This is a genomic window from uncultured Pseudomonas sp., from assembly GCF_913774235.1.
In the GTDB taxonomy this organism is placed as follows: domain Bacteria; phylum Pseudomonadota; class Gammaproteobacteria; order Pseudomonadales; family Pseudomonadaceae; genus Chryseomonas.
In genome coordinates, this window is the sequence record NZ_CAJYDW010000018.1 from 168131 (window position 1) to 223630 (window position 55500).

A 55500-nucleotide genomic window follows, 5' to 3' on the forward strand; every position below is an offset into this window, starting at 1 on the left:
CAGGCCGTCCACGCGTTTCTGCAGTTCCTTGACGTCGGTCATCAGCTTGTCGGCCAGCGGGCTCAGGCCGTCGGTGCTGTTCTTCTCGAACAGGCCGTATTCCAGGCGATGGAAGCCGGTGAAGTCATCCGACTTGACGCCATGCTCGTGGTCGTCTTCGCGCGAGTCGATGGAGGCATCCAGGTCGCTGAACAGTTCGGCGATGGGCTCGATCGCCTCGTAGTGCATGCGAGTGGTGGGATACAGCTTGCGAGCGGTGGCCAGGTCGCCTTTCTTCACCGCGTCGGTGAATGCCTGGGTGTCCTGGGTCAACTGCTCCAGATTGTCGGTGACGTAGATCTTGTAGTCGGAGATGGGGCCGACCAGGTCCAGTGGCGAATTGGCGGCGAACACCGGCGCGCTGAGCGCCAGACCGAGGGCTACGGCGAGGAACGAGCGTTGCATTCGACTTCTCCTGTCGAGGGTTCAAGACTGCGCGGCGGCCAAGAGGCTGCGGCCGAGGTAATCCTTTGGATCCGTGACGCCCGGCAGGACGAAGAAATAACCGCCGCCGATGGGCTTGATGTATTCCTCCAGGGGCTCGCCATCCAGGCGCTTCTGCACGGCGATGAAGCCCTGCTCGAGATCGGCCTGGTAGGCGATGAACAGCAGACCCATGTCGAGCTGGCCGTTCTTGCGCACACCGTTGGAGTAGTTGAAGGGGCGGCGCAGGATGAGATTGCGCTGGCTTTCCGGGGTACGCGGGTTGGCCAGGCGGATATGGGCGTCCAGGGGCGTGACCTTGCCCTTGGGATCGCTGGCGTAATCCGGCACGTCGGTCTCGTGACCGCCCGACATGGGCGCACCGCTGGCCTTGCGCCGCCCGAAGATGGCTTCCTGCTCCTGCAGTGGCGTGCGATCCCAGCGCTCGACGAAGTTGCGGATGATCCGCACCGCCTGGTAGCTGCCCTGGGCCGCCCAGGCGGGCTCGCCGTTGCCGGGCTGCACCCAGACGATGTGGTCCATGGCCTGCTGGTCGGTGGAATCGGGGTTGGCGGAGCCATCGCGGAAGCCGAGGAAGTTGCGGGCGCTTTCCGCAGGCTTGCCGGGTACCGGGTCCTGCACGGGCACGCTGCCTTCCTGCTTCCAGCGGATCGCCAGCAGGTCGGGCAGGTTCTTCACGATGTCGCGCAGGGCGTGGATGTTGGTGTCGGGCGTATTGGCACAGAACTGCAGGCAGAGATCGCCGTGGCAGCAATCCGCTTCCAGTGCATCGTTGGGAAAGCCGGTCATGCGCTGCAGGTGCTTGGGCTTGGCCGCCGCCAGGCCGAAGCGGTCGTCGAACAGGGACTCGCCCACCGAGACGGTGATGGTGAGGTTGTCGGGCGTCACCACCGGGCCGAGGATGCCGGAGTCCAGCGGCGGTAGCTTGGGGTCCACCTCGGGTACGGGGCCGCCCTGCATGAGGAAGCGAATTCGCTCGTCGAGGGTGCGCAGCAGCCGTTCCAGGTCTTCGCGATCGCTGGCCAGCACATCGAAGGCCACGACCATGCCGGCCGCCGGGCGCGGCGTGACGATGCCGCTTTGGTGCCGGCCAAAGAATTCCTGGCGTTGATGGGTGTTGGCGCTGCCCGGGGCGCGGGTCACCTCGGCGGTGCTGGCGGCCTGGGCGTGCATCGGGCAGAGCCCGGCGCCGGCCAGGGCCAGGCCGGTGGCGCCGAGGCCGCTCAGCAGCCGACGGCGGTCGATATTGGGCTGATCGGAAGGTTTCTTCATGACGAGGTCTTGGTCGCGACAAGGCCTAGGGCCGGGGCTACCTGGTCGAGAGACTCGGCCAGGGCCTGGGCCGCTGCGGCGATGCGGTTGCGTTCTTCGGGGGAGAGGCTGGCATAGGGACGCTGCTGATCGCCCAGGGCCGTAGCGAAGGCCTGGACCCGGCTGTCGAGTTGCTGCTGCAGGTCCTGGTGGCCTTTGCTCAACAGGGGCCGCAGCAGGTCGATGATCTTGCGGGTGCCGTCCAGGTTCGCGGCGAAGCCGGGCAACACGAGCTGGCTGTAGCGCTCTTCCTCGCCGGAAATGCGCGTGGTGGCCAGATTGTGCAGCAGGCGTGCGGCGTTGCCGCTGAGTTGCTCCGGCGGCAGCGACTGACCGAGCAGGGCGTCACGTAGCGCCGTGGCGTCCTGTTGCAGTTGGGCGACAACTGGCTCTAATCCCGCTGTGCTGTCGGCTACGAAGAGACCCTGTTCGAGGCGGTGGAAACCACCGAAGGCGGGATCCTGCTCGCGCTTTTCGTAGTAGTCGGCGCGCGCGTTGAGGCGATTGTCCAGCTCGGCGAAGCGCTGGGCGGTAGCGGCCAGGCGCTGGTAGGGCAGGCGGGCGGCAGCGTAGGCGGCGCGGGCCTGGTCCAGGTCGCCAGCGGCCAGGGCTTGCTGCAGCGCAGTGATGCCCTGCAACAGCAGGCGGCTCTGCTGATTCAGGTAGACGCGGTATTCCGACAGCGGTCCGATGAACTGCGTCAGGGTCGGGCCGGCCTTGCTGGCGGCTTCCGAGGCGGCGGTGGGGAGTACCTTCAGCGTCCCGCGCGGATTGCTCAGCAGGCCGCAGGTGATGGCGTAGTCACCGGGAGCGAGGGTGGCGTTGATGACCTGACTGAGGCCGGGGGCGATGTTCTCGCGCTCCTCGACTACCAGGACGCCGTCGAGAATCTCCCATTCAACCGCCCGGTCCGAGCGGTTGACGATACGGAAGCGCGCCGGTCCGGCGGGCACTTCCAGGGCATTGGGCTCGCAGCGATTGGCCAGGATGTCGACCTTGATTTCGCCGTCGGCCACGACGGCATGACGCTCACCTGCCGAGCGCGAGGCGTAATAGAAGGCCGCGGCCGCCACGATCAGCAGGCTGGCGGAGCCGAACAGGGCCAGGCGCAGGGCCGGCGAGGTCTTCTTCGGCAGGTTGGCGTTCGGTGCGTTCACGGCTGGCGCTCCAGCGAAGCGGTAGAGGGATTCGCCGCGGCCGGGCGCGGCGGTGCCGGCGTGCGGAAGAACAGCGGCAGGGTTACGGCGAGGAACAGCAGGTAGGCACCCAGGGTGCTCACGGTCGGGGTGTCCTGGTAGCCGAACATGCCGGCCAGCACCGTGCCCACCGGGCCGTCGGCGGGCAGTACGTCACTCCAGTCGAACACCACCTGCTGCAGGGCATTCCACAAGCCGGCTTCATGCAGCGCCTTGACCGAGTTGGTGAACAGGCCGGCCGCGACGAAGAGGATGAACAGCCCGGTGAAACGGAAGAACTTGCCGACGTTCAGGCGCACGCCGCCGGTGTAGAGGCCATAACCCACGCCGATGGCGATGATCAGCCCCAGCAGTGCCCCCAGGGGCGCCCCCGGGCCGGCGCTCTGCTGGAAGATGGCCAGCAGGAAGAACACGGTTTCCAGCCCTTCGCGGGCGACCGCCAGGAACACCATGCCGATCAGGGCATAGACCTGGTGGCGCGAGGCGGACAGGGCGTTCTCCAGGGATTCGTGTAGTTCGCTCTTGATGGAGCGCGCCGCTTTGCGCATCCAGAACACCATGGAGGTCAGAATGGCGGTCGCGGCCAGGCCGACCACGGCCTCGAATAGCTCCTGCTGGCGCTGGGGAAACTCGGCGCTGGCCAGTTGCAGACCGGCGCCGACGAAGAGCGAAAGGGCCGCTGCCAGCATCACGCCGATCCACACCGCGGGCATCCAGTGACCGCGGCCGGTGCGTTGTAGGTAGCTGGCGATGATGCCGACGATGAGCGCCGCTTCGATACCTTCGCGGAGCATGATCAGGAAAGGGACGAGCATGGAGTGGATCACCGACTGGGAAGAGAAAGAGCGAACGTCTTTCGCAATCGGCACTTTGTATCACAATGATTCGGTTTGTTAAATGAGGATGATTCTCGTGCGGCTACTCGCCAGGGCTGCACCAAGGAGGCTGGCGCGTGGTTTTGAACTTAACCGTGGAAGATCACGGCGGTGTCGGGCGCCTTACCCGTGGCGAAGCGCCGGACCTCGCGCCAGTTACGCAGATCGACCACCGCCAGCTGGTTGTCTTCCAGCGCCGCGAACAGTCGCTCGCCGCTGGGATCGAGATTGAGGCCCGGTACGGCACTGCCCATGGGCAGATAGGCCACTTCGGCCAAGGTGTCGGGCCTGAGCAGTGACAGGCTTTTGTCCGCCAGATTGGAGACCAGCAGGCGACCATCCGGCAAGGCGACTACGCGTACGGCTTCGCCGCGCAGCTTGGTCTGACTGATGGGGGATAGGTCGCGGGCGTCCAACGCATGAAGGATGCCGGCGAAGCGATCCAGCACATAGAAGATGCGCTCGTCCGGACTCAGGCAGCAGCCTTCCGGCGCCTGGCCAAGCAGTCTTTTCACCGGCAGGACGGCGGGATTGTGGGTATCCACCAGGATCACCAGGCCGCTCAGGGTGTCGGCGACATAGGCGCGCCGCCCGTCACGGGTCAGTACGAAGTAGTGGCTACGGGTGCCGCCCACCGGGACGATCTGGCTGGGGTATTCGGCAGTGGCGGGCTGGTCGAAGCGGATGAGCAGCGAATCGGTCTCGCTGAGCACATAGAGGCGACCCTGGTCATCCAGGCGCATGCCGTGCAGGCGATGATAGGGCGACAGATCGAGGGATCGCACCAGGCGGCGTTCGGCGAGATCGATCACGCTGACCTGATGGCCCCCTTCGCCAGGCGCCTGCCAGCTTTTGACCCCGTACTGGCCGACATAGGCATAGCGCCCTTGACGATCAGCGACGATCTCATGGGGTTGCGCAGGCAGCTCCAGGCTACCGACGCGCTCGCCGTCGGCCAGGCGGTAGAAGCCGACGCCGGGCGCTTCCTTCTCGACCAGCGCGAGATACTCGGTGTTCGCCGCGAGGGCGCGGAGCGGATAGCTGCCCAGCAAGGGCAGGGCGGCACTGGCGGCGAACAGGCCGAGGGCCTGGCGGCGATTCAGGTGAGGCATAGGAGGTCTCCCGATGGGCAAGCCTCCCTGCCAGGGTCAAGCGAATCCGTGCTACTCGAACAGACCCTTGAACCAGTCCCAAAGTCCCACGTGGTAATCCGGCAGGATGTCGATCCCGAGCGCGGACTTGAGCAGATAGAGCAGCACCAGGCCCACCAGGCCGCAGGCCAGCAGGATCACCGCCAGCATGACGGCCTTGCCGAGCAGCGACAGTTCCTGCTCCAGGCGCGAGAGCTGACGGTAGTTGCGCCCGGCCAGGACGACGAAGTAATAGCGGCGATGCCAGAATTTGAGGGTGCCGCGCAGGTCGATGCTGTGCTTGCCCCAACTGCGGGTGCCGAAGGCCAGTTTGAGCGCTTCCAGCTGTTCCTCGGTGAAAGAGTCGCGTAGTTCTTCCGGGAGCCGCTCCTTCAGGCCGGCGATGAAGGGGTCATGGCGATAGCTGCGGTCCTGCATATGAAGTGCTTCCCTCTGAGTGGTGCAGAAGCAGTCAGAAAGACCGAACAGGCCAGTGTTCCGCCGAAACGGATGGGCGGAGTCCTAGGCGGGACGACTGGTCAGGCGGTGACTCGCCGCGGCCTGATCACCTCGGCCCGTGCCCGTAGCTGGCCACAGCCGCCATCGACGTCCTGCCCGGCGGAATTGCGCACCTTGGTCAGCACACCGCGACTGTGCAGGTAGCGCACGATCTGCACTATTCGCTCGCCGTCGGGGCGCTGGTAGTCGTCCACTTCCAGGCTGTTGTAAGGGATCAGGTTGAGCACGCCGTACTTGCCTTTCAGCAGGCGCAGCAGTTCATCCATTTCCTCCTGGCTGTCGTTGATGCCGGCCAGCAGAGTCCATTGGTACTGGATGGGATAGCCGATCGACCGGGCATAGGTCTCGCCCTGTTCGATCAACTCGGCGGGCTCGTAGCGTGGCGCTCTGGGCAGTAGCCGGGCGCGGCGCTCGGCATTGGTGCTGTGCAGTGACAGGGCCAGGGCCGGCTTGACGGCCTGCTGGGGTAGTCGCTCGAACACCCGAGGATCGCCTACCGTGGAGAACACCAGGTTGCGGTGGCCAATACCGCCGGCGGTGCCCAGCAGGTCGATGGCCTCCAGCACGTTATCCAGGTTGTGGGCCGGCTCGCCCATGCCCATGAAGACCACCTTCTTCACCGCTCTGATCCGGCGAGCCAGGGCCACCTGGGCGACGATCTCGGCGCTGCCCACCTGGCGCAGCAGACCGCTCTTGCCGGTCATGCAGAAGACGCAGCCTACGGCGCAGCCGACCTGGGACGACACGCAGAGGCCATCGCGGGGCAGCAGGACGCTTTCCACCGCCTGGCCGTCCGCCAGGGTCACCAGCATCCGCGCCGAGCCATCGGCGCCCGGATGCTCCGAGGTGACCCGGGCCAGCCCCTCCAGCCGCTCGGTCAGCGCCGGGATGGCCTTGCGTACCTCCAGCGGCAGGAAGTTCTCCGCCTGCTGGCGGCGAGTTCCGGTGTCCAGCGGCAGTCCCTGGCACCAGGCGCGCAGGATCCGGGCGCTGTGCTTGGGCTTGGCGCCAGCATCGGCGAGCAACTGGACGACATCGGAAATACGCATGGGCAAAGGGCAGGTCGGGGCGGGCGGCGATAATAGGCCAGTGCAGGGATGCTATCCTAGTCCTTTGCAAGACGAGGACACGTCATGAAGTTCATCCACCAGCGCGAGCATCTCAACGAGGGCGACCTGGTCGTCATCCAGAGTTCGGGGGTGTGCAACATCCGCCTGATGAACGATGCCAATTTCCGCAGCTTCAAGAACGGCGGCCGCCATACCTACCACGGCGGCGCCTTCGACCGCTTTCCGGCGCGCATCACCGTACCCAGCACCGGCTTCTGGAACATCACCCTGGACACCGTCACCAAGCGGCCGATCAGCGTGACCCGCAAGCCCGATATCAAGCATTCCATCAAGATCGTCCGCCGCTCGCCTTCCGAGCTGCGCTGAGGCGGCGGTCACCCCCAGACGGGTGACCCTGGCCGTCATTTCGGCTGCAACTCCAGCAGCCGAGCGTTCGCACCGTCTTCCAGTACCCAGAGACTACCGTTGGGGCCTTCCTCGACGTCGCGGATGCGGGTGCCCATGGCATAGCGCTCCACCTCCTGCGCTTCTTCGCCCTTGAGCTCGATCCGCACCAACGACTTGGATGACAGACCACCGATGAAGGCGTTGCCCTTCCAGGCGGGGAAGCGATTCCCCTCATAGATCATCAGACCGGCGGGCGAGATCACCGGCGTCCAGGTGATCTTCGGCGGGATGAATTCCGGGCGGGTGTCATGATCCGGGATCGGCTTGCCACCGTAGTGATCGCCGTTGGAAACCTCGGGATAGCCGTAGTTGCCGCCACGCTGGATCAGATTCAGCTCGTCCCCACCTTGGGGGCCCATCTCCTGTTCCCATAGCCGGCCCTGGGCGTCGAAGGCGATCCCCAGCGGATTGCGATGGCCCAGCGACCAGACCTGAGCCGCGACACCACCTTGCTGGGCGAAGGGGTTGTCCTGGGGAATGCTGCCATCGTCGTTGAGGCGAATGAGCTTGCCCAGGTTGCCGGTCATATCCTGGGCCGGGGTGAATTTCTGCCGTTCACCCGAGGTGATCCATAGCTTGCCGTCCGGCCCGAATCTCATCCGATGGCCATAGTGGCCATTGCCGGTGACCTTGGGCGTCTGGCGCCAGATCACCTTGAGATCGCTGAGCGAGCCGCTGCCGTTTTCCTTCAAGGTCAACTTGGCACGGGCCACGGCAGCACCCTGAGTGCTGCCTTCGCCGGCTTCGGCATAGCTCAGGTAGATCAGATGATTGCCGGCGTATTGCGGATGCAGGATGACATCGCCCAAGCCACCCTGGCCGGCATGAACTACCTTGGGCACGCCGCTGATGTTCTGCGCCTTGCCGGTCTGCACATTCAGATGCTTGAGCGCGCCACCTTTCTCGGTGACCAGGGCGGTGCCATCGGGCAGGAAGGCGATGGCCCAGGGTGCGTCAAGGGTGGCCCGTGGGGTGGCGGTAAAGGGCCACTGAGCTTCACTCAGCGCCTGGGGCGCGGCACTGACATTCAGGGTGGCGAGACCGAGCAGGAGACTGCCGGCGGCTAGGGTAAGGCCTCTCATGGGCACGCGATCCTCGTCGGTGGAAGTCCTTACACCCTAGTAGGAGCGCTATTCGTGAGGGAGAGATATTTGTTACGTAAGGCGACAGAGAATATTCATATAGTATAGGTAAGTGCGGATTAATTAGGGCGTTGCTCTGAAAAAATCCATAACGCCGCTAACCTCTTTTCCATACAAGCCTTTTAAAAATTCTGCCCTGTTTGGTAGTTTGTAAATGTCGGGCGCAGCTGACAGGAAAAAAAGTAATGACATGCCGATTATGAAAGCAGGTGCATTCCTTACTTTTATATTTTTCCTGATTTCTGATCTGAGGTAGTTCTCGTAATCAGATCTTTCTTTTTTTGCGTCCAAGCTTTTGAGCTTGAGCATTTTACCCTTTGTGGTGCTGACATGAAATATTAGCAAGAATATCAGGCTAATGAAGGCCCATAGGGGTGGTTGAGGCGTTCCTAGTGAAGCAATGCTGAAGGTAAAAGCTATCATTCCTGTCATTTTGTTTAAGTGTATCTCCCACTCTCTGACTTCCGCAGTTATGGTGCGGTAGTCCTGGACGGGATCAACAGGTTTTTCATTTTTCATGAGTTTCCTTGCCGCATAGAATGGCTGGCGAGTTTAGATGGTGGCTAAATATTAGCTGTCATACCCCAAATTCGGCGCCAACCACCGCTCCGTCACCGCCAGCTCCTGCCCCTTCCGCTCGGTATAACGCTCCACCTGATCCTTGTCGATCTTGCCCACGGCGAAGTACTGAGCCTCGGGGTGGGCGAAGTACCAGCCGCTGACGGCGGCGGCTGGGAACATGGCGTAGTGTTCGGTGAGGAAGACGCCGCTGCGGCCGGCCTCGTTGAAGCGTGCCTCCGGATCGAGCAGCTTGAAGAGGGTGGCCTTCTCGGTGTGGTCGGGGCAGGCGGGGTAGCCGGGGGCAGGGCGGATGCCCTTGTATTGCTCGCGGATCAGCGCCTCGTTGTCCAGGGTCTCGTCGGCGGCATAGCCCCAATGCTCCTTGCGCACCCGCTCGTGCAGCCACTCGGCGCAGGCCTCGGCGAGGCGGTCGGCCAGGGCCTTGACCATGATGGAGTTGTAGTCGTCGCCCTTGCGTTCGTAATCCTTGGCCAGCTCTTCGGCGCCGATGCCGGCGGTGACGATGAAGCCACCCACATAGTCGGTGACGCCCGTCTCCTTGGGTGCGACGAAGTCGGCCAGGGACAGGTTGGGTTTGCCCTCGGGCTTGATGGTCTGCTGGCGCAGGTGATGCAAGGTAGCCAGTGGCTGACCGTCCTCGCCGTAGACTTCCAGGTCGTCGTCGCGCACCTGGTTGGCCGGCCAGAAGCCGAACACGGCGCGGGCCTTGATCAGCTTCTCGTCGATCAGCTTCCTCAGCATGGCCTGGGCATCGTGGAACAGCGCGGTGGCCGCTTCGCCCACCACCTCGTCGGTGAGGATGCGCGGATACTTGCCGGCCAGGTCCCAGGAGATGAAGAAGGGCGTCCAGTCGATGTACTCGGCCAGCACCGCCAGGTCGATGTTCTCCAGCACCCGCGTGCCGGTGAAGCTCGGCTTGGTCGCCTGGTAGCCCAGCCAGTTGAAGGCCGGCTTGTTGGCCACCGCCTTCTCGTAGGACAGGCGTTCGGTGCGGGCGCTGCGATTGGCGGTGCGCTCGCGCACCTCGACATAGTCGGCGCGGGTGCGCTCGACGAAGCCGGCCTTGAGTTCCTTGGACAGCAACTGGGTGGCCACGCCTACGGCGCGCGAGGCGTCGGTGACGTAGACCACGGCATCGTTCTTGTACTGCGGCTCGATCTTGACCGCGGTGTGCGCTTTGGAGGTGGTGGCGCCGCCGATCATCAGCGGCAGGGTGAAGCCCTGGCGCTGCATTTCCTTGGCGACATGGACCATCTCGTCCAGCGAGGGGGTGATCAGGCCGGAGAGGCCGATGATGTCGCACTTCTCGGCGATGGCCGTCTGCAGGATCTTCTCCGCCGGGACCATGACGCCGAGGTCGACGATGTCGTAGCCGTTGCAGCCCAGCACCACGCCGACGATGTTCTTGCCGATGTCGTGGACGTCGCCCTTGACCGTGGCCATGAGGATCTTGCCCTTGGCTTCGGGCTTGTCGCCTTTTTCCGCCTCGATGAAGGGGATCAGGTGGGCCACCGCCTGCTTCATCACCCGGGCGGACTTGACCACCTGGGGCAGGAACATCTTGCCCGAGCCGAACAGGTCGCCGACCACGTTCATGCCGCTCATCAGCGGGCCCTCGATGACCTCGATGGGCCGCGCGCACTGCTGGCGGCACTCCTCGGTGTCCTCGACGATATAGGTAGTGATGCCCTTGACCAGGGCGTGCTCGAGCCGCTTGTCCACCGGCAGGCCGCGCCATTCCTCGGTCTCGGCTTCCTTGACCGCGCCACCACCCTTGTAGTCGTCGGCGATGGCCAGCAGGGCGTCGGTGCCTGCCGGGGTGCGGTTGAGCACCACGTCTTCGACCCGTTCGCGCAGGGCGGCCGGGATCTCGTCATAGATCTCCAGCTGGCCGGCGTTGACGATGCCCATGGTCAGGCCGTTCTGGATGGCGTGGTAGAGGAAGACCGAATGGATGGCCTCGCGCACCGGGTTGTTGCCGCGGAAGGAGAAGGAAACGTTGGATACGCCGCCCGAGGTGAGGGCGTAGGGCAGGTTATCGCGGATGAAGGCGCAGGCGTTGATGAAGTCGACCGCGTAGTTGTTGTGTTCCTCGATCCCGGTCGCCACGGCGAAGATGTTGGGGTCGAAGATGATGTCTTCCGGCGGGAAGCCGACCTGGTTGACCAGGATGTCGTAGGAGCGGGCGCAGATCTCGTTCTTGCGCGCCTCGGTATCGGCCTGGCCGTCTTCGTCGAAGGCCATGACCACCACTGCCGCGCCGTATCTCTTGCACAGCTTGGCGTGATGGATGAAGGCCTCGACGCCTTCCTTCATGGAGATGGAGTTGACGATGCCCTTGCCCTGGATGCACTTGAGACCGGCCTCGATCACCTCCCATTTGGAGGAGTCGATCATGATCGGCACCCGGGAGATGTCCGGCTCGGAGGCGATCAGGTTGAGGAAGGTGACCATGGCCGCCTTCGAATCCAGCATGCCCTCGTCCATGTTGATATCGATGACCTGGGCGCCGGCTTCCACCTGCTGTTGGGCCACTTCCAGGGCCTCGGCGTAGTTCTCTTCGCGGATCAGCCGGGCGAACTTGGCCGAGCCGGTGATGTTGGTGCGCTCGCCGACGTTGACGAAAAGCGACTCGCGGCTGATGGTGAAGGGTTCCAGGCCGGAGAGGCGGCAGGCCTTGGGAATCTCCGGCAACTGCCGCGGCGGATGCTTGGCGACCGCTTCGGCGATGGCCCGGATGTGCGCTGGGGTGGTACCGCAGCAGCCGCCGACGATGTTGAGCAGGCCGCTGGCGGCGAATTCCTCGACCACCGCCGCCATCTGCGCCGGGGTTTCGTCGTATTCGCCGAAGGCGTTGGGCAGACCGGCGTTGGGGTGGGCGGAAACGAAGGTGTCGGCCTTGGTCGCCAGTTCCTCGACGTAGGGTCGCAGTTCCTTGGCGCCCAGGGCGCAGTTGAGGCCGACGGATATCGGCTTGGCATGACGCACCGAGTTCCAAAAGGCCTCGGTAGTCTGGCCGGACAGCGTCCGGCCGGAGGCATCGGTGATGGTGCCGGAGATCATGATTGGCAGTTCTATGCCGACCTCCTCGAACACACCCTGGACCGCGAAGATCGCCGCCTTGGCGTTCAGGGTATCGAAGATGGTCTCGATCAGGATCAGATCGGCGCCGCCGTCGATCAGGCCACGGGTGGCCTCGGTGTAGTTCTCCACCAATTCGTCGAAGGTGACGTTGCGATAGCCGGGGTTGTTGACGTCCGGAGAGATGGAGCAAGTACGGCTCGTCGGACCGAGCACCCCGGCGACGAAACGCGGGCGATCCGGGGTTTCCAGGGTCTTGGCGTCGGCCACCTCACGAGCGACCCGGGCACCGGCCAGGTTCAGCTCATAGGTGATTTCTTCCATGCCGTAGTCGGCCTGGGAGACGCGGGTGGCGTTGAAGGTGTTGGTCTCGAGGATGTCGGCGCCGGCATCCAGATAGGCCTTCTCGATCTCGGCGATGATCTTCGGCTGGGTCAGCAACAGTAGGTCATTGTTGCCTTTGACGTCGCTGGGCCAGTCGGCGAAGCGCTCGCCGCGATAGTCCGCCTCTTCCAGCCGATAGCTCTGGATCATGGTGCCCATGCCGCCGTCGAGGATGAGGATGCGCTGCGCGAGGGCTTGGCGAAGGGCGGCGAGACGAGCGGTACGATCGGTCATGGGCGTTCCAAAGATGAAGAGATACTGGCGAAGGGCGGCAGCATAGCAAAAGCCGGGGCCAGCCCCGTGGCTCGCAACCTCTGATGATGAGCGCCGCTCATGTAGCCCCGGCGCACCGTTCATGCCAGCGGGACGCGGCGTCCGGCGCCAGTGGCGTGCAGGCGCGGCACGAGCTGCTTTACTGTCTGGTGACCGACGTTTACTGTGCGTCAAAACTGCGTCATGGAAGGTGGCCGTGATTCCTCTGGTGATTTGTGACGACTCGAACATGGCGCGCAAGCAGCTGGTTCGCTCCCTGCCGGAGGGCTGGGCGGTATCCATCACCCAGGCTACCAATGGCGAAGAAGCCCTGACCGCACTGCGCCAGGGGCTCGGCGAGGTCATGCTGCTGGACCTGACCATGCCGGTCCTGGACGGCTACGGTACCCTGGCGGCCATCCGCAGCGAGGGCCTGCCGGTCAAGGTCATCGTGGTCTCGGGCGACGTCCAGGAGCAGGCCGTCGCACGCGTTCGCGAACTGGGCGCCCTGGATTTCATCCGCAAACCGGCCGATCCCGGCGAACTCGCCAAGGTACTCGAACGCCACGGCATCTATAGTGCCAACGCGGCGGCAACGGCGGAGTCCGCCGAGCCGATCGAGCGGCCAGAGCTGCAGGTCAGCTTCCGCGATGCCCTGCGCGAGGTGGTCAACGTCTCCATGGGACGCGCCGGTGCGCTGCTGGCCAAGGCGCTGGACGTCTTCGTGCAGTTGCCCATCCCCAACGTCAACATCCTGGAAGTCAGCGAGCTGCACATGACGCTGCAGGACGCGCAACGGGAGACCCGCCTGAGCGCGGTGTGCCAGGGCTACATCGGCGAGGGTATCGCCGGCGAAGCCCTGCTGATCTTCCATGACTCCGAATTCGACGACATGGCCCGCCTGGTGCGCTGGCGCGAGACGGGAGAGTCCGGCGACATCGAGATGCTGCTGGACCTATCGAGCATCATCATCGGCGCCTGCCTCGCCGGCATCGCCGAGCAGTTCGACATCCGCTTCTCCCAGGGGCACCCCACCATCCTCGGTCACCATGCGTCCATCGACGAACTCATCGTCGTCAACAAGACCCGCTGGAAGAAGACCCTGGCGGTCGAACTCAGCTACAGCCTGGAAGGCCATAACGTCCACTTCGATCTGCTGCTGCTGTTCACCGAGGACTCGGTGAAGCGCATCACCCGCAAGATCGGCTACCTGATGAGTTGAGCATGGCCGCACAGATCGACATCAACGAGCTCCACTGGCTGCTCGACATCGTGCAGAACATCGACGTCGGCGTGGTGGTGCTCGACCTCGAGTACCGCATCGAGGTCTGGAACAGCTTCATGGAAAACCACTCCGGCCGGATTCTCAGCGAGGTCAGCCAGCAGTCGCTGTTCGCCGTCTTCGCCGAGATCGACCAGGCCTGGTTCCGCGCCAAGGCCGAAAGCGTGGTCCTGCTGGGCACCCGGGCCTTCTCGATCTGGGAGCAACGGCCCTACCTGGTCCACTTCAAGAGCTACCAGCCGATCACCGGCGTGGAAGCCTTCATGTACCAGAACGTGACCTTGCTGCCGCTACGGGATTCCACCGGCGCCATCGCACACATCTGCGTGGTGATCTACGACGTTACCGACGTCGCCATCAACAAGCGCCAGCTGGAGCTTTCCAACGACAAGCTGCAGGAGCTGTCGCGTACCGACCGGCTCACCGGCCTGGCCAACCGGGGCTACTGGGAGGAGCGCCTCACCGAGGAATTCGCCCGCCACCAGCGCTATGGCGGCCGAATGGCCTTGATGATGCTCGACATCGATCACTTCAAGCGCATCAACGACACCTATGGCCATGCGGTGGGTGACCAGGCCATCAAGGCCCTGGCCGAAATGATCAAGACCCACGTCCGTACTGCCGACATCGCCGGCCGCTACGGCGGCGAGGAGTTCGGCATCGTGCTGCTCGATACCGGCGTCGACGGCGCGCGACTACTCGCTGAACGGTTACGCGAAGCGGTGGAGGCGATGCGCCTGGACGTGCTCGGAACGCCGCTAAACTTCACCATAAGCATCGGCATCACCGACCTCTCCGTGCCGCTGGGCAACCATGAACAGATGATCCAGCAGGCCGACAAGGCGCTGTACGACTCAAAGCACGGCGGGCGCAATAGGGTGACCAGCTTCGTCCAGAGCCTGGACTGAGTCGATTATCCGACTGTTTCACTAGGGCTTTCGTCGAGGGGTGGGGTGGCGTAAACTTGTCACACCTGTTGAGGAGTGACCATGAGCGCCATCACCATTACCGACGCGGCTCAGGATTACCTGGCCGACCTGTTGGAAAAGCAGAACACCCCTGGGATCGGTATCCGCATCTTCATCACCCAGCCCGGTACCCAGTACGCCGAGACCTGCATCGCCTATTGCAAGCCCGGCGAAGAGAAGCCCGATGACCAGCCCATCGGTCTGAAGAGCTTCACCGCCTATATCGACGCCATCAGCCAGCCCTTCCTCGAAGATGCCCTGGTGGACTACGCCACCGACCGCATGGGCGGTCAGCTGACCATCAAGGCCCCCAACGCCAAGGTGCCCATGGTCAACGAGGACAGCCCGCTCAACGAGCGTGTCGACTACTACCTGCAGACCGAGATCAACCCTGGGCTCGCCAGCCATGGTGGCATGGTCAGCCTGGTGGACATCGTCGACGACAACGTCGCGGTGCTGCGTTTCGGCGGCGGTTGTCAGGGTTGCGGCCAGGTCGATCTGACCCTCAAGGACGGCGTCGAGCGCACCCTGCTGGAGCGGATCCCCGAACTTACCGCTGTGCGGGACGTGACCGACCATACCAACCGCGAAAACGCCTACTACTGATAGAGCACTCTCGCGGCCACGGAGGGCTATCGATCAGGTCGATAGCCCTTCGGCGTTTCAGTGGCGTGCTGCGTCATCCGGCAAGGCCATCAGACGCTGCTCCTGCGCCCAGTCGAAGTCTTCGCCACGGGATTCCGCCTCGTGGCGGCGCTCGTCCAATCGTTGATAGAGCGCCAGTTCTTCGTCCGGCATGAAGTGCAGGCAGTCGCCACCAAAGAACCACAGCAGGTCGCGCGGGACGCGATGGGCGATCTGCGGATAGCGGCTGAAGATCTGGCTGAGCAGATCCTGACCGAGATAGGCGTATTCCTCGGGTGCCTTGGGCAGCCCGGCGACCAGTTCATCGAAGCGGTCGAGGAACAGCGCGTGATTCTCCGAGGGCACCTGCTCGGCCGCGCCGACGTCGGCCAGGACCGCCCGCAACTGGGCGAGGAGGGCAACGTGGTGATCGAGATAGGAAGTGGCCATGGGTGTCTCCTGAAAAAGCGGCTGCGCAGTATAGGGGCACTGTCCGATATTGTCTGGTTCGACTAGGATCGAACCTTTGCCCTCTGCCGGGGTTATAGGAAGTAGCACTTTTCTTTGCAAATCAGTTCTTGCCGGGAGGCACATGAGTCTAGCTCTCTCCATTCGGGGTCTGACCAAGACCTACAACAACGGCTTCACCGCCCTCAAGGGCATCGACCTCGATGTGGTCGAAGGTGACTTCTTTGCGCTGCTCGGTCCGAACGGAGCCGGCAAGTCGACCACCATCGGCATCCTTTCTACCCTAGTCAACAAGTCGGGCGGCTCGGTGTCGGTGTTCGGCAACGACCTGGACCGTGACCCGTCCGGTTTGAAGCGTTGCCTGGGCGTGGTGCCCCAGGAGTTCAACTTCAACCAGTTCGAGAAGGCCTTCGACATCCTGGTGACCCAGGCCGGCTACTACGGTATCCCCGCCCGCATCGCCGGTGAGCGTGCCGAGGAGTACCTGACCCAACTCGGGCTGTGGGACAAGCGCGACACCCCCTCGCGCATGCTCTCCGGCGGCATGAAGCGCCGCCTGATGATCGCCCGCGCGCTGATCCACAAGCCACGCCTGCTGATCCTCGACGAACCCACCGCTGGGGTCGACATCGAGCTGCGCCGCTCCATGTGGAATTTCCTCACCGAGCTGAACGGGCAGGGGACCAGCATCATCCTCACCACCCACTATCTCGAAGAGGCCGAGCAACTCTGCCGCAACATCGCCATCATCGACCATGGCGAGCTGGTGGAGCACACCAGCATGCGCAAGCTGCTGCAGAAGCTCAACGTCGAGACCTTCATCGTCGACGTGGTCCAGCCGTTGACGGCGGCGCCGCAACTGGAAGGCTATCCGACCCGGCTGCTGGGCGATCACTCCTTCGAGGTGCAGATCGACAAGGCCAGTGGCGTCAATGCGCTGTTCCGCCAACTGGACGCCGCTGGCATCCAGGTCCAGAGCCTGAGAAACAAAGCCAACCGCCTGGAGGAGCTGTTCGTCTCCCTGGTGGAAAAGAATCTAGCCAAGGTCGCCCGATGAGTACCGAATTCCAAGCCAACCTGGTGGCGCTGCGGACCATCGTCCACCGCGAAGTACGCCGCTTCACCCGCATCTGGGCCCAGACGCTGCTGCCTCCGGCGATCACCATGGTCCTCTACTTCGTGATCTTCGGTAACCTGATCGGCAACCGCATCGGTGGCATGGGTGGCTTCACCTACATGCAGTACATCGTGCCGGGCCTGATCATGATGTCGGTGATCACCAACGCCTACAGCAATGTGGTCTCCAGCTTCTTCAGCAGCAAGTTCCAGCGCTCGGTGGAAGAGCTGCTGGTCTCGCCGGTCTCGCCCCACGTCATCCTCATTGGCTACGCCATGGGCGGCATCCTGCGCGGCCTGGCCGTGGCGGCCATCGTCAGCCTGCTGTCGCTGTTCTTCACCCACATGCAGGTGCACCACCTCGGCATCATGCTACTGGTGATCGTCCTGACCGCGGCGATCTTCGCCCTGGGCGGCTTCATCAACGCCGTCTACGCACGCAACTTCGATGATATCTCCATCGTGCCGACCTTCGTGCTGACGCCGCTGACCTACCTGGGTGGCGTCTTCTACTCCATCGACCTGCTGCCCGAGTTCTGGCAGAAGGTATCCCTGGTCAACCCCATCCTGCACATGGTCAACGCCTTCCGCTACGGCATCCTGGGCGTATCGGACATCCGCATCGGGGTGGCGATCGCCTTCATGCTGTTCGCAGTGGTCGTACTTTATCTGGTCAGCATCCGCCTGCTCGTCAGCGGGCGTGGCATGCGTCATTGAGTGTCGAAAGAGTCATGCAGAGCGTAGAACTATCGCCCCTGGGCAAGAGCACCGAGTACGTCAGCCACTACGAACCGGCCTTGCTCTATCCGATCCCGCGGGCGCCCAAGTGGGCGGAGCTGGGCCTGAACGCGGCGTCGCTGCCGTTCCGAGGTGTCGATGTCTGGACCTGCTACGAGCTGTCCTGGCTGCTGCCGTCGGGCAAGCCGGTGGTCGCCATCGCCGAATTCGCCATCCCGGCGGCGTCGCCGAACATCATCGAGTCCAAGTCGTTCAAGCTGTATCTCAATTCCCTGAACCAGTCGGTGTTCGCCTCCTGGGCCGAACTCGAAGCCATTCTGGTCAGGGATCTGAGCGCAGCCGCTGGCGCCCCGGTCGGGGTCACGCTGCTCTCGCTGGACGACTGGGCCGCCCGGGGTATCCAGCGGCCAGCCGGCCAGTGCATCGACGACCTGGATATCACTGTTGACCGCTATGCCGAGCCACAGGTGCAGACCTTGGCCGTTGGTGAAGCGCGGAACAGCCAACGCTTCTTTAGTCATCTGCTGAAGTCGAACTGCCCGGTTACCGGTCAGCCGGACTGGGGTACTGTTGTCGTCGAGTACGAAGCAGGGCTAGCGCTGGACCCAGCGAGCCTGCTGCGTTACCTGGTCGCCTTCCGCCAGCACGCCGACTTCCACGAGCAGTGCGTGGAACGCATCTATCTGGATCTCTGGCAGGTACTGGAGCCGGCACGGCTCACGGTTTTCGCCCGCTATGTACGGCGGGGTGGGCTGGATATCAATCCCTACCGCAGCAGCGACGATATCCAGCCCGGGTCCGAACGTTACGTTCGGCAGTGATCAGATGCCCATGCTGCTCAGGCTGTTCATGATGGACCTGAGCGTACCGGCCATGGTGGGGTGACTGACTTCGAAACGCTCTACCGCCAGATTGACGCCATCCACCAGGCTGCTGTCGCTGGTATGGGTGGCGTCTTCGTTGGCCAGCTGAAACTCGATGTCACGGATCAGGAGCTCCAGGCTTTCCCGGTCCTCGGGCGAAGACGGCGGATCCTGATCCAGCTGGTGGCGGAGTTCGTCGAGTTGTTCCTGCAGATGAGACGTGGTCATGGCGTTTCTCCTGTGTCCGGACTCTTTGACCGCAACGACGGGTCAAAGATCGAGTGACTGAGTTCGGCCACTGAGCCAAAGTAGCAAAGCTATGACTATAATCGGCGCCTTTCAGGCGTCTGAGTGCAACTAGGAGAGAAGCGATGACGGTCGAGCGACGGGGTTCCAGGGTCTGGGGCGCGCTGCTGGCGACAGCCCTGACGTTTGCCGGTCAGGCGATGGCGGCGGAAGCCGAGAATCCCGATCCGTGGGAGGGCTTCAACCGCAAGATCTTCGTGTTCAACGACACCCTGGACACCTATGCCCTCAAGCCGGTCGCCCAGGGCTACCAGCGCTTCACGCCGGGCTTCGTGCAGACGGGCGTGAGCAACTTCTTCAACAACCTGGGGGACGTGCGCAACCTGGTCAACGACCTGCTGCAGGGTAAGGTGGAACACGCCGGGGTCGATACCGCGCGGCTGCTGATGAACACCACCCTGGGCGGCCTCGGCCTGGTGGACGTGGCCACCAAGGCCGGTCTACAGCGCAACGACGAGGATTTCGGCCAGACCCTGGGCAAGTGGGGCGCGAGCAGCGGTCCCTACCTGGTGCTGCCGTTCTTCGGTCCCAGCAGCGTACGTGACGGCCTCGGCCGTATCCCGGACAGCTACACCAGCGCCTATCCCTATGTGGACGACGTGGCGGTCCGCAACAGCGCCTTCGCTCTCAGCACCGTCGACACCCGCGCCGGGCTGCTGCAGGCCGAGCGCCTGATCACCGGCGACAAGTACGTGTTCATCCGCAACGCCTATCTGCAGACCCGGGAATTCAAGGTCAAGGATGGCCACGTGGTGGACGATTTCTAGCGCACGACACGGATGAAACGAAAAAGGCAGCCCTGAGGCTGCCTTTTTTCATTGCTATGGCGTCTAGCGCATCTCGAGCACCGACAGCCCGAGCAATTGCTTGCCCAAATCGGTGGCCTGGACGCGCAGCACCTCGGCATCCGCTTCCAAACCCTTGAGTTCGGGATGACTGGAGGGAATGATCACCGTCACCCGGTCACCGACCGAGAGCGCGGTTTCCGCTTCGATCTGGAAGCCGGTGCTGGACATGTCCACGCAGCGGGCATCGAAACTCTGGTCTCCCACCTTGAGGATGGCCTGGGAATCGACATTCATGCGAATGAAGTCGCGCTTTTCACTGTAAGAGCGGTCACTGGTACTCATGGCAATCCTACTGCGTGGGAGGATGGATAGCGTTAGGCTTGAGGTATAAACTCAAGAAAGGCACCCTGTAAAGAAAATCCATCCCGTTGGCAAGCTTGAACGCCTGGGTGGATGGGAGTAGTGTCTCGCCGTGTCGTAATCACCGTGGCCCGTGTCGGATAGCGTCCGCCGGTTAGCCGTTCGGGTGCATGCCTGGATCCTCTATGTCTAATACGCCTGCCACGCTCTTGATCATTGACGATGACGAGGTGGTTCGCCTCAGCCTCGCCGACTATCTCGAGGACAGTGGCTTCAATGTCCTGCAAGCCAGCAATGGCCAGCAGGGCCTGCAGATCTTCGAGCGTGAACAGCCTGATCTCATCATCTGCGACCTGCGCATGCCGCAGGTCGATGGGCTGACGCTGCTGCGCCGGATCAGTGAGCTCTCCATCGATACGCCCGTGCTGGTGCTGTCCGGCGCGGGGGTGATGAGCGATGTCGTCGAGGCCCTGCGCCTGGGCGCCGCCGATTACCTGATCAAACCGCTGGAAGACCTGGTGGTGCTCGAGCACTCGGTGAACCGGGCGCTGGATCGTGCCCGGCTGCGCCTGGAGAACGATCGCTACCGGGTCAAGCTGGAGAATACCAATCGCGAGTTGCAGGCCAGCCTGAGCCTGCTGCAGGAAGACCAAAACGCCGGTCGCCACGTGCAGATGAACATGCTGCCGGTGACACCCTGGGAAACCGAGGGGCTGAAGTTTGCCCACGAGATCATCCCGTCGCTTTACCTGTCCGGCGATTTCGTCGACTACTTTCGTATTGACGAGCATCGGGTCGCCTTCTATCTGGCGGACGTTTCCGGACATGGCGCCTCATCGGCGTTCGTCACGGTGCTGCTCAAGTTCATGACCACCCGGCTGCTGTACGAGTCCAAGCGCAACGGGACGCTACCCGAATTCAAGCCGTCGGATGTGCTCGGCCACATCAATCGGGGTTTGCTCGATTGCAAATTGGGCAAACACGTGACCATGCTGGGCGGGGTGATCGACGAGACCACCGAGACCCTGAGCTACAGCATTGGTGGGCACCTGCCCTTGCCGGTCCTGCACACGCCGGACGAGACCCGCTTCCTGGAAGGCAAGGGGTTGCCAGTGGGCCTGTTCAAGGAGGCCACCTACAATGACTACCAGATGGCCTTGCCGGAGCGCTTCAGCCTGACCCTCTTTTCGGATGGCATCTTCGATCTGCTGCCGGGAGATAATTTGAAAGAGAAAGAAAGCAGCCTGCCCGATCACGTTCGCCGCGCCGGCGGTACACTGGCAGGCCTGAGTGAAGCCCTTGATCTGGCAGCGGTCAATGACATGCCTGACGATATCGCTTTGCTGGTGTTGAGCAGGAATCTGGCATGAGCACCGGAAAAATCCAATTTGCCGAGCAGGACGGTACCTTTGTCCTGAAATTCACCGGCGAGGTGCGCCTGACCCTCTGCTCGGCGCTGGATGCGACCATCGAGCACATCTTCTCGTCGCTGAATTTCTCGTCCATCGTCATCGACCTGACCGAGACGCAGAGTATCGACAGCACCACCCTGGGCCTGCTGGCCAAGCTGTCGATCCTCTCGCGGCAGCGCATCGGCCTGCTGCCCATGCTGACGACGAACAACCCGGACATCCTGCGGCTGCTGGATTCCATGGGCTTCGATCAGGTGTTCAATATCGTCGAGACCGTGCTGCCTTGCCCGGAGTGCCTGACCGACCTGCCACCGCAGGACCAGTCCGAAGCCGAGGTGCGCAGTCGTGTGTTGGAAGCCCATCGGGTGTTGATGGGCCTGAATGAATCCAACCGCAATGCCTTTCGCGATCTGGTCAGTGCCCTGGAAAGGCACTGACCGCGTCGGCTCTTAGCGCTTGCCGGGCAGCAGCACTTCCAGCTTTTCCTGATCACGCGCGAATTGGCGAATACCTTCGGCCAGCTTCTCGGTGGCCATGGCATCCTCATTGTGCGCCCAGCGGAAGGCCGCCTCGTTCAGTTGCTGCTTGGGCTCACCGCCCTTGCTGTCGGCGGTCAGCACGCGCGGCAGGTCGCCCTGGGCGTCCGACAGCTGCTGTAGCAGCTCGGGACTGATGGTCAGGCGGTCGCAGCCAGCCAGTTGCTCGATCTGGTTCAGGTTGCGGAAGCTGGCGCCCATGACTACGGTCTTGTAGCCGTTGGCCTTGTAGTACTGGTAGATGCGGGTCACGGACTTCACGCCCGGATCTTCGGCGCCTTCGTAATCACGGCCTTCGGCCTTCTTGTACCAGTCGTAGATCCGGCCGACGAAGGGCGAGATCAGGAATACGCCGGCGTCGGCGCAGGCTGCGGCCTGGGCGAAGGAGAACAGTAGGGTCAGGTTGGTCTGGATGCCTTCCTTCTCCAGTTGCTCGGCCGCGCGGATGCCTTCCCAGGTGGAGGCGATCTTGATCAGCACGCGGTCCTTGCCGATACCGGCCTTTTCATAGAGTTCGATCAGGCGATGGGCGCGCTCCAGGGTGGCGGCGGTGTCGAACGACAGGCGCGCGTCCACCTCGGTGGAGATGCGGCCGGGAATCAGCTTGAGGATCTCGCCACCCACGGCCACGGCGAAACGGTCGCAGGCCAGGCCAATGTCGCCACCGGCGCCGCTGAAGGCGGCCTGCAGATGGTCTTCGTAGCGGGGCAGGGCGGCCGCCTTGAGCAGAAGCGAAGGGTTGGTCGTGGCGTCGTAGGGCTTGAGGCGGGCAATGGCGTCCAGGTCGCCGGTGTCGGCAACGACCGTGGTGTATTGCTTGAGTTGTTCCAGCTTGCTCATGGCAGGTCTTTCCTTCGGTTAACGAATGGACATCGTGGAGACGTGACTCAATGGCCTCTGAGAAGTTCAGTGGCCTCGTCGTACAGGCGCAGCGGATCAGGGCTGCGATGCAACTCGGTGGACAACAGTTGACGAAAGCGCCTGGCGCCAGGAAAACCCTGTGCCAGGCCAAGAACATGCCGAGTGACGTGATGGACGACGCCACCCTGCTGCAGATGCGCCTCGACGTAGGGGCGTAGCTGCAGCATGACCTCATGCCGGCTGATCTGCGGATGATCCGCGCCATACAGCGCGGCGTCCACTTCGGCCAGCAGGTAAGGGTTCTGGTACGCCTCACGGCCCAGCATCACGCCATCGAAGACCTGCAGCTGCTCGCGGCAGGTCTCCAAAGTCTTGATGCCGCCATTGAGGATGAACTCCAGATCCGGGAAATCCTGCACCAGCTGCGCGGCCACCTCGTAGCGCAGCGGCGGGATCTCGCGATTCTGCTTGGGCGAAAGCCCTTCGAGGATGGCGATGCGGGCGTGGACGGTGAAGCTGCGGCAACCAGCCTCGGCGACCTGGCCGACGAAGTCCCGCAGCGCGTCGTAGCTGTCGCGGCCGGAGATCCCGATGCGGTGCTTGACCGTCACCGGAATGGCCACGGCATCGCGCATCGCCTTGACGACGTCCGCCACGCGCTCGGGATAGGCCATCAGGCAGGCGCCGATCAGGTTGTTCTGTACCCGGTCGCTGGGGCAGCCAACGTTCAGATTGATCTCGTCATAGCCCGCCTGCTCGCCCAGCCGTGCCGCCGCGGCCAACTCCTGTGCCACGCTGCCACCCAGTTGCAGGGCAACGGGATGCTCGGTCCGGTCATGGCGCAGGAAGCGCTGGGCATCGCCATGCAACAGGGCGCCGGTGGTGACCATCTCGGTATAGAGCAGGGCATGTTGCGAGAGCAGGCGATGGAAATAGCGGCAGTGGCGGTCCGTCCAGTCCATCATCGGCGCCACGGAAAAGCGGCGGGAGGGCTCAGGGCGCGTGGTTACTGGGTTTGAGGCGGTTTCGGCAAGCATTCGGAAACTTCGTTTGTAGCACTGTTCTGCCCGGTTTCAGCGTGCTTTTCCTGGCTCAGTGCTGAGTTCGAGCACTCGGAAAAACGTCTAACACTCGGCAGCAGACTGGAAGGATGGCACGGCGAGAACGCGCTAGGGCGTGAATGTTTATGCCCAGATCAGGCTGCGCCGCGAGAGGGAAACAGTCTATCAAGAATCCCAGGTTTCTGAGCGGGCGGCGACCGTCCCAGCTGCTGTGGTGAACAGCTGAAGCGACTAATGCGATGGGAGCCCCAGATTTTTAACAGCGTGACTGCGCGCCGACATTTTCGCTGGCTATCGGTTTGCCCGGCGCACTTACGCTGCTGATCTATTCCCTGGTGGTTGAGCGGACCGACGATGCTGATGCCGTCGTGGCTGGTCAGGTCGGTGACGCCGCCTGCGCGATCGCCGTTGGCCGGCAGCTGCTGGCTGAACAGGCCGCAGGGCACGGATGCCCTGGGCGGTCTGGCCGCTGGGGCTGAAGATGACGACCTGCTCGCCCACGGTGGGCGGATCCCACTCGCGACTCTTGCCGGTGCGCAGGGGGAGCCAGGGCAGTTGGCCGGTCAGCAGGGCGCTGGTCGGTGAGACTGCCATGGTCGACCTCGGCGATGGTGCCGAGGCGGATCAGGTTCTCGATGGGCGGGCGAGGGCGGCGGTGTCGGTCATGCTGCGGAGGAGCAGTTAGGATGCAGCTAGCGACATTTGTGGCGAAATTTCCTACAAATGAAGGTCTCGTGAGCAATAAGGATCTACCAGAGCGCTGACGTCAGACGCTACATGCTTACTTCAATACGGTTTCGACCAGCTGCTTTCGCAGCATACAGCGCTTGATCAGCTTTCTTGGTTATCGAACTGATAGGCTGTCCATAAGAGAACTCGGTAATTCCCAGGCTAATGGTGACCTTGCGTTTTATTGGGAAATCATGGCTTTCTACAGCTTGGCGTAACTTTTCGCCAAGTACCATGCAGCCTGTGATGCTGGTGTCTGGACATACTATAGAGAACTCCTCTCCGCCTGTTCTGCAAAAGACGTCCTTGGTCCTAAGGTTGTTAGATATGAGGGTGGTAAGCTCGGATAGTATTTCATCTCCCTTATCGTGGCCGAAGGTATCATTTATTGATTTGAAATGATCGACATCAAAAGCCACGATTCCGTGCTTGATGAAAATTGGATGAATGGCGTTGGTTAAGCTTTCCATGGTTTCATTGAAGTGACGTCTGTTATAAATCCCCGTCAAAAAGTCCGTTCGGTTGATTACGTCGAGCTCATGGGTTTTCTTGAGGACGAGATACGAGGTCTTGCGGTTTTGATTGGCAAGAAAAAAGAACATCAGGGATAGAAGGCTGCTGACAATAGTGCTCAGTGCAATCAAATAGGAGCTCTTGAACTCTTCACCTTGTGACAGTAGAAAGGCGTCCGATGCCGCGATAGTCATGACGTATTGAAAGTCGTCCATAACCAGAGTTTTAGTCTGTATCAGGCCTTCCTGCTTTGCAGGTGGGATGCCGTTGGTGTAGACGGTGGACGAGACTCCGTTGCTACCGATGAAAGTCAGACCTATTGCCATTTGACCGGAGCTGGAGGCTGGGATGTCGGCCTCCATGAGCTCGCTCAGAGGTACGATGGAGGCAACAAAGGCTGCATTTTCTTCACAGTTTCTGCTGACGCAACCTATTGGGCTGATAAAGAATGCTTGGTGTTTTCCGGGTTCCAGTTCGGTGGGGGACGACACTGTGGTCGTGCCCGTTTCGCGAGCCCTTCGGAAGCTATTAAATAGACTTTCGTTTGAACTTAGGTCAAATCCCGTGCGATATTCGGAACTTGGGGTTGTGGAAAATATAATTGTCAGTGCGGTGCTCTTGCTTTGATTTATCGGTTCTTTGTTTGGCGGGCTGGAGTAGGTTTGATAGTTGAATGGCGAAGATTGATGGATTGCTTGTCTTTTTTTATCTATTGTTTCGGTGTCGATGAATCTGGCAAGGATGTAATTGCCATATGTCTGGCGGAAGGGCAAGGTAAAGCCATTGAACTCCGACTCCGTGGTAATGTCGGAATTTTCTATGAATCTCTTAGTGCTGGTAACTCGTGCCAGCTCGGAGCGAAACCTGGTCTGAACTCTGCTTATACGCTCGTCAGCCAACATTCTAAAATTTGCAGAGACTGCTGTATTTGATTTTTTTTCAACTTGTAGGCACATGTAAAACAAAACGCCAAATGTAGTCAAAAAAACTATCGCTGAGGAAATTACGGTTTGCAGTGGAGTCTTGTCCGAGCTGACTGCATTACTGTCGGGTCTGAATGGCATGGTCGGGTGTCTCGACAATTGGCTAATAGGCTGAAAACCTAATCGGTGATCTTAGGTAAAGGGTCAAGAGAAGAGGTGACAATGTCTGAGCATTGCTCTCTTAGGATTGCCCATTGAAGAAGTGCGGTATCCCCTGGTTGCTTGTCATTACCGGTACATCTTTCTCGCAATGCCTCAATAAGCTTTCTTCGGAATTGCGTGTCTTTGTCTGTCCAGTCAAGTAAGCTTGAGCGATTAAATTCAGAGAGCGCGGATAGTCGCTCGGAAAGCGATTTATCATCGAAAGAATCCATTGATGTCCCTAGTTTTCGATATAGCTTTTGTATCTGCTAGATGTTGCATATCGTCGCGGGAGTAAAAAAATTGACAATAAGAAAATGTGTGATGTGCGTCACATGGCTGCCAGTATCATGACCATTTGGTCGAAAGGCTAATCTAAATAGTGATCATTTAATTTTTGGTGAATCGATTGTTCTTGGTCAATTGACAATAAAATCACAAAGCTTTCGTAAACCTTTCAACTCGGGTTGGCTCTGCGGTCTCGGGGCCCAACTGCCGTGGTTGATCTTTGAGTTGATGGTTAATAACCGTTGCTTTGGATGCTAGACATTGTTTCGCAAATGCAATGTCATAGTCCGCATGCGCACGTAGCCGAGTTGATGCCTTAGCTATCAATTGCCTGATCGTAGAGGCGGCTGTTTCCTACTTGCGTTTGCAGACTGTATGCCTGAAACACCTATAGTCTTTATGTCTGATCTAGTTCGTTCTGAAGATCCGAGGCGAGGAGGCTCATCGAGCTAATGTCCAACACCTCTCTGACGGTTGCCGAGAGGTGAGCTGATCGGCGTCGGGACCGGTCAATGACGGTAATTCGGACAGGTCCGTGGCTCGACTCCTGAATGGAGATCTCGACCTGGTAATGCCATGGAAAAAAGCCTGCGACATAAGCCTTCGTTCTGCTGCTCTGCACCGTGTTACCTGATGGGTTAAGCCTATGAGGGGGCAGGGCCCAGTCTGCGCTCGACGGGTACGCTTCGCTCAATGGTATCGGGCGCAATCCCGCTCGACGGCGATGGATGGCCTGCCAATTTTCAAGAGGGTGTTCATAGACGCTCACAGGCCGGCGTTCAGGCGTTGGCTAAGGCGTCAACGAACGGGCTGGAAGAGGTCAGAGCTACAAATTTGCTACGAAGCGCAACGGGAGGCTCTGGAGGCCGCACCAGACGGGCTTTTCGGCCTCGGTCGGCCCGATCCGTCATGGGCAGCCTCAGTACCTGGTGGATGCGGATACCCCTTGCAGGTATCCGCATCCCGCCTACCCGTTACTTCGGCATCAGCACGGTATCGACCACATGGATCACGCCGTTGGACTGCATCACATCGGCGATGGTGACGGCGGCCTTGCCGCCCTTGGCGTCGACCAGCCAGAGCTTGCCGTCGTGCAGCTTCACGGTGAGATCTTCGCCCTGGACGGTTTTCAGCTTGGTCATGCCGCCATGCATCTTGGCCTCGGCCATCAACTGCTTGGCGGTGTGGGTACCGGGCACTACGTGGTAGGTCAGGATCTTGGTCAGGTCGGCCTTGTGCTCGGGCTTGACCAGGGTATCGACGGTACCGGCCGGTAGCTTGGCGAAGGCTTCGTTGGTCGGGGCGAAGACGGTGAAAGGGCCGCTACCGTTGAGGGTGTCGACCAGACCCGCTGCCTTGACGGCAGCCACCAGCGTGGTGTGGTCCTTGGAATTGACCGCGTTCTCGACGATGGTCTTGGATGGGTACATGGGCGCGCCGCCGACCATGACGGTATCCGCGGCGAAGCTGAGCGGGGCGGTGGCACCTAGGATCGCGAGACTGGCTACAACGGCGATACGCTTGAGCAAGGTGTGCATGTTGCGTCTCCTGAGTTCTTCGGCCCTCCGGATGAGGGTGATGAATGTACGGAGCAGCCCGGCAAACGGATGCATCAAAGCGCGATTATTTTTCCTTGAGCGATGACCGGTCCCGTTGGCGAGCCGGTCGGCGAACCGGCCCGTGGTTCAAGGGAGACCGCCAGTACCGCCCCTGGCGTCAGTGCCGGTGCGAGTCCGGCGGGTACCGTCAAGGTCACGGCCGTATCGTCCTGAAGCAGGCCCAGCGAGTGGGGCTTGCCGTCCGCCGTGATGATCCAGGCCTCGGCGCTCCTGTCTGGCCAATTGGACTTGCCAACGGGTACGAACAGTAGTTGCCGGCCGTCCCCTTGCAGGGTGACGCTGAACGCCAGGCTGCCATTGCTCTGTTCCAGGCGGGCGAGCAGGGCGGGCGCCTCGACCTGGACCGGGCGCAGCAGCACGAGCACCGCCAGCACGAAGGCCGCGGCTAGCGCCAGCCCCGTCGTCCAGCGCCATAGGCGCGGGTTGTTCCAACGGCGGATCGGCTCGGGTGCCGATTCCTTCGTGGGGAACAGCCGTTGCTGGATACCTTGCCAGACGTGAGCCGGCGGTTCGACGACCGGAAACTCGGGTAGCCAGTCGGCGAAATGCCGTTGCCAGGCCGCCAACTGCTCCTGGTAAGCAGGCTCCTGCCGCACGAGCTCCTCCACCTGCAGGCGTTCTTCGGCGGACAGTACGCCCAGGGCGTACTCCGCGATGAGCAGCGACTGCCGGTCAGTAGAAGGGATCTCCTTGTCGTTCATAGGCCCAGGCACGCTCGTAGTTGCAGGAGGCCACGCCGAATCCAGCTTTTCATCGTGCCGAGCGCGATGCTGTGGCGGGCAGCCAGTTCGGCATAGGAGTAGCCCTCGAAGAAGGCGACCCGGATATAGGTCTGCTGATCCTTGCCCAGGGTTTTCAGACAGTGATCGATCTGGCGACTCTGGCGATGGGCTTCGAAGTCTTCGGCGACTGACTGGGTTGCCGGCTTCTCGGCGAGGCTGTCGAGCGACTCGTGGCGATGTTGGGCGCGGCGTCGGTCGATGGCCTTGTGCCGCGCCAGCGTCGCCATCCAGGTCAGGGCGCTGGAAAGCCTGGCATCGAAGGTATCGGCCTTGAGCCAGATGGCGGTATAGGCCTCCTGCAGTACCTCTTCCGCCTCCGCGCGATCTCCCACGTACTGCAGGCATACGCCGAACAGCCTGCTCGAAGTCACGCGGTAGAGCGTTTCGAAGGCCAGGCGATTACCCTGGCCACAGGCCTGCAGCAGGACATTGAGCGCGACGGGCTCGGGATTGGGTTCAGGGGTGGCCGATGCGGCGGATCTGCTCGTCAAGGATGGCGTTCCGAAAGGAGGCGCAGCAGTATTTTATTGTTGCCCGGCAATGGCTGCGCTGCGATGAGCTCTGAAGTGCTGGTCCTGACGGCTTCACTCCCCAGCCAACTGGAAGAGCGACGGGCGATGGGTTCGATTTACCATCGAATCGACGGTTTCGCAATCGCGATTACCGACGTGCGCGAACGCCCTCTCGACTGGCGGGTGGCTGGATGCCTGGCTGGCTCCCTTTGCGTATCCACCCCTTGACCACCTTTACACAAGCCTACATACCAATCCATAGCTGCCTCGCGGGCTGAGCGGCTAGCATGCAGCTCCAGATCGTCTGACTGTTCAGGTAACCCCGATGTCGCTTCCATCCGAATCCCCGCGCTGGACGTCCCGCATTCTGCTGGTGGATGACGATCCGCCGATTCGTGAGCTGATCTGCGGGTATCTGGCGCGCTTCAGCATCCAGGCGCGGGGGGTGGGCGATGGGCGGGAGATGCGTCAGGCGCTGGCGGAGGAGACGTTCGACCTGGTCGTGCTGGATCTGATGCTGCCAGGAGAGGATGGCCTGTCGCTCTGCCGGGCGCTACGGCGGGACAGCGGCATTCCAATCCTGATGCTGACCGCCCAGTGCGAACCCGCCGATCGGATCATCGGCCTGGAGCTCGGCGCCGACGACTACATGGCCAAGCCGTTCGAGCCGCGGGAGCTGGTGGCCCGTATCCAGTCGGTGTTGCGGCGGACGCAGGACAATCGCCACGCCCCGCGCAAGGCGCCGCGGACCTGTGTCAGCTTCGATGGGTGGAAGCTGGACGGGGTCCTGCACCAGTTGCATTCGCCGGCGGGGGTGATGGTGCCCCTGTCCAATGCCGAGGTGCGGCTGCTGTGGGTGTTCATCGAGCACCCGCGCCATGTCCTGAGTCGGGAGCAATTGCTGGATGCCACGCGGGGGCGGGCCATCGAGGCCTTCGATCGGAGCATCGACCTGCAGGTGTCCCGCTTGCGGCAGAAGCTGGGGGATGATCCCCGCGCGCCACAACTGATCAAGACGGTGCGCGGAGAAGGCTATCTGTTCGATGCCAAGCAGATAGGTGCCTAGCCATGCGGCGCCTGGATACCTTGTTCGCGCGGCTGTTCGGGGTGTTTCTGCTGGCCATCCTGCTCGGCCACCTGCTGGCGTTCTTCTGGTTCCGCCATGAGTTCGGCGACCGCCCGCCGCCCCGGCCGCCGCTAGCGATGCGGGAAGCGCCCTTTGAGCCGCCACCGCCGTTTCGGGATCACTTTGCCGACGGTGAGCCCAGTTGGTGGCGACGGGTGGAATGGCTACTGGGCGGCCCCCTGGTGTTCCAGCTCAGCTCCCTGGTGATCGCCGCCTGGCTGGGCGCCCGTTTGCTGACGCGGCCGTTGCGCCAGCTGACGCAGACCGCGGAGCATCTGAGCCACAATCTCGATGGCTCGCCCATTCCGGTCACCGGTCCCTGGGAAACCCGCGAGGCTGCCCGGGCGCTCAATCGCATGCACCAGCACCTGCTCGAGCAGATCCAGCAGCGCGGCCGCATGCTCACCGCCATCTCTCACGACCTGCGCACGCCCCTGGCCCGGGTGAAGCTGCGCATCGAAGACATCGACGATCCGCGGCTGCATGCCCGGGTCAGCCAGGACGTGGACGACATGATCGCCTTGCTCGACGGCACCCTGAGGTATCTGCGCGAACAGCATCGCGAGGAGTGCCCGGTGCTGTGCGATGTCCAGGCGCTGGTCGAGGCCATGGCCGAGGATGCCGAGGAGGAGGGCGCCCAGGTGTCCGTCGAGGGGACCTGCGTGCCCTTGTGGGTGGCACCCATGGCGCTGCGTTCGTGCCTGACTAATCTGCTGCAGAATGCCCTGCGCTACGCCGGGCACGCGGAAATCCGCCTGGTGGAACGACCCGATCGCCTGATCATTCGTATCGTCGATCATGGCCCGGGCATTCCCGCGGCCTTGCATGAGGCGGTCTTCGAGCCCTTCTATCGCCTCGAAGGCTCACGCAACAGATCGTCCGGTGGCACGGGGCTGGGGCTGGCCATTGCCCGTGAGGCTGCGGCGCACATGGGCGGCGAGCTGAATCTCGAGGAAACGCCCGGGGGCGGCCTGACCTGCCAGGTGACGTTGCATCGCTCGCCACCCTAGTGTGTCGGTGGGCATACAAAGGCGGTAAATCGCCGATACGTGGCGACTGGATACTGGAGCGTGCGGGATACCTACGTCCCGCATCTTCCAGGAGAAATTCCCATGATCAGCGGAATAGGCAGTGGCTACTCCAGCTACTACGGCAGTGCCAGCGCGATCAAAGGCAACTGCAGCAATAGCGGCAGCGCGGACCAGAGCATCAGTGGCAGCGATGACGACAATCCGCTGAAGAAGCTGTTCAGCAAGCTCGATAGCGACGGCGATGGCACCATCAGCAAGAGCGAGCTCACTACCGCCGCCAGTGCGGCCAGTGACAGCCAGGACAGCGATGCTGCGAGCGGTGACATCGACGTCGACAAGCTCCTCGGCATGCTCGATCAAAACGGCGATGGCAGCGTGGGCGAGAGCGAATTCGCTTCGGTATTCGCGCCGCCGCCCACGGGTGAAGGCCAGGGCTCCGGTGAGGGCTTGGCCAGCAGCGAAGGTAGCGACGGACGCATGCCGCCACCCCCACCGCCGAAGCCTGGCGCGGCTCAGTCCTCGTCCAGCGACACGACCAGCCAGACCACCTCGACTCCCTACGATCAGTTGGTCCAGGCAGTGTTGCGTCAGTACCAGAGTATTGGCAGCTATGGCACTTCCAGCAGCTCCAGCAGTGGGCTGAGCGTCGCCGCCTGATCGAGCCGCCGCGAGGGTGGGTGGTGCGTTCGGGCGTTGTGCCATCCTCCCGCGGTGCTCGACGGTTCGCGCTTGGGTTCGTTCCAGGCGTCGGTCGCACTGCTGATCACCTCGCTCGGCCTTCGTTGGACGCGCTCGCGCAGCGGGGGCGGCCGACCTCCCAGAAAACGCTGTTGTTTCAGGATGTTGCGCGGGCACGCATCTAACGTATCTCAAGAAATTGTTATGATATAACGTGCGCCTTTCGTCGGATGGCTCAGGCGCAAGCCGCTAGCCGGATCGCCTGAGGGCGGTTTGCAGCCTGAGGGGCGTGCAGCGCCGTCAGCCATCCTGGACCCGCAGAACCCGCCGCGTTGCGCTTCCTGCTATCGCGGCTCGGCGCTGCGCTGAGACAGTCGCTCGTAAGGAACACCATGTTTATCCCGCGCTCCTTCCGCTCCGCCGTTACCGCTTCGACGTTGACCCTTCTAGCCTTGCCAGGTGCCTTCGCCCAGGACCGGGTGTTCGACGTGGTCGGCCCCTTCGAGATCGGCGGCCTGGATCCGTCGATCTCCGGCTTCGTCTTCCAGCGCATGCAGATCGCGGAGACCTTGCTGGAGGCGGATGCCCAGGGGCAGCCTGCACCTGGGCTGGCGGAGAGGTGGCAGGCGTCGGCGGATGGCAGGACCTGGCGGCTTTCCCTGCGCCAGGGGGTGAGCTTCCATGATGGCAGCCCGCTCACGGCTGCGGCTGCCGCCGCTGCCTTGAACGCTGCGCGGGGCAAGCCCGGCGTGCTCAGGCAGGCCGGCATAGAGTCGGTCGACGCGGAAGGCAACGAGGTGGTGATCCAGCTCGCCAGGCCCTTCCGGCCGCTGCTGGCGCTGTTGGCCCATTCCTCCACCAACATCCTCGCGCCGGCGGCCTACGATGCGGAAGGCAAGGTGCAGAAGATCATCGGCACGGGGCCTTATCAGCTAACCCTGCTGGAACCGCCCCAGCGCCTGGCTGCGGAGCGTTTCGCCGGTTACTGGGGAGCCAAGCCGGAGATCGCCAGGACGACCTACCTGGCCGCTGGCCGCGGCGAGACCCGTACCCTGATGGCCGAGAGTGGGGACGCCGAACTGGTGTTCCAGCTGGATCCGCCGAGCATCGCCAAGCTCAAGCGCTCTAGCAGCCTCAAGGTGCTGATCGAGCCGGTTCCCCGAGTGGTACTGCTGACTCCTAACTCCGCTGCCGGGGCCACCGCGCCGGTCGAGGTTCGTCAGGCGTTGAGTCTGGCCATCCAGCGCGAGGGGGTAGCCGCCGCCGTGCTGCGTGCACCGGGTACCGCAGCGACCCAGCTGTTCGCCAAGAACGTGCCTGCCTGGCATGACCCTGAGCTGGCGCCGCTGGCCTACGATCCCGCGGCTTCGCGCAAGCTGCTGGCCGGGCAGGGCTGGACGCCGGGCAGCGATGGCATCCTGCAAAAGGACGGCACGCCGCTCAGGCTCAAGCTGCTGACCTACTCCGATCGTCCGGAACTGCCGCTGATCGCCACGGCGCTGCAGGCACAGTTGCGTGAGGTGGGGGTGGACGTGGAGGTCGCCGTGCAGAACTCCAGCGCCATTCCCGCCGCCCATAACGATGGCTCGCTGCAGTTGGCGCTCTATGGTCGTAACTTCGCGCTGGTGCCTGATCCCCTGGTCACGCTGCTCAACGATTTCAGTCACGGCGGGGCCGAGTGGGGGCCGTTGGGCTGGCAGAACCCCACTTTCGACCAGGCACTGGCGGCTCTGTTGACCACCAACGACCCTGCCGAGCAGCAGCGGCATCGCCGCATCGCCATGGCCCAGGTGCAGCAGGAACTGCCGGTAATTCCGGTGGCCTGGTATCGACAGACCCTCGCCGTGTCCACTGCCGTTGAAGGGGCGGCCATCGATCCCTTCGAGCGGACCTTCGGCCTGAGCAAGCTGCGGTGGGTCGAATGACGCGCCTGTTGACCTTCCGTCTGCTACAGGCAGGCCTGGTGGCCTTGCTGGTGGGCGCTCTGACGTTCCTCTTCATGAGTCTGCTGCCGGGCGATGCCGCCTACCGGATCGCCGCCGGCCGCTATGGCTACGATCTGGTGGATAGCGCCGCCGCCGAGGCGGTGCGTGCGGAGCTCGATCTCGACCAGCCGCTGCTGTGGCGCTTCCTGGCCTGGATCGGCGCGCTGCTGACCCTGGATCTCGGCCATTCGCTGGTCTCCGGCAAGCCGGTGATCGAGGTGGTCGCTCACGAGCTGGGCAGCTCCATTCGCCTGGCGATTGGCGCCGTCTGCGTATCCTTGCTGATCGGCCCGCCGCTGGGGGTGCTGGCCGGGCTGCGACCGGGCCGCCTGCTGGATCGTTTCGTGCTGGTGCTGACCACGGCGATCCGGGCGCTGCCGCAATTCGTGCTGGGGGTGATCTTCGTGCTGCTGTTCGCCATCTCCTGGCAGCTGTTTCCGGCGGCCGGGCATGGCACCTTCTGGCACAGCGTGTTGCCGACCTTGACCCTGGCCCTGGGGCTGGCATCGGTGTCGTCCCGGGTGGCCCGGGATGCCACCGTCGAGGTGGCCGCCTCGGCCTACTACGGCTTCGGCCGCCTCAAGGGGCTGCGCGGTGCCAGCGTCTTCCTGCGCCATGGGCTGCGCAACATCGGTGTGCCGGTGGTGACCTACCTGGGCGTGCAACTGGTGTATCTCATCGAGGGCGTGGTGGTGGTGGAGACGCTGTTCGCCTGGCCGGGCATCGGCCATGGCCTGGTCCACGCCATCGTCCAGCGCGACGTACCCATGGTCCAGGGCACGGCCCTGGCGATGGGACTACTCTTCGTCATCCTCAATACGGTCGTCGATCTCGCCAACCATCTGCTCGATCCGCGCGGGAGGAACGTATGAATCTGGACAGTAGCGTCGTTCTGGCGGCGCCACCGGAGCGTGCAGCGGCACGCTGGTTGGGGCTGGGCCTGCTGGCGGTGCTGATCGCCTTCGCGGTGCTCACGCCGCTGCTCTGGCAGGGGGACATCGCGCGTCAGGACTACAACGCCATCCTCTCGCCGCCGAGCAGCGCCTATCCGTTCGGCACCGATCACCTGGGGCGCGACATGCTCGCGCGGCTGTCGGTGGCCATTCGCTTCTCCCTGGGGCTGGCCTTCATCAGCGTCTGCACCGCCGCCATTCCCGGCGTGCTGCTGGGCACTCTCGCCGCCTGGCAGGGTGGGGTGGTGGACAAGCTGCTGGGCGGGCTGGCCGAGCTATTCCTGGCCCTGCCGGGTCTGCTGCTGGTGCTGCTGATCGTCGCGGTGTTTCCCGGCTCCTTCGTCGCCCTCTACAGTGCCGTCGCGCTGGTGTTGTGGGTGGAGTACTTCCGCATGACCCGGGCACTGTCGCGCACCGTGCTGGCTTCGCCGGCGGTGTCTGCCAGTCAGTTGCTGGGGTTCGGACCGGTCTATATCGTCCGCCGGCACCTCTGGCCGCAACTGGCGCCAGTCCTGCTGACCATCGCCGCCTTCGGCGCGGCCTCGACCATCATGGCCATCGCCGCGCTGGGTTTCGTCAGCATCGGCGTGCGGCCGCCCACCGCCGAGCTGGGGCTGATGATCACCGAGTTGCTGCCTTATTACGCCGAGGCGCCCTTCGTCATCGCCCTGCCGATCTGCGCGATCTTCCTGACCGTGCTGGCGCTGCTGCTCATCACCGGAGGCCGTAAGCCATGACTACCTTGCTGAGCACCGTGGCGCTGGAAATCCGCACCTCTGAAAGGCAATTGGTGGAGCCGCTGTCCATCAGCCTGGCGCCAGGGCAGGTGCTGTCGATCATCGGCGAGACCGGCTCGGGCAAGAGCCTGTTCGCCCAGGGTGTCGTCGGTAACCTGCCGGCCGGTCTGCAGGCCCAGGGCCAGATCACCTTGGCGGACGGCTTCAGCGAAGAAGGCCGCCAGGCCGGGCGTCGTCGGCACTGGGGCAAGGGGTTGGCGGTACTGCCCCAGGAGCCCTGGCTGAGCCTGGACCCGACCATGAGGGCCTTGGCCCAGGTAAGCGAGACCTACACCCAGGTGGTGGGGCTCACGGGCACCAAGGCGCGGCAGAAGGCAACGGTGGATCTCGCGCGGCTGGGCCTGGCGGGCGCCGAGCGCAAGTATCCCTTCCAGCTGTCGGGCGGCATGGCGCAGCGACTGGCCTTCGCCGCTACCCACGCTGGCGGCGCGCCGGTGCTGATCGCCGACGAGCCCACCAAGGGGTTGGACCGCGACCGCATCGACGAGGTGATCCAGCTGCTCCAGGCGCTGCTGGCCGAGGGTGGCAGTCTGCTGATCATCACCCATGACCTGGAGGTGGCGCGGCGACTCGGTGGCGAGGTGATGATCATGCTCAAGGGGCGGGTGATCGAATCCGGCCCGGCGGAGCAGGTACTTGGCGAGCCCCGGCACGCCTATACCCGGCAACTGCTGGCGGCCGATCCCGCGCGCTGGGCCCGGCGTCCGCAACGCCAGGCCCAGGGCGAGCCGCTGGTAACGGTCGAAGGCCTGAGCGCCAGCCGCGGGGGGCGGCCGCTGTTCGAAGGCTTGTCCTTCGCGGTCAGACCGGGAGAGATCCTCGGCGTGACCGGGCCGTCCGGCTGTGGCAAGTCCACCCTCGGCGACATCCTGCTTGGCCTTGCCCCGGCCAGTGGCGGTCGCCTGCGGCGCAAGGATGGCTTGAGCCGCTTTGCCTTCCAGAAGCTGCACCAGGATCCGGTGGCGGCCTTCGCCCCTAGGGTGACGATTCGCCAACTGCTGGTGGATCTGGTCCGCTTGCACCGGCTGGATGCCGCGCGCATCGGTCGGCTAATGCAACGACTGCGCCTCGACGAGCGCCTTTTGGATCGATTGCCCGGCAACATTTCCGGTGGTGAGCTGCAGCGCTTTTCCCTGCTGCGGGTACTGCTGCTAGAGCCCGCGCTGATCTTCGCCGACGAGCCCAGCTCGCGACTGGACCTGATCACCCAGCAGGAAATGATCGAGCTGCTGGTGGAGACGGCGGAGGAGGCCGGCACGGCCATCCTGCTGGTCAGTCACGACGAAGACCTGGTCAAGGCCGTAGCCGACCGCCGCCTGCAATTGAGCGATCCGGCTAGCGGTGTCCAGCGGCCGTCCGCGTCAACCGAGCGACTCGCCGAAGCCCTCACCTGACCTGAGAAAGCACCTCGCCCCAGGTACACGGGGGCGAATTTTTGCACTTTTTTCTGCAAACCGGGCGGCCGTCCGCCCCGGTTCGCACGCGGCTATCCGCGATTTGGATCCATCGCCAACAATAACCAGGGGAAATCATGCAACGCTCAAGTCAACAGGCGGTAACAGGCGTCAACGCTCACCGGCCCGGTCTCGGCAGGCTGTTCGGTCCGCTGGCGTTAGGGGTAGTCGGCGGATACGCACTACTGGGGAGTGGCGAGGAGGCGCTAGCCGAGGGGTTCGAGGAGGACAGCAAGCTCACGCTGACCGCGCGCAACTACTACTTCGGCAGCGATCGCCGCAATGGTCGTCTGGATCAGCAAGACTGGACCCAGGGTTTCCTGCTGGACTATCAGTCCGGCTTCACCCAGGGCAGCGTGGGACTCGGGGTCGATGCCTTCGGCTATTTGGGCCTGAAACTCGACGGCGGTCCTGGGCGGCGGGGGACCGGTAACCTGCCGGTGCATGCCGGTAACCAGCCTGCCGACGAATACTCTCGCGCCGGCGCGGCGGTAAAGCTGCGGCTGGCCAAGACGGTGGTCCGCTATGGCCAGCAGGCGCCCAGTGCACCGGTGTTCGCCATCAGCACCAGTCGATTGCTGCCGCAAACCGCCACCGGCTGGAGCCTGGCGAGCACCGATATCGCCGATCTGTTGCTGGAAGCCGGGCATTTCACCTCGGCGACCGATCAGGTCAGCACCAACCGCGATGGCGATCTTTGGGCCGGTTACGCGCGGCAGCGCGCCGACCACCTCGACTTCGCCGGCGGCAAGTACAGTCCGATCAAGGGTGTGAGCCTGTCCCTCTATGCCGCGCAACTGGACGACATCTGGAACCAGTACTACGGCAATTTGAATCTGGTGAAGTCGCTGTCCAGTACCCAGGCGCTGACCTTCGACGCCAACCTCTACCGAACGCTCGACAGCGGCGCGGCCAAGGCCGGTCCGATCAACAATACCGCCTATAGCCTCGCCGCGGCCTACAGCCTGGGGTCCCAGACCTTCACCCTCGGCTGGCAACGGATCGACGGCGATACGCCCTTCGACTACGTCGGCCTGGGTGACAACGGTCGCGTCGGGGGCGGCCTGTTCCTCGGCAATGCCTCGATGTTTTCCGACTTCAACGCACCAGGCGAACGCTCCTGGCAGGCGCGCTACGACCTGAACTTCAAGACCCTGGGCGTGCCGGGACTCAGCCTGATGACTCGCTATATCAAGGGCACCGACATCGACGGCAGCGACCTGCAGGCCAACAGCGCCTATCGAGGTCGCTATGGCGCCGACGACCGCGAGCGGGAGCTCAACCTGGAGGGTCGCTACATCGTCCAGTCCGGCTCGGCGAAGGGGCTTTCGATCCGGGTGCGCCAAGCCTGGCACCGGGGGTCACTGTCCACCGGTGGCTCGGTCGACCAACTGCGTGCGATCGTCGACTATCCGTTGAGATTGCTATGAATAATTAAAGTATGACTATAAAGAGAGGCCTACCATTGGAGACGACTCGCTGACCGCTGATCACTCCCGACTCAAGGCTGTGGAGTGCCGTCGATAGCCCTTTAGTCAATCTATCTCAGGGATGTCGCTCTATGAGTCTGCGTAGTCTGAAGGTCGCACCGCGTGCTCTGCTGTTCTTTTCGGTCATCGTGCTGATCGTTTTCGCCCTTGGCGCTGTGGCCGTGGTGCAGATGAATCGGCTGTACGACGCTGAGCAGGATGTCGAGACCAACTGGCTGCCAGGCAACCAGCTCGCCGCCCGTATGGGCAGCGGGCTGCTGCGGCTGCGTCTGGAAAGCCTGAGGGGCACCACCACGCCCGACGCCACCCTGCGTGAGCAGACCATCAACGCCTTTCCCGGTTATCGCAAAGCTTTCTTCGATGCCGTGAAGGGCTACGAAGCCACCGTGGCCAACGATGAGGATCGCCGGCTGTATGCAGCCGTCGTCAAGGGGGCCGAGAGCTATAGCCAGTTGCTGGACGCCTTCGAACCCAAGTTGCGCGCCGGTGACAATGCTGGCGCGGTCGCCCTGATCAATACTTCCATCCGTCCGCTCACTAACGCCCTGGAGAAGAACATCGCCGACCTGATGGCCTTCAACGAGCGGGGCGCCCAGGCTGCCGGGGTGGCCGCCGGAACGACCTTCAGCAGTGGTCTGGCCTGGGTCTACGGCTTGATTGGCCTGACTATCCTGGCCACCGTGGTATTGGCGCTGCTGCTGGTGCGCAGCATCACCCGACCCGTGGGTGAAGCGCTCCGCATCGCCGAGCGCATCGCCCGCAAGGACCTGACCGAGCGGATCACCGTGGTCGGTCGTGACGAGGCCGCCGGGTTGCTCCAGGCCCTGGCCCAGATGCAGGGCAATCTGCGCCAGACCGTTTCCCACATCGCCGACAGTTCGACCCAGCTGGCCTCCGCCGCGGAAGAGATGACGGCCGTGATCGACGAGGCCAGTCGTGGCCTGATCCGCCAGAACGACGAGGTCAACCAGGCCGCCAGCGCCGTGACCGAGATGAGTTCGGCGGTGGACGAGGTGGCGCTCAACGCCGCCGATGCCGCGACCACCTCTCGCCATACCCAGGACCTGACCGAGGAAGGCCTGGACAAGGTGGCGCGCACCGTCCACTCCATCGAAGCCCTGACCCGCAACGTGCTCAGCACCAGCGAGCAGGTACGGGCGCTGTCGTCCCGCGCCCAGGACATCAGCACCGTGGTCGAGGTGATCCGCTCCATCGCCGAGCAGACCAACCTGCTGGCGCTGAACGCGGCCATCGAGGCGGCGCGGGCCGGCGAGCAGGGCCGTGGCTTCGCCGTGGTAGCCGACGAGGTACGGGCACTGGCCCATCGTACCCAGCAGTCGACCCGGGAAATCGAGCAGATGATCGGCGCCATCCAGGAGGATTCGTCCCAGGCCGTACGGGCCATGGAACAGAGTCAGCAACTGGCTGGCGATTCCAGCGCGGTGGCGCAACTGGCCAATGCTTCGCTGGAGCAGATCGCCGGCTCCATCGGCCAGATCAACGACCGCAACGCCGTGATCGCCACCGCGGCGGAAGAGCAGGCTCAGGTGGCGCGAGAGATCGACCGCAACATCACCAGTATCCGCGATCTCGCGACCCAGAGCGCGGCGGGTGCGACCCAGACCGCCACGGCCAGCGCCGAAGTGTCGAGGCTCGCCGTCGGCCTGAATCGGATGGTGCAGGAGTTCGCCGTCTAGTCCGAGGCAGCCGGCACGGGCGCGAGTTGCTGCAACTCCGCCAACACCTCCAGCAGCATCGCCGAGCCGTCGCCGGTGCGGTGGCTGACGACGATGGGCGAGGTCGCCTGGGAGTCCAGCAGGGCGGTGTAGCCGATGTCGTCGCGGTGCAGGCGCTGCACCGAGGCCGGCACCAGGGTCACGCCGACGCCGGCCGCCACCAGACCGATGGCGGTCTGCAGCTCGTTAGGGGTCTGGGCCACATGGATGCTCAGGCCTTCGCTGGCGAACAGCTTGAGCACGTGATCCGCATAGCTGGGGCGGGGCGAGCCGGGGTAGAGGATGAACGGCTGCTCGGCGAGCTGGGCCAGGCTCACCGGCCCCGCCAACAGCGGATGACCCTGGGGCAGTACGGCCACCAGCGGGTCTTCGCGTAGCACGAACTGGGTGATGGCCGGGTCGTCGAGGAAGATGCGACCGAAGCCGATGTCGATACGCCCGGTTTTCAAGGCCTCGATCTGCTGCAGGGTGATCAACTCGGCGAGGTTCAGCTCGATGTCGCCATGGGCGCGCAGACGGCGAATCAGTTCCGGCAACTGGCCATACAACGTCGAGGGCGCGAAGCCGATGCTGAGGAAGCGGCGGCTGGCCGCACTCATGCGTCGGGTATCGGCGCAAAGGCGTTCGAACTGTTCGAGCAGTTGCGAGGCCTGCTCGTTGAAGAAGCGCCCGGCATCGGTCAGCTTGAGCGGGCGCCCGCGCTCCACCAGCGTCACCCCGAGTTCCTCTTCCATCTGCTGGATCTGCCGGCTCAGCGGTGGCTGGGCGATATGCAGCAGCTCGGCGGCGCGGGTGAAGTTCAGGGTGTTCGCCAGGACACGAAAATAGCGCAGCTGCCGCAGTTCCACGATACCTCCAGGGTATGAAGCCAGACCTAATCCATATTGGACGGAGGTCTTCCGGCGCGTCAATCTCGGCTCAAATAACAACGCGCATCGGTACAAAGCCCATGGCCCGTCCTACTTTCGAACGGCTGGAGACCTTGATCGTCGACCTGCCGACCATCCGCCCGCACAAGCTGGCCATGCACACCATGCACGGTCAGACGCTGGTGATCCTGAGGCTCCACTGCAGCGACGGTATCGTCGGCCTGGGTGAGGCCACTACCATCGGCGGCCTGAGCTATGCCGGGGAAAGCCCGGAAAGCATCAAGACCAATCTCGATACCTGGATCGCCCCCCTGCTGCTGGGCCAGGACGCCACCAACCTCAACGCCGCCATGCAGCGCCTCGACCGTAGCGTAAGGGGCAACACCTTCGCCCGCAGTGCGGTCGAGACCGCCATCCTGGATGCCCAGGGCAAGCGCCTGGGCCTGCCGGTAGCCGAATTGCTCGGCGGACGGGTACGCGACGGCGTGGAATGCGCCTGGACCCTGGCCAGCGGCGATACCGCCCGCGATATCGAAGAGGCCGAGCGGATGCTCGATCTGCGCCGCCACCGTCACTTCAAGCTCAAGATCGGCAGCCGAACCCCGGCGCAGGACGTCGCCCATGTCGGCGAGATCAAGAATGCCCTCGGCGACCGGGCATCCGTCCGGGTCGACGTCAACCAGGCCTGGAGCGAGGCGGTGGCCATCAAGGCCGCGCGTGAATTGGCCGAGGTAGGCGTCGAGCTGATCGAGCAGCCCCTGCCGCGCCATGATCGCCTGGGCATGGCCCGCCTCAACGCCCATAGTCCGATCCCGCTGATGGCCGACGAAGCCATCGAATCGGTGCCGGATGCCTTCGCCCTGGCCCAGGCCGGCGTCGCGCCCATCTTCGCCCTGAAGATCGCCAAGACCGGTGGTCCCCGCGCCGTGCTGCGCGCGGCCGCCATCGCCGAAGCCGCGGGCATCGGCCTCTACGGCGGCACCATGCTCGAAGGCAGCATCGGCACCCTGGCCAGCGCCCATGCCTTCGCCACCCTGGACCGCCTGGAATGGCACACCGAACTCTTCGGCCCACTGCTGCTGACCGAGGACATCCTCGTCGAGCCGCCGCGCTACCAGGATTTCCACCTGCTGATACCGTCCGCGCCCGGCCTGGGCATCGCCCTCGACGAAGAGCGCCTGGCGCGCTTCACCCGTCGCTGATCACCTTCGAGAGAGGAGTCTTCGAGATGCTGTTCCATGTCCGCATGACCGTGAAGCTACCCACCGACATGCCCGCCGAGCAGGCCGCCCGGCTCAAGGCCGACGAAAAGGAGCTGGCCCAGCGCCTGCAACGCGAAGGCACCTGGCGTCACCTCTGGCGTATCGCCGGGCTCTACGCCAACGTGAGCCTGTTCGACGTACCCGATACCCAGGCGCTGCACGACACCCTGATGCAATTGCCGCTGTATCCCTACATGGAGATCGAGGTCTCCGCGCTGTGCCGACACCCGTCGTCGATTCACGCCGACGATCGCTGATCACGCTGTACCTTGCCTGACTGCCTGACAAGAACAATACGAGGACGCTCACCATGACCGTACGCATCGCCCAGACCGCCGACGTGCAGAAATTCTTCGAAACCGTCAGTGGTTTCGAGCAGGCCGGCGGCAATCCGCGCATGAAAGCCATCTTGCATCGGGTGCTGACCGACACCATCAAGATCATCGACGACCTGGACATCACCACCGAGGAATTCTGGGCCGCCGTGCACTACCTCAATGTGCTAGGGGCCCGCCAGGAAGCAGGGCTGGTGGTGGCCGGCCTGGGCCTGGAGCACTACCTGGACCTGCGTCTGGATGCCGAAGACGCCGCACGCGGCCTGGTCGGCGGTACTCCGCGGACCATCGAAGGTCCGCTGTATGTGGCCGGGGCGCCGCTGTGCGAAGGGAGTGCGCGCCTGGATGACGGTACCGACGCCGGTACACCGCTGTTCATGCAGGGTGTGGTCCGCGACGTGAATGGCCAACCGCTGGCCGGCGCCATCGTCGATGTCTGGCACGCCAACACCGGCGGCACCTATTCCTACTTCGATCCAAGCCAGTCCGAATTCAACCTGCGCCGCCGTATCGTCACCGACAGCGAAGGACGCTATCGTTTCCAGAGCATCGTGCCGTCCGGCTACGGTTGCCCGCCGGATGGCCCCACCCAGCAGTTGCTCGATCAGCTCGGTCGCCATGGTCAGCGTCCGGCCCACGTGCACTTCTTCATCTCCGCACCGCAGCACCGGCACCTGACCACCCAGATCAACCTGGCCGGCGATCAGTACCTGCACGACGACTTCGCCTATGCCACCCGTGACGAATTGATCGCCGAGATCACCTTCAGCGAAGACCCGGCCCGTGCCGAGGCCCTGGGCGTGTCTGGCCGTTTCGCCGAGATCGAGTTCGACTTCGAGCTGCAGCCCGCCGCCGAGCCGGCCGCCGAAGGACGTCGCGAGCGGGTGCGTGCGCTGGAGGCCTGAGCCAGTTCCGATCCATTGAAAGCCCGGGGCGTCTTGCGTCCCGGGCTTTGCCGTTCGCCTCGACTGAATAGAACAACAAGAGGGGTTCTGCCATGACCTTGCTCAGCGAGCGCAGCCTGGTGTTCGCCCAGGCCGATGCGGCTACCGTATCGGCCTACGTCAACGAGCACGTCGGCCAGCATCGCATTCGCCTGCCGGTGCGCAGCCGGCCGCAGGCGAGCATTCTGCACCGGAGCTTTTCCAGTCTCGATCTTTGCCGCCTGAGCTATGGCGGGCAGGTGCAGGTCACCAGTCCGGCGCTGGAAAGCGTCTTTCACCTGCAGGTGTTACTCCGAGGGCGCTGCCTGGCGCGCGGGGCAGGGCGGGAGCGGGTGTATGCGCCGGGGCAGATGCTGCTGATCAATCCCGACGAGCCGGTCGACCTCACCTACTCGGAAGACTGCGAGAAATTCATTCTCACCCTGCCCGTGCGGGTGCTGGAGACCGCCTGCCTGACCCAGGGGTGTCCACTCCCCGCCACGGGTGTGCGCTTCGAACCCCGGGCCGGTGGCGCTGCCGCCGTGGGCAGCTTCCTGGCACTGCTGGAGCTGCTGTGCCAGGAGGCGGAGGAGGTGGCCACGCCCGGCATCTCGGCGCTGTACGAGCGCCTGGTAGCCAGCAAGCTCCTGGCGCTGGTGGAGAACAGCACCTGGTCGATGCCTGCCGTGTTCGCCACCAGCGGCCAACGCTTCGAGCGGCTGCAGGCCTTCATTGACGAACACCTCGCTGAAGAGATCAGCGTCGAGCGCTTGATGCAGGTAGCCAACGTCAGCCGGCGCACCCTTTACAGCCTGTTCGAGCGCCACGTCGGTATCGCGCCGGGAGATTACATCCGCCAATGCAAGCTGGAACGCGTGCGGCAACGGTTGCTGGACCCGCGCGCCAGCAGTGTCACCGTCGTGGCCCTGGATCTTGGTTTCGTGCACCTGGGGCGCTTCGCCGAGCTTTATCGCAAGAGGTTCGGCGAGCTGCCCTCGGCCACCTGGAAGCGCGGGCGCGAGGAGGGCGCACACGGCGGATAGCGATCCGCACGCCTCGGCTATTGGCTGGGGTACCGCCGCTTCTACCCTGGGTTGGCCTGATACAACAACAACCGAGGGTGAATCCCATGATCAGCATACTCGACCGCCTCGCCCGGCAGGTTGCCGACGCCGTCGAAGACGACCCTGCCCGTGGCGTCTTCCGCTGCCGCCGCAGCGTCTTCACCGATCCCGAGCTGTTCGAACTGGAGCTCAAGCACCTCTTCGAAGGTGGCTGGGTCTACCTGGCCCACGAAAGCCAGTTCCCCGAGATCCATGACTACTTCACCACCTGGATCGGCCGCCAGCCGGTAGTGATCACCCGCGACAAGCAGGGCGAGCTGCACGGCCTGGTCAACGCCTGCGCCCACCGCGGTGCCATGCTGTGCCGGCGCAGGCAAGGCAACAAGAGCTCCTTCACCTGTCCCTTCCACGGCTGGACCTTCAGCAACAGCGGCAAGTTGCTCAAGGTCAAGGATGGCAAGCACGGCGCCTATCCGCAGCAGTTCGACTGCAACGGCTCCCATGACCTGACCCGCCTGGCCCGCTTCGAGAGCTATCGCGGCTTCCTGTTCGGCTCGCTCAGCGCGGCGGTGCCCGAGCTGTCCGACTACCTCGGCGAAACCCGCGTCATCATCGACCAGATCGTCGACCAGGCGCCCGAAGGTATCGAGGTGCTGCGCGGCAATTCCACCTACACCTACGACGGCAACTGGAAGCTGCAGATGGAGAACGGCGCGGACGGCTACCACGTCAGCTCCGTGCACTGGAATTACTCCGCCACCATGCAGCGGCGCAACTACGAAGCCGAGGGCACCCGCACCGTGGACGCCAACGGCTGGTCCAAGAGCGTCGGCGGTGTCTACGGTTTCGCGCACGGCCACCTCCTGCTCTGGACCCAGTTGCTCAATCCCGAGGTGCGTCCGGTGTACCAGCACCGCGAGGCGCTTCGGGAGCGGCTCGGTGCGCAACGGGCCGATCTCATCGTCGGCCAGACCCGCAACCTGTGCCTGTATCCCAACGTCTACCTGATGGATCAGTTCTCCACCCAGATCCGGGTGGTGCGGCCCCTGGCGGTCGACAAGACCGAGGTGACCATCTATTGCTTCGCCCCCAAGGGCGAAAGCGCCGCCGACCGCGCCCTGCGCATCCGCCAGTACGAAGACTTCTTCAACGTCAGTGGCATGGGTACGCCAGACGACCTGGAGGAATTCCGCGCCTGCCAGAGCGGCTACCAAGGCAATACCGATCTGTGGAACGACCTTTCCCGCGGCGCGCGGCACTGGCAAACGGGCGCGGACGACAACGCCCGGGCACTGGGCATGACGCCGCTGCTGTCTGGTCCCCGCACCGAGGACGAAGGCCTCTTCGTACGCCAGCATGCCTACTGGGTCCAGGCCCTGGGACAGGCCATCGAGCGGGAGCGCGCCAAGCTGGTCGCTACCGATGGGGAGAGCGCCGCATGAACACCACCCCCTGCCAGCTTCTCGATTTCGTCCACCGCGAAGCGCGCCTGCTGGATGATCGCCAGTGGGACGATTGGCTCGCCTGCTACAGCCCCCAGGTGCAGTTCTGGATGCCCGCCTGGGACGACAACGACCAGTTGGTTGAGGACCCCCAGGCGCATATCTCCCTGATCTATTACCCCAATCGTGAAGGGCTGGAGGATCGCATCTTCCGCATCAAGACCGAGCGCTCCAGTGCCAGCACCCCGGAGCCGCGTACGGCCCACTTCATCGCCAATCTGGAAGTCTTGGCGATGGATGGCGAGACGGCCGAGCTGCGCTTCAACTGGCAGACCCTGAGCCATCGCTATCGCACCACCGACGTCTACTTCGGTACCTCCTTCTATGGACTGGATCTGCGCGGTGAACAGCCGCTTATCACCCGCAAGAAGGTAGTGCTGAAGAACGACTACATCCACCAGGTCATCGACATCTACCACTGCTAGAAGGACGCCGCCATGAGCTATACCCTGGCCCTGACGTTCGAAGACGGCGTCACCCGCTTCATCGACTGCAACCCCGGCGAGACGGTGCTCGACGCCGCCTACCGCCAGCGTATCAACCTGCCCATGGACTGCTCCGACGGCGTCTGTGGCACCTGCAAGTGCCTTTGCGAGAAGGGTGACTATGCCCTCGGCGAGGACTACCTCGAAGATGCCTTGAGCGCCAGCGAAGCCGCCGAAGGCCGGGTGCTGACCTGCCAGATGACGGTGACTTCAGATTGCGTCCTGCGCATCCCCGTCCCCGCGGCCCGTTGCAAGACCGGCGTCGCCACCTACCAGGCCAGCGTCGCCGAACTCGAGCAACTGGGCGACGCCGCAGTTGTTCTGCGCCTGACCCTGGAGCGTGCGGCGGACTTCCTTCCAGGGCAGTACATGAACCTGGAAGTGCCGGGTAGCGGCCAGACTCGGGCCTACTCCTTCAGCAGCCGGCCCGGAAAGATGGCGGCCAGCTTTCTCATCAAGCAGGTGCCTGGCGGACTCATGAGCGGCTGGTTGGCCCAGGCGCGTGTCGGCGAACAGTTGCGCCTGAGTGGCCCCCTGGGCAGCTTCTTTCTGCGCGAAGTCAGCCGGCCGTTGCTGTTCCTAGCCGGCGGTACCGGGCTCGCGCCCTTCCTGTCGATGTTGGCGGTGCTGGCCGAGCAGGGCTGCCAGCAGCCGATCCAGCTGCTCTACGGCGTGACTCGCGACGAGGACCTGGTACTGGTCGACGAGCTGGAATCCTTTACCCGCCAACTGCCCGGACTGCGCATCCTGACCTGCGTCGCGGACCCCCGAACCCGGCATCCGCGTCAGGGCTACGTGACCCAGCACCTGCCGGCGCAGGCACTGAACGGCGGCGAGGTCGATATCTACCTCTGTGGCCCGCCGCCCATGGTGGATGCGGTTCGTCATTACCTGGGCGAGCAGGGCATCGAGCCCGCCAGCTTCCACTACGAGAAATTCACGCCCACGGTCGTGACTACCGGCAATGCCGCCTGAGGAGAACCCCATGAATGGCCGATTTTCCAACAAAGTCGCGGTGGTGACCGGCGCGGCGCAAGGCATAGGGCGAGCGGTGGCTGAACGGTTGCGGGTGGAAGGGGCGCGGCTGGTGGCCATCGATCGTTCGGAGCTGGTCCATGAGTTGAGGGATGACTTCAGCCTGACCCTCACCGCCGATCTCGAGCGCGCCGAAGAGTGCCAGCGGGTCTTCGGCGAGGCGCAGGCCTGGCAGGGACGAATCGATGTGCTGATCAATAATGTCGGGGGCACTATCTGGGCCAAGCCCTTCGAGCATTACCAGATCGAAGAGATCGAAGCGGAAATCCGTCGCTCGCTGTTTCCCACGCTCTGGTGCTGCCATGCGGTGCTCCCGCTGATGCTGGCGCGAGGGCAGGGCGCCATCGTCAATGTGTCGTCCGTTGCCACCCGCGGTATCAACCGGGTGCCTTATGGCGCTGCCAAGGGCGGTGTGAACGCCCTGACCGCCTGCCTTGCCTTCGAGACCGCCGGTCGCGGTATCCGCGTGAATGCCACCGCGCCGGGTGGTACCCAGGCGCCCCCACGGCGTATCCCGCGCAATGAGCAGGCGGAGTCGGCGCAGGACCGCCAGTGGTATCGGCAGATCGTCGACCAGACCTGCGAAAGCAGTCTTATGGGGCGCTACGGCACTCTGGCCGAACAAGTAGGGGCCATCCTCTTCCTGGCCTCGGACGACGCCTCCTACATTACCGGGACCGTCCTGCCCGTCGGGGGCGGGGATCAAGGTTAAGGCTGCCGAGCAGCGAGACAATGTACGCCGTCTCCTATCGGTCAGGGCGCGAATGACCAATGAACGAGGACCACGGCAGCCACCCTTCACGCACCGCTCTAGCGTCGGCGTTTCATGTTAAGGTTACCGCTGTTGGGGCAGTTTGCATTCGGTTACAGCCCCCGTCTGCACGGTGAGAGAACGAATCGGCGCTTGGCCTGCCTAAACAGTGTCCAATCAACCCGGAGTCTCACCATGAACGCAAAGAAAACCGCTGCTCTGATGTTTGCTGGTCTGATCGCCGTCAGTGGCGCCGCCTTCGCTGCCGAAACCGCGGGTAATCCGCCGAAAGCCAACAGCGCTGGCATGGGCACCCCGGCCGGACAGAAGACCGGTGAGGGCGCAGGCGCCGCGACCGGTGCCGGCAAGACCACCCTCAACGAGCAAGGCCAGAAGAAACAGCAGTAATGGCGACAGGCCGCCGGTACCGCCGGCGGCCTGTAACTACTGCGATGAGTTGGAACTTTACGGGTCTCTTGGGTCCAAGGGAGCCGAATGCGTGCGTACAGGGGTTCGATGGTGAGTGTGGAAACGGGCAAGGTGGTGCTGGTCGTCGAGGATGAGCCGCAGATACTGATGATTCTGGCGGACTATCTTTCTGAACTGGGCTACGTCGTTCTCCAGGCACCTTCTTCCGTAGAAGCCTTTCGCATCCTCGCCGGCAGACCTCGCCTCGATCTGCTCATCACCGATTTTCGGCTACCCGATGGCGTATCGGGGGTCATGATTGCCGAGCCGGCGCTCAAGCTGCGTCCTGATCTCAAGGTCATGTTCATCAGCGGTTATCCCGCCGAGATCATCGATACCGGCTCTCCGCTTTTGGGCCGCGTCCCTCTGCTTACCAAGCCTTTCTCTCTGGAACGCCTGCATCAGCAAGTGCAGAAGCTGCTCGGCAACTGAGCGCTTCACGCCATAGATCGTTTTCCCGCTTGCACAGTCTATTGATCAGGTGCGGCCAGTCCGGCCGCCGCAGGTTGGGAGACCAGGGCATCCATGGCCATCAAGCACTTCACTCATCACGAAGCCATCTCGTCCGCTGTTCCGGCTGAGCAGGGATTCGCCGCGGTCATCGCGGTCAAGGCCCGCCAGGACGACGCGAAACCGACCTTCCACAAGGTCGCTACTGAGCGGCATTTCGATTTGGCCTCCGAAGCGGAAGAAGCCGCCGATGCTGCCCTCAATCGAGTCACCGAGATCGGCGACAACGACGAACTTCTCTGGGACGAGCAGGCCATCTGATGGACAATGACCAGGGAAAGGCCGAAGAGCCCCACAAGGGCAAGGAACCGGGTCCGGATGACCCGGAGCTGACTCGGGAAGAAGAGGAGGACGTCGACGAGAACCAGTTGCCACGCGCCGTGGTGCTGCACGAGATCATCCGCACCCAGGGTGATCACGAATTGGAAAGGACCATCGCCGCACTGTTCTGGTCGGCGCTGGCCGCCGGCCTGACCATGGGGCTGTCGCTGATGGCGATGGGCTTGCTCAATGCCAATCTACCCGAGGGTGGCTATAGCAAGGTCATCGCCAGCTTTGGTTATTCGGCCGGTTTCCTGGCGGTGATCCTGGCGCGCCAGCAACTGTTCACCGAAAACACCCTGACAGCGGTGCTGCCGGTTATGAGCGCGCCCACCCTGCACAACTTCGGTCGCCTGGGGCGGCTGTGGGGCGTGGTGCTGCTGGGCAATCTCATCGGGACCATCCTGGTCGCTTACGTGATCCTCCACCTGCCACTGTTCGATGCCAAAGCCGACGCCAAATTTCTGGAGATCGGCACCAAGGTCATGGAGAACGACGCCTCGGCGATGTTCGCCAAGGGCATCGTCTCCGGCTGGATGATCGCCACCATGGTCTGGATGCTACCGGCGGCGGAACACGCCAGGATCTGGATCATTGTGCTCATCACCTACCTGATGGCCCTGGGTGACTTCACCCACATCGTAGTCGGCAGTCTGGAGGTGGCCTATCTGGTGTTCGCCGGAGAGGCGAGCTGGGGTGACTTCTGGCTGACCTTCGCCGGGCCGACCCTGGCCGGCAACATCGTTGGCGGCAGTCTGATCTTCGCGCTGATCAGCCATGCGCAGGTACGCAGCGACAGCTAAAAGCAGAAGGGCCGGCAAATTGCCGGCCCTTCACAGTGATCAGGCAACTGCCGCTATCACTCGTCGTCGTTGAGCTGGCCCATCGCGGTGGTGTTGAAACCGCCGTCGACGTAGAGGATCTCGCCACTGATGCCCGAGGCCAGGTCGGAACACAGGAAGGCACCGGCGTTGCCGACCTCATCGATGGTCACGTTGCGACGCAGGGGCGTCTGGCGCTCGTTGGCGGCCAGCATCTTGCGGAAGCTCTTGATGCCCGAGGCGGCCAGGGTGCGGATGGGACCGGCGGACACTGCGTTCACGCGGGTGCCTTCCGGGCCGAGGCTGCCGGCCAGGTAACGCACGCCGGCTTCCAGGCTGGCCTTGGCCATGCCCATGACGTTGTAGTTGGGCATGGTGCGCTCGGCACCCAGGTAGGACAGGGTCAGCAGGCTGCCGTTACGGCCGCGCATCATCTCGCGACCGGCCTTGGCCAGGGCGACGAAGCTGTAGGCGCTGATGTCGTGGGCGATCTTGAAGCCTTCGCGGGTGGTCACGCTGGTGAAGTCGCCGTCCAGCTGGTCGCCGGGAGCGAAGCCGACCGAGTGCACGATGCAGTCCAGACCGTCCCACTTCTTCGCCAGCTCGGCGAACACGGCTTCGATCTGGGCGTCATCGGCGACGTCACAGGGGAAGCAAAGCTCGGGATTGGAGCCCCAGCCAGCGGCGAATTCCTCGACGCGGCCCTTGAGCTTCTCGTTCTGGTAGGTGAAGGCCAGTTCCGCGCCCTCGCGATGCATGGCGGCGGCGATGCCGGAGGCGATGGACAGCTTGCTGGCGACGCCGACGATGAGAACGCGCTTACCGGCGAGAAATCCCATGGTTTTTTCCTCTTCTGTGTTGAATCCGGAGCGACCGCCGCTAGGCTGGCGTCCGGGTTGGGCAGGGCTCTGCGCGGAGCAGAGCGAGACCTTGTCCGGGTCCCCCGGAGGGGCCAGGCACGGGTGGGGCGGTAAGGTAGCAGGTCGATACCTTCGACAAAAGCGCTGGATGACCGCTGCGGTGAGCGGTCGCGGCTCAGTTGAGGAACAGCGTCAGCGTCTGGCCCGGGGTCAGGGCGGACGCGATGCGCGGATTCCAGTCCTGCAGCGCCTGTACGCCGATGTTGTAACGCTTGGCGATCTGATAAAGCGAATCGCCCGCCTTGACCCGATAGTAGGTCGGCGCGCCCTTGCTGTTCTTGGCGGTCTTGACCGTGTAGGAGGCCGGCACGGCGGCGGCGGTGGTGCGGGTCGCCACGGCGTTGCCGTGCAGCTTCAGGGTTTCACCCACCTTCAGGCCGCGCTTGCCGAGGTCGTTCCAGCGCTTGAGGTCGGCCAGTTCGACGTCGTTGGCGCGGGCGATGGACCAGAGGCTGTCACCGGTGCGGACCTTGTAGGTGCGCACCACCGGCTCTTCGGCCACGGCGATGGTCTCCAGCGGCGTGGTGGCGTTGCCGCTTTGCCGGCGCGGGATCATCAGTTCACGGCCAGCGGCCAGGCGGGTATTGCTACTGAGCTTGTTGAGCGAGGCGAGCTGTTCGATGCTGACCTTGTTGCGCTTGGCGATGGTGCGCAGGGTGTCGCCGCGGCGCACCCGGTACTCCTGCCATTGCACCTCGGCATCGGAGGCGATGGTGGGCAGGGTGGCCACCAGGCGCTTGGCCTTTTCCGCCGGCACCAGCAGATGCTTGGGACCATCCATGGCCACCCGCTGGGTGTAGGCCGGATTCAGCCGATAGAGTTCGTTGGCGTCCAGGTTGGCCAGCTCTGCGACCCGGGTCAGGTCCAGATGCTGCTTGATGTCCACCACTTCGAAGTAGGGTTCGTCCGGGATCGATTCCAGCGCCAGGCCATAGGCGGCCGGGTTGCGCACGATCTGGGAGACGGCGAGCAGCTTGGGTACGTAATCCTGGGTTTCCGGCGGCAGCGAGGAGAGGTTCCAGTAGTCGGTCGGCAGGCCCAGTGATTGGTTACGCTCGATGGCGCGACTGACCGTGCCTTCGCCGGCGTTGTAGGCGGCCAGGGCCAGCAGCCAGTCGCCGCCGAACATGTCGTGCAACTTGCTCAGATAGTCCAGAGCGGCATTGGTGGAAGCGGTGATGTCGCGGCGGCCATCGTAGAAGCGGGTCTGGCGCAGGTTGAAGTAGGCGCCGGTGGTGGGGATGAACTGCCACAGGCCCGCCGCTGCGCTACGGGAGAGGGCATTGGGATTGAAGGAGCTTTCCACCACCGGCAGCAGTGCCAGTTCCAGTGGCATGTTGCGCTCTTCCAGCCGCTCGACGATGTAGTGCAAATAGGGCGCGCCGCGACTGCAGGACTGGGCCAGCGCGGCCTCGTGGCTGGCGTACCACAGCCGCTGGCGGTCGATGCGCGGGTTGGTGGTGTTCTCGCCCTGGCTCTGCAGTTGATAGCCGTCCCTTACCCGGTCCCAGATGTCACCGCTGGTGGCGGCCGCCGCTGGAGCCTTGCGCAGCCATTCTGGCGGGCGCTGCATCTTGTTGGGCGTCATTTCCAGATTGGCCTGGTAGGCGCTTTCCGGCTGTTGCTGGTTGCTTTGGCAACCGGCGAGGAAGAGAGCGAGGCACAGCGCGGAGACTTTGAAGGAGGTGGCCAGCACGTCTATTTCGCGGGTTTTCGGCGTCGCTGGCGGCATCGGTCTGGGCATTCCGGGATTTGGAGGATGGGCGATTCTAGGAACCACCTCCCGGGGGGTCAAGGAACAACCCACGAGCCTGTGACCTGTACGACGACGGAAAACTAGGCGCCACGGCCTCCTTACCGGGCCTCGTCATTGCGTGTCAGAACGTGTCCTTCCAGGCGCGCAGGGCGGCGAAGAAGGTATCCTCCGACGCGTCCGCCGCTACGCCACGCTCTTGCTGCAGACGCTGCCGAACATTGGTTTCGCCGCTACGCAGGAAGGGGTTGATGGTGCGTTCGCGGCCCAGGGTGCTTGGCAGCGTGGGCCGCTGGACAGCGCGCAGGCGCTGGGTTTCGACCGCGGCAGCCTGGATGGCGGCATTGTCCGGCTCCACCGCCTGGGCGAAGCGCAGATTACTTTGGGTATATTCGTGACCGCAGTAGACGCGGGTCTCGTCCGGTAGGCTGGCCAGGCGGCGCAGGGAGTTCAGCATCTGCGCCGGGGTGCCTTCGAACAGTCGGCCACAGCCTGCGGAAAAGAGGGTGTCGCCGCTGAACAGCAGTGGTTGCTCGCCCGGGACGTAGTAGGCGAGGTGACCAGCGGTATGCCCCGGTACGCGGATGACCTCGAAGATCGCGTCCAGCACCTCCAGTCGATCGCCGTCCGCGAGTGGCAGGTCGACGTCGGCGATGGCTTCGTCGGCCGGCGCTGTGACCCGGGCGCCGGTACGCTGCTTGAGCGCGGCGATGCCGCCGGTGTGGTCGTGATGATGGTGGGTGATGAGGATGTCGCTCAGTTGCCAGTCGGGATGACCATCGAGCCAGGCCATGACCGGGCCGGCCTCGCCGGGATCGACGACGACCGCCCGTCTCGTCGAGGCGTCCTTGATCAGCCAGATGTAGTTATCGTTGAAAGCGGGCAGGGGAAGGATGTCGAACATGGGGGCAGCTCTCTGGTCGGACGCGAGTCACTAGGGTAGCAGTCTCGAGGACGGCGACGGTTTCGGCTTCTGTTATGAGGACCAGGCGATGCACGATGAATTCTCGGCCCAGGTGGATCCACGCTGGCTCAAGCTCATGAGTTCCGCCCGGGAGTGGATGGCCGGCCCTCTGGGGCAGTTGCTGCTGGAGCAGGAGCGGGTACTGATCGACGAGGAACTCAAGCGGCACTTCGGCAGCTATCTCGTTCACTACGGACCCCACCCGGCTGCGCCGGCCAATTGTGGCCAACTGCGGCATGCCGTACGCATCGGGCCGCCGCTGGGTGACGTCGATATCGTCTGCGAGGAGGGGGCCTGGCCGTTGGGGGAGCACGCCGCCGACGTGGTGCTGCTGCAACATGGGCTGGATTTCTCCTTGTCGCCGCACCGGCTGCTGCGCGAGGCGGCCCTGAGCGTACGGCCCGGCGGGCACCTGGTGGTGGTGGGTATCAATCCCTGGAGCCTCTGGGGCGTACGTCACTATCTGGCGCGTGACGCTCTGCGCAAGGCCCGCTGCTACGGGGCCAGCCGAGTCGCCGACTGGCTGTCGCTACTGGGCTTCGCGCTGGAGAAACGCCGCTTCGGGTGTTATCGTCCGCCGCTTTCATCCCACAAGTGGCAACAGCGCCTGGCCTGGATGGAGCAGGGGGACATCGATCCCCACAGCGAGCAGGCTGCGGGTGCGGGCTTCTATCTGCTGTCGGCCCGCAAGCTGATGTTCGGGCTGCGTCCCGTGCCCCAGGTCCGCAAGGAACCGCGCGGCAAGCTGGTGCCCATGCCGGTGGCCAAGATCGCCCGGCGCGAATCGAGTGAATCCAATGAGTGACGACATCGTCGAGGTCTTTACCGACGGCGCCTGCAAGGGC

At 63.5% G+C, this 55500-nt stretch carries 57 protein-coding genes (2 of these 57 only partly in view); 33 read left to right on the forward strand and 24 right to left on the reverse strand.

Translation table 11 applies throughout. From position 1 onward, the window contains the following. The 7 genes from efeO (QZ471_RS19965) to QZ471_RS19995 form a co-directional block, all read right to left on the reverse strand. Positions 1–444, reverse strand: partial view of an iron uptake system protein EfeO gene (efeO, locus tag QZ471_RS19965; RefSeq protein ID WP_295467069.1) — the 5' portion only. Its footprint begins 372 nt before the window's first position; only the first 444 of its 816 coding nucleotides appear in the window; the start codon lies at positions 442–444; the stop codon falls past the left edge of the window. A 21-nt stretch (positions 445–465) separates the two neighbouring features. Next, complete coding sequence (efeB, locus tag QZ471_RS19970; protein WP_295467071.1) at positions 466–1755, reverse strand: iron uptake transporter deferrochelatase/peroxidase subunit; 1290 nt, start codon at positions 1753–1755, stop codon at positions 466–468. Beyond that, on the reverse strand, positions 1752–2951 hold the full coding sequence (efeO, locus tag QZ471_RS19975) for an iron uptake system protein EfeO (protein ID WP_295467073.1): 1200 nt from the start codon (positions 2949–2951) through the stop codon (positions 1752–1754). The genes efeB and efeO (QZ471_RS19975) overlap by 4 nt, the downstream gene beginning before the upstream one ends. Beyond that, complete coding sequence (efeU, locus tag QZ471_RS19980) at positions 2948–3805, reverse strand: iron uptake transporter permease EfeU (RefSeq protein ID WP_295467075.1); 858 nt, start codon at positions 3803–3805, stop codon at positions 2948–2950. Before efeU ends, efeO (QZ471_RS19975) begins: the two co-directional genes overlap by 4 nt. Positions 3806–3954: 149 nt before the next feature. Further along, entirely contained in the window at positions 3955–4977 is a 1023-nt protein-coding gene (locus QZ471_RS19985; RefSeq protein ID WP_295467077.1) for a twin-arginine translocation pathway signal protein, read from the reverse strand. Between the two features lie 51 nt (positions 4978–5028). Beyond that, the gene (locus tag QZ471_RS19990) at positions 5029–5433 is read right to left on the reverse strand and encodes a 3-phosphoshikimate 1-carboxyvinyltransferase (protein WP_295467079.1); all 405 of its coding nucleotides are present in this window, start codon (positions 5431–5433) and stop codon (positions 5029–5031) included. A 101-nt stretch (positions 5434–5534) separates the two neighbouring features. Then, entirely contained in the window at positions 5535–6563 is a 1029-nt protein-coding gene (locus QZ471_RS19995) for an RNA methyltransferase (protein WP_295467081.1), read from the reverse strand. A gap of 84 nt (positions 6564–6647) precedes the next feature. Here QZ471_RS19995 and QZ471_RS20000 point away from each other — a divergent pair, with 84 nt between their 5' ends. Beyond that, on the forward strand, positions 6648–6950 hold the full coding sequence (locus QZ471_RS20000; protein WP_058765397.1) for a DUF1883 domain-containing protein: 303 nt from the start codon (positions 6648–6650) through the stop codon (positions 6948–6950). A 35-nt stretch (positions 6951–6985) separates the two neighbouring features. Here the strand turns inward: QZ471_RS20000 and QZ471_RS20005 are convergent, their stop codons facing one another. The 3 genes from QZ471_RS20005 to metH all read right to left on the reverse strand — a co-directional run bounded on the left by QZ471_RS20005 (position 6986) and on the right by metH (position 12454). After that, positions 6986–8113, reverse strand: a complete 1128-nt coding sequence (locus QZ471_RS20005; protein WP_295467084.1) for a PQQ-dependent sugar dehydrogenase — start codon at positions 8111–8113, stop codon at positions 6986–6988. 123 nt (positions 8114–8236) lie between these two features. Further along, positions 8237–8692 carry a hypothetical protein gene (locus QZ471_RS20010; protein WP_241809822.1) on the reverse strand — a complete coding sequence of 152 codons (456 nt, stop codon included), beginning with the start codon at positions 8690–8692 and terminating at the stop codon, positions 8237–8239. Positions 8693–8743: 51 nt separating this feature from the next. Beyond that, complete coding sequence (metH, locus tag QZ471_RS20015; RefSeq protein WP_295467087.1) at positions 8744–12454, reverse strand: methionine synthase; 3711 nt, start codon at positions 12452–12454, stop codon at positions 8744–8746. A gap of 235 nt (positions 12455–12689) precedes the next feature. Between metH and QZ471_RS20020 the strand changes: the two genes are divergently transcribed. From QZ471_RS20020 to nfuA, 3 genes are all read left to right on the forward strand, one after another. Continuing rightward, positions 12690–13694, forward strand: coding sequence for a response regulator (locus QZ471_RS20020; RefSeq protein WP_295467088.1), 1005 nt, complete (start codon positions 12690–12692; stop codon positions 13692–13694). A gap of 2 nt (positions 13695–13696) precedes the next feature. Further along, positions 13697–14662: a diguanylate cyclase gene (locus tag QZ471_RS20025; protein ID WP_295467089.1), complete on the forward strand. Its 966-nt coding sequence runs from the start codon at positions 13697–13699 to the stop codon at positions 14660–14662. 81 nt (positions 14663–14743) lie between these two features. Continuing rightward, positions 14744–15328, forward strand: a complete 585-nt coding sequence (gene nfuA, locus QZ471_RS20030) for a Fe-S biogenesis protein NfuA (protein WP_007158397.1) — start codon at positions 14744–14746, stop codon at positions 15326–15328. 57 nt (positions 15329–15385) lie between these two features. Here nfuA and QZ471_RS20035 read toward each other — a convergent pair whose 3' ends face one another. Next, the gene (locus tag QZ471_RS20035; RefSeq protein ID WP_295467093.1) at positions 15386–15796 is read right to left on the reverse strand and encodes a PA2817 family protein; all 411 of its coding nucleotides are present in this window, start codon (positions 15794–15796) and stop codon (positions 15386–15388) included. Between the two features lie 142 nt (positions 15797–15938). Here QZ471_RS20035 and QZ471_RS20040 point away from each other — a divergent pair, with 142 nt between their 5' ends. From QZ471_RS20040 to queF, 3 genes are read left to right on the forward strand one after another with little or no spacing between them, the layout of a single operon-like run. Then, positions 15939–16871 carry an ABC transporter ATP-binding protein gene (locus QZ471_RS20040; RefSeq protein ID WP_295467095.1) on the forward strand — a complete coding sequence of 311 codons (933 nt, stop codon included), beginning with the start codon at positions 15939–15941 and terminating at the stop codon, positions 16869–16871. After that, positions 16868–17647, forward strand: coding sequence for an ABC transporter permease (locus tag QZ471_RS20045; protein ID WP_295467096.1), 780 nt, complete (start codon positions 16868–16870; stop codon positions 17645–17647). The genes QZ471_RS20040 and QZ471_RS20045 overlap by 4 nt, the downstream gene beginning before the upstream one ends. Positions 17648–17661: 14 nt before the next feature. Continuing rightward, positions 17662–18489, forward strand: a complete 828-nt coding sequence (queF, locus tag QZ471_RS20050; protein WP_295467097.1) for an NADPH-dependent 7-cyano-7-deazaguanine reductase QueF — start codon at positions 17662–17664, stop codon at positions 18487–18489. On the opposite strand, the gene QZ471_RS20055 is transcribed toward queF, so the two are convergent. Then, entirely contained in the window at positions 18490–18759 is a 270-nt protein-coding gene (locus QZ471_RS20055) for a DUF4404 family protein (RefSeq protein ID WP_059229415.1), read from the reverse strand. It lies immediately after the preceding gene. 143 nt (positions 18760–18902) lie between these two features. On the opposite strand from QZ471_RS20055, the gene QZ471_RS20060 reads away from it, so the two are divergent. Beyond that, positions 18903–19604 carry a VacJ family lipoprotein gene (locus QZ471_RS20060; protein ID WP_295467100.1) on the forward strand — a complete coding sequence of 234 codons (702 nt, stop codon included), beginning with the start codon at positions 18903–18905 and terminating at the stop codon, positions 19602–19604. A gap of 63 nt (positions 19605–19667) precedes the next feature. On the opposite strand, the gene QZ471_RS20065 is transcribed toward QZ471_RS20060, so the two are convergent. Then, a complete protein-coding gene (locus QZ471_RS20065) occupies positions 19668–19967 on the reverse strand; it encodes a PilZ domain-containing protein (RefSeq protein WP_295467102.1) in 300 nt (99 codons plus the stop codon). A 203-nt stretch (positions 19968–20170) separates the two neighbouring features. Between QZ471_RS20065 and rssB the strand changes: the two genes are divergently transcribed. Further along, positions 20171–21355: a two-component system response regulator RssB gene (gene rssB, locus QZ471_RS20070; RefSeq protein WP_295467104.1), complete on the forward strand. Its 1185-nt coding sequence runs from the start codon at positions 20171–20173 to the stop codon at positions 21353–21355. After that, a complete protein-coding gene (gene rssC / locus QZ471_RS20075) occupies positions 21352–21834 on the forward strand; it encodes an anti-sigma factor antagonist RssC (protein ID WP_059229407.1) in 483 nt (160 codons plus the stop codon). The genes rssB and rssC overlap by 4 nt, the downstream gene beginning before the upstream one ends. A gap of 12 nt (positions 21835–21846) precedes the next feature. Here the strand turns inward: rssC and tal are convergent, their stop codons facing one another. The 7 genes from tal to QZ471_RS20110 form a co-directional block, all read right to left on the reverse strand. Beyond that, a complete protein-coding gene (tal, locus tag QZ471_RS20080; protein ID WP_295467107.1) occupies positions 21847–22773 on the reverse strand; it encodes a transaldolase in 927 nt (308 codons plus the stop codon). A 47-nt stretch (positions 22774–22820) separates the two neighbouring features. Further along, entirely contained in the window at positions 22821–23831 is a 1011-nt protein-coding gene (gene dusA / locus QZ471_RS20085; RefSeq protein ID WP_295467109.1) for a tRNA dihydrouridine(20/20a) synthase DusA, read from the reverse strand. A 336-nt stretch (positions 23832–24167) separates the two neighbouring features. Further along, on the reverse strand, positions 24168–24449 hold the full coding sequence (locus tag QZ471_RS20090; protein WP_295467111.1) for a phage baseplate assembly protein V: 282 nt from the start codon (positions 24447–24449) through the stop codon (positions 24168–24170). A 179-nt stretch (positions 24450–24628) separates the two neighbouring features. Further along, entirely contained in the window at positions 24629–26161 is a 1533-nt protein-coding gene (locus tag QZ471_RS20095) for a sensor domain-containing diguanylate cyclase (RefSeq protein ID WP_295467113.1), read from the reverse strand. A 1322-nt stretch (positions 26162–27483) separates the two neighbouring features. Beyond that, positions 27484–28047 carry a fasciclin domain-containing protein gene (locus QZ471_RS20100; RefSeq protein WP_187979306.1) on the reverse strand — a complete coding sequence of 188 codons (564 nt, stop codon included), beginning with the start codon at positions 28045–28047 and terminating at the stop codon, positions 27484–27486. A 74-nt stretch (positions 28048–28121) separates the two neighbouring features. Next, complete coding sequence (locus QZ471_RS20105) at positions 28122–28829, reverse strand: anti-sigma factor (protein ID WP_295467118.1); 708 nt, start codon at positions 28827–28829, stop codon at positions 28122–28124. Next, on the reverse strand, positions 28826–29401 hold the full coding sequence (locus QZ471_RS20110; protein WP_288479773.1) for a sigma-70 family RNA polymerase sigma factor: 576 nt from the start codon (positions 29399–29401) through the stop codon (positions 28826–28828). The genes QZ471_RS20105 and QZ471_RS20110 overlap by 4 nt, the downstream gene beginning before the upstream one ends. 346 nt (positions 29402–29747) lie before the next feature. Between QZ471_RS20110 and QZ471_RS20115 the strand changes: the two genes are divergently transcribed. The 9 genes from QZ471_RS20115 to QZ471_RS20155 all read left to right on the forward strand — a co-directional run bounded on the left by QZ471_RS20115 (position 29748) and on the right by QZ471_RS20155 (position 40633). Then, on the forward strand, positions 29748–30488 hold the full coding sequence (locus tag QZ471_RS20115) for a response regulator (RefSeq protein ID WP_295467122.1): 741 nt from the start codon (positions 29748–29750) through the stop codon (positions 30486–30488). Between the two features lie 2 nt (positions 30489–30490). Next, positions 30491–31558, forward strand: a complete 1068-nt coding sequence (locus tag QZ471_RS20120; RefSeq protein ID WP_295467124.1) for a HAMP domain-containing sensor histidine kinase — start codon at positions 30491–30493, stop codon at positions 31556–31558. A 102-nt stretch (positions 31559–31660) separates the two neighbouring features. Further along, positions 31661–32236, forward strand: a complete 576-nt coding sequence (locus QZ471_RS20125; protein ID WP_295467126.1) for an EF-hand domain-containing protein — start codon at positions 31661–31663, stop codon at positions 32234–32236. 413 nt (positions 32237–32649) lie between these two features. Beyond that, positions 32650–34182 (forward strand): ABC transporter substrate-binding protein, encoded by a 1533-nt coding sequence (locus tag QZ471_RS20130; RefSeq protein WP_295467128.1) that lies wholly within the window; start codon positions 32650–32652, stop codon positions 34180–34182. Then, complete coding sequence (locus QZ471_RS20135; RefSeq protein WP_295467130.1) at positions 34179–35114, forward strand: ABC transporter permease; 936 nt, start codon at positions 34179–34181, stop codon at positions 35112–35114. The genes QZ471_RS20130 and QZ471_RS20135 overlap by 4 nt, the downstream gene beginning before the upstream one ends. Next, a complete protein-coding gene (locus QZ471_RS20140; protein ID WP_295467132.1) occupies positions 35111–35932 on the forward strand; it encodes an ABC transporter permease in 822 nt (273 codons plus the stop codon). The genes QZ471_RS20135 and QZ471_RS20140 overlap by 4 nt, the downstream gene beginning before the upstream one ends. After that, positions 35929–37386: an ATP-binding cassette domain-containing protein gene (locus QZ471_RS20145; RefSeq protein WP_295467134.1), complete on the forward strand. Its 1458-nt coding sequence runs from the start codon at positions 35929–35931 to the stop codon at positions 37384–37386. Before QZ471_RS20140 ends, QZ471_RS20145 begins: the two co-directional genes overlap by 4 nt. Before the next feature lie 137 nt (positions 37387–37523). Next, a complete protein-coding gene (locus QZ471_RS20150; RefSeq protein WP_295467136.1) occupies positions 37524–38876 on the forward strand; it encodes an OprD family porin in 1353 nt (450 codons plus the stop codon). Between the two features lie 131 nt (positions 38877–39007). Continuing rightward, entirely contained in the window at positions 39008–40633 is a 1626-nt protein-coding gene (locus QZ471_RS20155; RefSeq protein ID WP_295467138.1) for a methyl-accepting chemotaxis protein, read from the forward strand. On the opposite strand, the gene QZ471_RS20160 is transcribed toward QZ471_RS20155, so the two are convergent. Continuing rightward, a complete protein-coding gene (locus QZ471_RS20160) occupies positions 40630–41520 on the reverse strand; it encodes a LysR family transcriptional regulator (protein WP_295467140.1) in 891 nt (296 codons plus the stop codon). The genes QZ471_RS20155 and QZ471_RS20160 overlap by 4 nt on opposite strands. A 101-nt stretch (positions 41521–41621) precedes the next feature. On the opposite strand from QZ471_RS20160, the gene QZ471_RS20165 reads away from it, so the two are divergent. The 12 genes from QZ471_RS20165 (at position 41622) to QZ471_RS20220 (ending at position 51000) form a co-directional block, all read left to right on the forward strand. Continuing rightward, the gene (locus QZ471_RS20165) at positions 41622–42743 is read left to right on the forward strand and encodes a muconate cycloisomerase family protein (protein WP_295467142.1); all 1122 of its coding nucleotides are present in this window, start codon (positions 41622–41624) and stop codon (positions 42741–42743) included. A 26-nt stretch (positions 42744–42769) separates the two neighbouring features. After that, complete coding sequence (gene catC / locus QZ471_RS20170) at positions 42770–43060, forward strand: muconolactone Delta-isomerase (protein WP_295467144.1); 291 nt, start codon at positions 42770–42772, stop codon at positions 43058–43060. A gap of 53 nt (positions 43061–43113) precedes the next feature. Then, positions 43114–44043 carry a catechol 1,2-dioxygenase gene (gene catA / locus QZ471_RS20175; RefSeq protein ID WP_295467146.1) on the forward strand — a complete coding sequence of 310 codons (930 nt, stop codon included), beginning with the start codon at positions 43114–43116 and terminating at the stop codon, positions 44041–44043. A 92-nt stretch (positions 44044–44135) separates the two neighbouring features. After that, positions 44136–45104 carry an AraC family transcriptional regulator gene (locus tag QZ471_RS20180; RefSeq protein ID WP_295467148.1) on the forward strand — a complete coding sequence of 323 codons (969 nt, stop codon included), beginning with the start codon at positions 44136–44138 and terminating at the stop codon, positions 45102–45104. Between the two features lie 86 nt (positions 45105–45190). Further along, complete coding sequence (locus tag QZ471_RS20185) at positions 45191–46567, forward strand: Rieske 2Fe-2S domain-containing protein (RefSeq protein WP_295467150.1); 1377 nt, start codon at positions 45191–45193, stop codon at positions 46565–46567. Then, positions 46564–47052 (forward strand): benzoate 1,2-dioxygenase small subunit, encoded by a 489-nt coding sequence (gene benB / locus QZ471_RS20190; RefSeq protein WP_295467152.1) that lies wholly within the window; start codon positions 46564–46566, stop codon positions 47050–47052. Before QZ471_RS20185 ends, benB begins: the two co-directional genes overlap by 4 nt. A gap of 12 nt (positions 47053–47064) precedes the next feature. Further along, a complete protein-coding gene (benC, locus tag QZ471_RS20195) occupies positions 47065–48087 on the forward strand; it encodes a benzoate 1,2-dioxygenase electron transfer component BenC (protein ID WP_295467154.1) in 1023 nt (340 codons plus the stop codon). Between the two features lie 10 nt (positions 48088–48097). After that, positions 48098–48859 (forward strand): 1,6-dihydroxycyclohexa-2,4-diene-1-carboxylate dehydrogenase, encoded by a 762-nt coding sequence (locus tag QZ471_RS20200; protein ID WP_295467156.1) that lies wholly within the window; start codon positions 48098–48100, stop codon positions 48857–48859. A 234-nt stretch (positions 48860–49093) separates the two neighbouring features. Then, a complete protein-coding gene (locus tag QZ471_RS20205; RefSeq protein WP_295467158.1) occupies positions 49094–49306 on the forward strand; it encodes a hypothetical protein in 213 nt (70 codons plus the stop codon). Positions 49307–49414: 108 nt separating this feature from the next. Further along, positions 49415–49798: a response regulator gene (locus tag QZ471_RS20210; protein WP_295467160.1), complete on the forward strand. Its 384-nt coding sequence runs from the start codon at positions 49415–49417 to the stop codon at positions 49796–49798. Between the two features lie 93 nt (positions 49799–49891). Beyond that, a complete protein-coding gene (locus QZ471_RS20215; protein ID WP_295467162.1) occupies positions 49892–50137 on the forward strand; it encodes a hypothetical protein in 246 nt (81 codons plus the stop codon). Then, a complete protein-coding gene (locus QZ471_RS20220) occupies positions 50137–51000 on the forward strand; it encodes a formate/nitrite transporter family protein (RefSeq protein WP_295467164.1) in 864 nt (287 codons plus the stop codon). Before QZ471_RS20215 ends, QZ471_RS20220 begins: the two co-directional genes overlap by 1 nt. Positions 51001–51056: 56 nt before the next feature. On the opposite strand, the gene fabI is transcribed toward QZ471_RS20220, so the two are convergent. The 3 genes from fabI to gloB all read right to left on the reverse strand — a co-directional run bounded on the left by fabI (position 51057) and on the right by gloB (position 54595). Then, the gene (gene fabI / locus QZ471_RS20225) at positions 51057–51857 is read right to left on the reverse strand and encodes an enoyl-ACP reductase FabI (protein ID WP_059229359.1); all 801 of its coding nucleotides are present in this window, start codon (positions 51855–51857) and stop codon (positions 51057–51059) included. A gap of 196 nt (positions 51858–52053) precedes the next feature. Then, complete coding sequence (locus tag QZ471_RS20230; protein ID WP_295467168.1) at positions 52054–53670, reverse strand: LysM peptidoglycan-binding domain-containing protein; 1617 nt, start codon at positions 53668–53670, stop codon at positions 52054–52056. A 145-nt stretch (positions 53671–53815) separates the two neighbouring features. After that, positions 53816–54595: a hydroxyacylglutathione hydrolase gene (gene gloB / locus QZ471_RS20235; protein WP_295467170.1), complete on the reverse strand. Its 780-nt coding sequence runs from the start codon at positions 54593–54595 to the stop codon at positions 53816–53818. Positions 54596–54683: 88 nt separating this feature from the next. Here gloB and QZ471_RS20240 point away from each other — a divergent pair, with 88 nt between their 5' ends. Together QZ471_RS20240 and rnhA are read left to right on the forward strand one after the other, a co-directional pair. Continuing rightward, positions 54684–55460: a methyltransferase domain-containing protein gene (locus QZ471_RS20240; protein ID WP_295467172.1), complete on the forward strand. Its 777-nt coding sequence runs from the start codon at positions 54684–54686 to the stop codon at positions 55458–55460. Continuing rightward, a protein-coding gene (rnhA, locus tag QZ471_RS20245) for a ribonuclease HI (RefSeq protein WP_295467174.1) crosses the window boundary here: on the forward strand, positions 55453–55500 show its 5' portion. Its footprint extends 417 nt past the window's final position; the window shows 48 of its 465 coding nt (coding positions 1–48); its start codon is at positions 55453–55455; its stop codon lies off the right edge, out of view. The genes QZ471_RS20240 and rnhA overlap by 8 nt, the downstream gene beginning before the upstream one ends.

Coding starts and splice junctions, on each gene's coding strand:
- QZ471_RS20155 (WP_295467138.1), top strand. CDS start 39,008: ATGAGTCTGCGTAGTCTGAAGGTCGCACCGCGTGCTCTGCTGTTCTTT.
- QZ471_RS20035 (WP_295467093.1), bottom strand. CDS start 15,796: ATGGCCACTTCCTATCTCGATCACCACGTTGCCCTCCTCGCCCAGTTG.
- QZ471_RS19990 (WP_295467079.1), bottom strand. CDS start 5,433: ATGCAGGACCGCAGCTATCGCCATGACCCCTTCATCGCCGGCCTGAAG.
- QZ471_RS20185 (WP_295467150.1), top strand. CDS start 45,191: ATGATCAGCATACTCGACCGCCTCGCCCGGCAGGTTGCCGACGCCGTC.
- benB (WP_295467152.1), top strand. CDS start 46,564: ATGAACACCACCCCCTGCCAGCTTCTCGATTTCGTCCACCGCGAAGCG.
- QZ471_RS20125 (WP_295467126.1), top strand. CDS start 31,661: ATGATCAGCGGAATAGGCAGTGGCTACTCCAGCTACTACGGCAGTGCC.
- rssC (WP_059229407.1), top strand. CDS start 21,352: ATGAGCACCGGAAAAATCCAATTTGCCGAGCAGGACGGTACCTTTGTC.
- QZ471_RS20025 (WP_295467089.1), top strand. CDS start 13,697: ATGGCCGCACAGATCGACATCAACGAGCTCCACTGGCTGCTCGACATC.
- QZ471_RS20095 (WP_295467113.1), bottom strand. CDS start 26,161: ATGCCATTCAGACCCGACAGTAATGCAGTCAGCTCGGACAAGACTCCA.
- QZ471_RS20130 (WP_295467128.1), top strand. CDS start 32,650: ATGTTTATCCCGCGCTCCTTCCGCTCCGCCGTTACCGCTTCGACGTTG.
- QZ471_RS20145 (WP_295467134.1), top strand. CDS start 35,929: ATGACTACCTTGCTGAGCACCGTGGCGCTGGAAATCCGCACCTCTGAA.
- queF (WP_295467097.1), top strand. CDS start 17,662: ATGCAGAGCGTAGAACTATCGCCCCTGGGCAAGAGCACCGAGTACGTC.
- QZ471_RS20090 (WP_295467111.1), bottom strand. CDS start 24,449: ATGGCAGTCTCACCGACCAGCGCCCTGCTGACCGGCCAACTGCCCTGG.
- gloB (WP_295467170.1), bottom strand. CDS start 54,595: ATGTTCGACATCCTTCCCCTGCCCGCTTTCAACGATAACTACATCTGG.
- QZ471_RS20180 (WP_295467148.1), top strand. CDS start 44,136: ATGACCTTGCTCAGCGAGCGCAGCCTGGTGTTCGCCCAGGCCGATGCG.
- QZ471_RS20135 (WP_295467130.1), top strand. CDS start 34,179: ATGACGCGCCTGTTGACCTTCCGTCTGCTACAGGCAGGCCTGGTGGCC.
- metH (WP_295467087.1), bottom strand. CDS start 12,454: ATGACCGATCGTACCGCTCGTCTCGCCGCCCTTCGCCAAGCCCTCGCG.
- QZ471_RS20065 (WP_295467102.1), bottom strand. CDS start 19,967: ATGAGTACCAGTGACCGCTCTTACAGTGAAAAGCGCGACTTCATTCGC.
- efeU (WP_295467075.1), bottom strand. CDS start 3,805: ATGCTCGTCCCTTTCCTGATCATGCTCCGCGAAGGTATCGAAGCGGCG.
- QZ471_RS20165 (WP_295467142.1), top strand. CDS start 41,622: ATGGCCCGTCCTACTTTCGAACGGCTGGAGACCTTGATCGTCGACCTG.
- QZ471_RS20150 (WP_295467136.1), top strand. CDS start 37,524: ATGCAACGCTCAAGTCAACAGGCGGTAACAGGCGTCAACGCTCACCGG.
- QZ471_RS20010 (WP_241809822.1), bottom strand. CDS start 8,692: ATGAAAAATGAAAAACCTGTTGATCCCGTCCAGGACTACCGCACCATA.
- QZ471_RS20220 (WP_295467164.1), top strand. CDS start 50,137: ATGGACAATGACCAGGGAAAGGCCGAAGAGCCCCACAAGGGCAAGGAA.
- QZ471_RS20200 (WP_295467156.1), top strand. CDS start 48,098: ATGAATGGCCGATTTTCCAACAAAGTCGCGGTGGTGACCGGCGCGGCG.
- catC (WP_295467144.1), top strand. CDS start 42,770: ATGCTGTTCCATGTCCGCATGACCGTGAAGCTACCCACCGACATGCCC.
- tal (WP_295467107.1), bottom strand. CDS start 22,773: ATGAGCAAGCTGGAACAACTCAAGCAATACACCACGGTCGTTGCCGAC.
- benC (WP_295467154.1), top strand. CDS start 47,065: ATGAGCTATACCCTGGCCCTGACGTTCGAAGACGGCGTCACCCGCTTC.
- dusA (WP_295467109.1), bottom strand. CDS start 23,831: ATGCTTGCCGAAACCGCCTCAAACCCAGTAACCACGCGCCCTGAGCCC.
- QZ471_RS19995 (WP_295467081.1), bottom strand. CDS start 6,563: ATGCGTATTTCCGATGTCGTCCAGTTGCTCGCCGATGCTGGCGCCAAG.
- QZ471_RS20105 (WP_295467118.1), bottom strand. CDS start 28,829: ATGAACGACAAGGAGATCCCTTCTACTGACCGGCAGTCGCTGCTCATC.
- QZ471_RS20215 (WP_295467162.1), top strand. CDS start 49,892: ATGGCCATCAAGCACTTCACTCATCACGAAGCCATCTCGTCCGCTGTT.
- QZ471_RS20040 (WP_295467095.1), top strand. CDS start 15,939: ATGAGTCTAGCTCTCTCCATTCGGGGTCTGACCAAGACCTACAACAAC.
- QZ471_RS20100 (WP_187979306.1), bottom strand. CDS start 28,047: ATGCACACCTTGCTCAAGCGTATCGCCGTTGTAGCCAGTCTCGCGATC.
- QZ471_RS20140 (WP_295467132.1), top strand. CDS start 35,111: ATGAATCTGGACAGTAGCGTCGTTCTGGCGGCGCCACCGGAGCGTGCA.
- QZ471_RS20120 (WP_295467124.1), top strand. CDS start 30,491: ATGCGGCGCCTGGATACCTTGTTCGCGCGGCTGTTCGGGGTGTTTCTG.
- fabI (WP_059229359.1), bottom strand. CDS start 51,857: ATGGGATTTCTCGCCGGTAAGCGCGTTCTCATCGTCGGCGTCGCCAGC.
- QZ471_RS20210 (WP_295467160.1), top strand. CDS start 49,415: ATGGTGAGTGTGGAAACGGGCAAGGTGGTGCTGGTCGTCGAGGATGAG.
- QZ471_RS20000 (WP_058765397.1), top strand. CDS start 6,648: ATGAAGTTCATCCACCAGCGCGAGCATCTCAACGAGGGCGACCTGGTC.
- QZ471_RS20115 (WP_295467122.1), top strand. CDS start 29,748: ATGTCGCTTCCATCCGAATCCCCGCGCTGGACGTCCCGCATTCTGCTG.
- QZ471_RS20060 (WP_295467100.1), top strand. CDS start 18,903: ATGACGGTCGAGCGACGGGGTTCCAGGGTCTGGGGCGCGCTGCTGGCG.
- rssB (WP_295467104.1), top strand. CDS start 20,171: ATGTCTAATACGCCTGCCACGCTCTTGATCATTGACGATGACGAGGTG.
- catA (WP_295467146.1), top strand. CDS start 43,114: ATGACCGTACGCATCGCCCAGACCGCCGACGTGCAGAAATTCTTCGAA.
- QZ471_RS20240 (WP_295467172.1), top strand. CDS start 54,684: ATGCACGATGAATTCTCGGCCCAGGTGGATCCACGCTGGCTCAAGCTC.
- nfuA (WP_007158397.1), top strand. CDS start 14,744: ATGAGCGCCATCACCATTACCGACGCGGCTCAGGATTACCTGGCCGAC.
- QZ471_RS20045 (WP_295467096.1), top strand. CDS start 16,868: ATGAGTACCGAATTCCAAGCCAACCTGGTGGCGCTGCGGACCATCGTC.
- QZ471_RS20230 (WP_295467168.1), bottom strand. CDS start 53,670: ATGCCGCCAGCGACGCCGAAAACCCGCGAAATAGACGTGCTGGCCACC.
- efeB (WP_295467071.1), bottom strand. CDS start 1,755: ATGAAGAAACCTTCCGATCAGCCCAATATCGACCGCCGTCGGCTGCTG.
- QZ471_RS19985 (WP_295467077.1), bottom strand. CDS start 4,977: ATGCCTCACCTGAATCGCCGCCAGGCCCTCGGCCTGTTCGCCGCCAGT.
- QZ471_RS20005 (WP_295467084.1), bottom strand. CDS start 8,113: ATGAGAGGCCTTACCCTAGCCGCCGGCAGTCTCCTGCTCGGTCTCGCC.
- QZ471_RS20055 (WP_059229415.1), bottom strand. CDS start 18,759: ATGACCACGTCTCATCTGCAGGAACAACTCGACGAACTCCGCCACCAG.
- QZ471_RS20205 (WP_295467158.1), top strand. CDS start 49,094: ATGAACGCAAAGAAAACCGCTGCTCTGATGTTTGCTGGTCTGATCGCC.